At 48.7% G+C, this 57671-nt stretch carries 61 protein-coding genes and 2 rRNA genes (1 of these 63 running past the window's edge); 42 read left to right on the forward strand and 21 right to left on the reverse strand.

Annotation, left to right across the window (positions count from 1 at the left end):
- The 4 genes from H569_RS0111535 to H569_RS0111550 form a co-directional block, all read left to right on the forward strand.
- Positions 1 to 93 (forward strand): 23S ribosomal RNA (locus H569_RS0111535); the annotation flags it as partial.
- Positions 94 to 215: 122 nt separating this feature from the next.
- Positions 216 to 329, forward strand: a 5S ribosomal RNA gene (rrf, locus tag H569_RS0111540).
- A gap of 255 nt (positions 330 to 584) precedes the next feature.
- A complete protein-coding gene (locus H569_RS0111545; RefSeq protein WP_027365111.1) occupies positions 585 to 1433 on the forward strand; it encodes an amidohydrolase family protein in 849 nt (282 codons plus the stop codon).
- Positions 1434 to 1468: 35 nt separating this feature from the next.
- Entirely contained in the window at positions 1469 to 1804 is a 336-nt protein-coding gene (locus tag H569_RS0111550) for a hypothetical protein (RefSeq protein WP_207637555.1), read from the forward strand.
- Between the two features lie 54 nt (positions 1805 to 1858).
- Here H569_RS0111550 and H569_RS22785 read toward each other — a convergent pair whose 3' ends face one another.
- Positions 1859 to 2017, reverse strand: a complete 159-nt coding sequence (locus tag H569_RS22785) for a hypothetical protein (RefSeq protein ID WP_169726467.1) — start codon at positions 2015 to 2017, stop codon at positions 1859 to 1861.
- A 220-nt stretch (positions 2018 to 2237) separates the two neighbouring features.
- Here H569_RS22785 and H569_RS23365 point away from each other — a divergent pair, with 220 nt between their 5' ends.
- The 7 genes from H569_RS23365 (at position 2238) to H569_RS0111590 (ending at position 7620) form a co-directional block, all read left to right on the forward strand.
- Positions 2238 to 2360, forward strand: a complete 123-nt coding sequence (locus H569_RS23365; protein WP_257720109.1) for a hypothetical protein — start codon at positions 2238 to 2240, stop codon at positions 2358 to 2360.
- Positions 2361 to 2605: 245 nt separating this feature from the next.
- Positions 2606 to 2863 carry a TM1266 family iron-only hydrogenase system putative regulator gene (locus H569_RS0111565; RefSeq protein ID WP_027365113.1) on the forward strand — a complete coding sequence of 86 codons (258 nt, stop codon included), beginning with the start codon at positions 2606 to 2608 and terminating at the stop codon, positions 2861 to 2863.
- Between the two features lie 106 nt (positions 2864 to 2969).
- On the forward strand, positions 2970 to 3908 hold the full coding sequence (locus tag H569_RS0111570) for an ADP-ribosylglycohydrolase family protein (protein WP_027365114.1): 939 nt from the start codon (positions 2970 to 2972) through the stop codon (positions 3906 to 3908).
- Positions 3909 to 3922: 14 nt separating this feature from the next.
- A complete protein-coding gene (locus H569_RS20210; RefSeq protein ID WP_051273610.1) occupies positions 3923 to 4477 on the forward strand; it encodes a nucleotide triphosphate diphosphatase NUDT15 in 555 nt (184 codons plus the stop codon).
- A 262-nt stretch (positions 4478 to 4739) separates the two neighbouring features.
- Positions 4740 to 5390 (forward strand): anthranilate synthase component II, encoded by a 651-nt coding sequence (locus tag H569_RS20215; RefSeq protein WP_051273619.1) that lies wholly within the window; start codon positions 4740 to 4742, stop codon positions 5388 to 5390.
- Positions 5318 to 6772: an aminodeoxychorismate synthase, component I gene (pabB, locus tag H569_RS20220; protein WP_051273611.1), complete on the forward strand. Its 1455-nt coding sequence runs from the start codon at positions 5318 to 5320 to the stop codon at positions 6770 to 6772. The genes H569_RS20215 and pabB overlap by 73 nt, the downstream gene beginning before the upstream one ends.
- On the forward strand, positions 6769 to 7620 hold the full coding sequence (locus H569_RS0111590; RefSeq protein ID WP_027365115.1) for an aminotransferase class IV: 852 nt from the start codon (positions 6769 to 6771) through the stop codon (positions 7618 to 7620). Before pabB ends, H569_RS0111590 begins: the two co-directional genes overlap by 4 nt.
- A 105-nt stretch (positions 7621 to 7725) precedes the next feature.
- Here H569_RS0111590 and H569_RS0111595 read toward each other — a convergent pair whose 3' ends face one another.
- On the reverse strand, positions 7726 to 8160 hold the full coding sequence (locus H569_RS0111595) for a hypothetical protein (RefSeq protein WP_081410994.1): 435 nt from the start codon (positions 8158 to 8160) through the stop codon (positions 7726 to 7728).
- Positions 8161 to 8372: 212 nt separating this feature from the next.
- On the opposite strand from H569_RS0111595, the gene H569_RS0111600 reads away from it, so the two are divergent.
- Complete coding sequence (locus H569_RS0111600) at positions 8373 to 9416, forward strand: GNAT family N-acetyltransferase (protein WP_027365117.1); 1044 nt, start codon at positions 8373 to 8375, stop codon at positions 9414 to 9416.
- A 160-nt stretch (positions 9417 to 9576) separates the two neighbouring features.
- Here the strand turns inward: H569_RS0111600 and H569_RS0111605 are convergent, their stop codons facing one another.
- The gene (locus tag H569_RS0111605) at positions 9577 to 9768 is read right to left on the reverse strand and encodes a hypothetical protein (protein ID WP_027365118.1); all 192 of its coding nucleotides are present in this window, start codon (positions 9766 to 9768) and stop codon (positions 9577 to 9579) included.
- A gap of 51 nt (positions 9769 to 9819) precedes the next feature.
- On the opposite strand from H569_RS0111605, the gene H569_RS0111610 reads away from it, so the two are divergent.
- Positions 9820 to 10542, forward strand: coding sequence for a metallophosphoesterase (locus H569_RS0111610; RefSeq protein ID WP_027365119.1), 723 nt, complete (start codon positions 9820 to 9822; stop codon positions 10540 to 10542).
- Here the strand turns inward: H569_RS0111610 and H569_RS0111615 are convergent.
- Complete coding sequence (locus H569_RS0111615) at positions 10531 to 11361, reverse strand: hypothetical protein (RefSeq protein WP_027365120.1); 831 nt, start codon at positions 11359 to 11361, stop codon at positions 10531 to 10533. The two genes, H569_RS0111610 and H569_RS0111615, sit on opposite strands and share 12 nt — an antisense overlap.
- A gap of 135 nt (positions 11362 to 11496) precedes the next feature.
- Between H569_RS0111615 and H569_RS0111620 the strand changes: the two genes are divergently transcribed.
- Together H569_RS0111620 and H569_RS22575 are read left to right on the forward strand one after the other, a co-directional pair.
- On the forward strand, positions 11497 to 11829 hold the full coding sequence (locus H569_RS0111620; RefSeq protein WP_027365121.1) for a hypothetical protein: 333 nt from the start codon (positions 11497 to 11499) through the stop codon (positions 11827 to 11829).
- A 252-nt stretch (positions 11830 to 12081) separates the two neighbouring features.
- Positions 12082 to 12219 carry a hypothetical protein gene (locus tag H569_RS22575; protein WP_157833527.1) on the forward strand — a complete coding sequence of 46 codons (138 nt, stop codon included), beginning with the start codon at positions 12082 to 12084 and terminating at the stop codon, positions 12217 to 12219.
- Here H569_RS22575 and H569_RS0111630 read toward each other — a convergent pair.
- Positions 12216 to 13406, reverse strand: a complete 1191-nt coding sequence (locus H569_RS0111630) for a pyridoxal phosphate-dependent aminotransferase (RefSeq protein WP_027365122.1) — start codon at positions 13404 to 13406, stop codon at positions 12216 to 12218. The genes H569_RS22575 and H569_RS0111630 overlap by 4 nt on opposite strands.
- Before the next feature lie 312 nt (positions 13407 to 13718).
- Between H569_RS0111630 and H569_RS0111635 the strand changes: the two genes are divergently transcribed.
- Together H569_RS0111635 and H569_RS0111645 are read left to right on the forward strand one after the other, a co-directional pair.
- Entirely contained in the window at positions 13719 to 14942 is a 1224-nt protein-coding gene (locus tag H569_RS0111635; RefSeq protein ID WP_238492538.1) for a DegT/DnrJ/EryC1/StrS family aminotransferase, read from the forward strand.
- Positions 14943 to 15034: 92 nt separating this feature from the next.
- Complete coding sequence (locus H569_RS0111645) at positions 15035 to 15412, forward strand: ATP-binding protein (protein ID WP_027365124.1); 378 nt, start codon at positions 15035 to 15037, stop codon at positions 15410 to 15412.
- A 3-nt stretch (positions 15413 to 15415) separates the two neighbouring features.
- Here H569_RS0111645 and H569_RS0111650 read toward each other — a convergent pair whose 3' ends face one another.
- Positions 15416 to 15649, reverse strand: a complete 234-nt coding sequence (locus tag H569_RS0111650) for a hypothetical protein (protein ID WP_027365125.1) — start codon at positions 15647 to 15649, stop codon at positions 15416 to 15418.
- Between the two features lie 59 nt (positions 15650 to 15708).
- On the opposite strand from H569_RS0111650, the gene H569_RS22790 reads away from it, so the two are divergent.
- Complete coding sequence (locus tag H569_RS22790; protein WP_027365126.1) at positions 15709 to 15915, forward strand: hypothetical protein; 207 nt, start codon at positions 15709 to 15711, stop codon at positions 15913 to 15915.
- A 191-nt stretch (positions 15916 to 16106) separates the two neighbouring features.
- Here the strand turns inward: H569_RS22790 and H569_RS0111660 are convergent, their stop codons facing one another.
- The 4 genes from H569_RS0111660 to H569_RS0111685 all read right to left on the reverse strand — a co-directional run bounded on the left by H569_RS0111660 (position 16107) and on the right by H569_RS0111685 (position 19198).
- On the reverse strand, positions 16107 to 16451 hold the full coding sequence (locus H569_RS0111660) for an AMP-binding enzyme (protein ID WP_027365127.1): 345 nt from the start codon (positions 16449 to 16451) through the stop codon (positions 16107 to 16109).
- 142 nt (positions 16452 to 16593) lie between these two features.
- On the reverse strand, positions 16594 to 17442 hold the full coding sequence (locus H569_RS0111670) for a 3-hydroxybutyryl-CoA dehydrogenase (protein ID WP_027365128.1): 849 nt from the start codon (positions 17440 to 17442) through the stop codon (positions 16594 to 16596).
- 2 nt (positions 17443 to 17444) lie between these two features.
- Positions 17445 to 18626: an acetyl-CoA C-acetyltransferase gene (locus H569_RS0111675; protein WP_027365129.1), complete on the reverse strand. Its 1182-nt coding sequence runs from the start codon at positions 18624 to 18626 to the stop codon at positions 17445 to 17447.
- Positions 18627 to 18820: 194 nt separating this feature from the next.
- Positions 18821 to 19198, reverse strand: coding sequence for a VanZ family protein (locus H569_RS0111685; RefSeq protein WP_027365130.1), 378 nt, complete (start codon positions 19196 to 19198; stop codon positions 18821 to 18823).
- Positions 19199 to 19292: 94 nt separating this feature from the next.
- Here H569_RS0111685 and lspA point away from each other — a divergent pair, with 94 nt between their 5' ends.
- Together lspA and H569_RS0111695 are read left to right on the forward strand one after the other, a co-directional pair.
- Complete coding sequence (lspA, locus tag H569_RS0111690; RefSeq protein ID WP_309294785.1) at positions 19293 to 19751, forward strand: signal peptidase II; 459 nt, start codon at positions 19293 to 19295, stop codon at positions 19749 to 19751.
- The gene (locus H569_RS0111695) at positions 19696 to 20691 is read left to right on the forward strand and encodes an RluA family pseudouridine synthase (protein ID WP_051273612.1); all 996 of its coding nucleotides are present in this window, start codon (positions 19696 to 19698) and stop codon (positions 20689 to 20691) included. The genes lspA and H569_RS0111695 overlap by 56 nt, the downstream gene beginning before the upstream one ends.
- Here H569_RS0111695 and H569_RS0111700 read toward each other — a convergent pair.
- Both H569_RS0111700 and comA read right to left on the reverse strand, forming a co-directional pair.
- Positions 20659 to 21111 (reverse strand): DUF441 domain-containing protein, encoded by a 453-nt coding sequence (locus H569_RS0111700; protein ID WP_027365133.1) that lies wholly within the window; start codon positions 21109 to 21111, stop codon positions 20659 to 20661. The two genes, H569_RS0111695 and H569_RS0111700, sit on opposite strands and share 33 nt — an antisense overlap.
- A 199-nt stretch (positions 21112 to 21310) precedes the next feature.
- Complete coding sequence (gene comA / locus H569_RS0111705) at positions 21311 to 22132, reverse strand: phosphosulfolactate synthase (protein ID WP_027365134.1); 822 nt, start codon at positions 22130 to 22132, stop codon at positions 21311 to 21313.
- Positions 22133 to 22356: 224 nt separating this feature from the next.
- On the opposite strand from comA, the gene H569_RS0111710 reads away from it, so the two are divergent.
- Positions 22357 to 23988 carry an S-layer homology domain-containing protein gene (locus H569_RS0111710; protein ID WP_169726468.1) on the forward strand — a complete coding sequence of 544 codons (1632 nt, stop codon included), beginning with the start codon at positions 22357 to 22359 and terminating at the stop codon, positions 23986 to 23988.
- A 794-nt stretch (positions 23989 to 24782) separates the two neighbouring features.
- Here H569_RS0111710 and H569_RS0111715 read toward each other — a convergent pair.
- Complete coding sequence (locus tag H569_RS0111715; protein ID WP_027365136.1) at positions 24783 to 25073, reverse strand: late competence development ComFB family protein; 291 nt, start codon at positions 25071 to 25073, stop codon at positions 24783 to 24785.
- Between the two features lie 378 nt (positions 25074 to 25451).
- Between H569_RS0111715 and H569_RS0111720 the strand changes: the two genes are divergently transcribed.
- Both H569_RS0111720 and H569_RS0111725 read left to right on the forward strand, forming a co-directional pair.
- Positions 25452 to 25991, forward strand: a complete 540-nt coding sequence (locus H569_RS0111720) for a carbonic anhydrase (protein ID WP_027365137.1) — start codon at positions 25452 to 25454, stop codon at positions 25989 to 25991.
- A gap of 124 nt (positions 25992 to 26115) precedes the next feature.
- Entirely contained in the window at positions 26116 to 26313 is a 198-nt protein-coding gene (locus H569_RS0111725) for a DUF1540 domain-containing protein (RefSeq protein ID WP_027365138.1), read from the forward strand.
- Positions 26314 to 26376: 63 nt separating this feature from the next.
- Here H569_RS0111725 and H569_RS20225 read toward each other — a convergent pair whose 3' ends face one another.
- On the reverse strand, positions 26377 to 27711 hold the full coding sequence (locus tag H569_RS20225) for an MFS transporter (protein WP_051273613.1): 1335 nt from the start codon (positions 27709 to 27711) through the stop codon (positions 26377 to 26379).
- Positions 27712 to 27827: 116 nt separating this feature from the next.
- Here H569_RS20225 and H569_RS0111735 point away from each other — a divergent pair, with 116 nt between their 5' ends.
- The 6 genes from H569_RS0111735 to carB all read left to right on the forward strand — a co-directional run bounded on the left by H569_RS0111735 (position 27828) and on the right by carB (position 35982).
- Positions 27828 to 28103 (forward strand): YqhV family protein, encoded by a 276-nt coding sequence (locus H569_RS0111735; RefSeq protein ID WP_027365139.1) that lies wholly within the window; start codon positions 27828 to 27830, stop codon positions 28101 to 28103.
- A gap of 488 nt (positions 28104 to 28591) precedes the next feature.
- Positions 28592 to 29140, forward strand: a complete 549-nt coding sequence (gene pyrR / locus H569_RS0111740; protein ID WP_034630408.1) for a bifunctional pyr operon transcriptional regulator/uracil phosphoribosyltransferase PyrR — start codon at positions 28592 to 28594, stop codon at positions 29138 to 29140.
- Between the two features lie 191 nt (positions 29141 to 29331).
- Positions 29332 to 30291 (forward strand): aspartate carbamoyltransferase catalytic subunit, encoded by a 960-nt coding sequence (locus tag H569_RS0111745; protein WP_034630411.1) that lies wholly within the window; start codon positions 29332 to 29334, stop codon positions 30289 to 30291.
- Positions 30275 to 31606, forward strand: a complete 1332-nt coding sequence (locus H569_RS20230; protein ID WP_051273614.1) for a dihydroorotase — start codon at positions 30275 to 30277, stop codon at positions 31604 to 31606. Before H569_RS0111745 ends, H569_RS20230 begins: the two co-directional genes overlap by 17 nt.
- Before the next feature lie 82 nt (positions 31607 to 31688).
- A complete protein-coding gene (gene carA / locus H569_RS0111755) occupies positions 31689 to 32768 on the forward strand; it encodes a glutamine-hydrolyzing carbamoyl-phosphate synthase small subunit (protein WP_027365142.1) in 1080 nt (359 codons plus the stop codon).
- Between the two features lies 1 nt (position 32769).
- Positions 32770 to 35982: a carbamoyl-phosphate synthase large subunit gene (gene carB, locus H569_RS0111760; protein ID WP_027365143.1), complete on the forward strand. Its 3213-nt coding sequence runs from the start codon at positions 32770 to 32772 to the stop codon at positions 35980 to 35982.
- A gap of 361 nt (positions 35983 to 36343) precedes the next feature.
- On the opposite strand, the gene H569_RS0111765 is transcribed toward carB, so the two are convergent.
- Positions 36344 to 36496, reverse strand: coding sequence for a hypothetical protein (locus H569_RS0111765; protein ID WP_027365144.1), 153 nt, complete (start codon positions 36494 to 36496; stop codon positions 36344 to 36346).
- 98 nt (positions 36497 to 36594) lie between these two features.
- Here H569_RS0111765 and H569_RS0111770 point away from each other — a divergent pair, with 98 nt between their 5' ends.
- The 4 genes from H569_RS0111770 (at position 36595) to H569_RS0111785 (ending at position 40162) form a co-directional block, all read left to right on the forward strand.
- Positions 36595 to 37395 (forward strand): dihydroorotate dehydrogenase electron transfer subunit, encoded by an 801-nt coding sequence (locus H569_RS0111770; RefSeq protein WP_027365145.1) that lies wholly within the window; start codon positions 36595 to 36597, stop codon positions 37393 to 37395.
- Entirely contained in the window at positions 37395 to 38309 is a 915-nt protein-coding gene (locus tag H569_RS0111775) for a dihydroorotate dehydrogenase (protein ID WP_027365146.1), read from the forward strand. Before H569_RS0111770 ends, H569_RS0111775 begins: the two co-directional genes overlap by 1 nt.
- A gap of 32 nt (positions 38310 to 38341) precedes the next feature.
- Positions 38342 to 39076 (forward strand): orotidine-5'-phosphate decarboxylase, encoded by a 735-nt coding sequence (pyrF, locus tag H569_RS0111780; RefSeq protein WP_081410996.1) that lies wholly within the window; start codon positions 38342 to 38344, stop codon positions 39074 to 39076.
- Positions 39077 to 39265: 189 nt separating this feature from the next.
- Positions 39266 to 40162: an MBL fold metallo-hydrolase gene (locus H569_RS0111785; RefSeq protein ID WP_027365148.1), complete on the forward strand. Its 897-nt coding sequence runs from the start codon at positions 39266 to 39268 to the stop codon at positions 40160 to 40162.
- A 98-nt stretch (positions 40163 to 40260) separates the two neighbouring features.
- On the opposite strand, the gene H569_RS0111790 is transcribed toward H569_RS0111785, so the two are convergent.
- The 3 genes from H569_RS0111790 to H569_RS0111800 form a co-directional block, all read right to left on the reverse strand.
- Positions 40261 to 41643 (reverse strand): APC family permease, encoded by a 1383-nt coding sequence (locus H569_RS0111790; protein ID WP_051273616.1) that lies wholly within the window; start codon positions 41641 to 41643, stop codon positions 40261 to 40263.
- Between the two features lie 30 nt (positions 41644 to 41673).
- A complete protein-coding gene (locus H569_RS0111795) occupies positions 41674 to 42567 on the reverse strand; it encodes an acetamidase/formamidase family protein (protein WP_027365150.1) in 894 nt (297 codons plus the stop codon).
- A 92-nt stretch (positions 42568 to 42659) separates the two neighbouring features.
- Positions 42660 to 44015 carry a glutamine synthetase family protein gene (locus H569_RS0111800; RefSeq protein ID WP_238492540.1) on the reverse strand — a complete coding sequence of 452 codons (1356 nt, stop codon included), beginning with the start codon at positions 44013 to 44015 and terminating at the stop codon, positions 42660 to 42662.
- A 261-nt stretch (positions 44016 to 44276) separates the two neighbouring features.
- Between H569_RS0111800 and H569_RS20235 the strand changes: the two genes are divergently transcribed.
- From H569_RS20235 to H569_RS0111820, 4 genes are all read left to right on the forward strand, one after another.
- Positions 44277 to 45227: a sigma-54 interaction domain-containing protein gene (locus H569_RS20235; protein ID WP_238492541.1), complete on the forward strand. Its 951-nt coding sequence runs from the start codon at positions 44277 to 44279 to the stop codon at positions 45225 to 45227.
- A gap of 50 nt (positions 45228 to 45277) precedes the next feature.
- The gene (locus H569_RS0111810; protein ID WP_027365152.1) at positions 45278 to 47314 is read left to right on the forward strand and encodes a sigma-54-dependent Fis family transcriptional regulator; all 2037 of its coding nucleotides are present in this window, start codon (positions 45278 to 45280) and stop codon (positions 47312 to 47314) included.
- A gap of 353 nt (positions 47315 to 47667) precedes the next feature.
- The gene (locus H569_RS0111815) at positions 47668 to 49212 is read left to right on the forward strand and encodes a long-chain-fatty-acid--CoA ligase (RefSeq protein ID WP_027365153.1); all 1545 of its coding nucleotides are present in this window, start codon (positions 47668 to 47670) and stop codon (positions 49210 to 49212) included.
- A 17-nt stretch (positions 49213 to 49229) separates the two neighbouring features.
- A complete protein-coding gene (locus H569_RS0111820; protein ID WP_238492542.1) occupies positions 49230 to 50822 on the forward strand; it encodes a long-chain-fatty-acid--CoA ligase in 1593 nt (530 codons plus the stop codon).
- A 26-nt stretch (positions 50823 to 50848) separates the two neighbouring features.
- Here H569_RS0111820 and H569_RS0111825 read toward each other — a convergent pair whose 3' ends face one another.
- The 3 genes from H569_RS0111825 to H569_RS0111835 form a co-directional block, all read right to left on the reverse strand.
- Positions 50849 to 51196, reverse strand: a complete 348-nt coding sequence (locus H569_RS0111825) for a cupin domain-containing protein (RefSeq protein ID WP_027365155.1) — start codon at positions 51194 to 51196, stop codon at positions 50849 to 50851.
- A 61-nt stretch (positions 51197 to 51257) separates the two neighbouring features.
- Positions 51258 to 51716 carry a hypothetical protein gene (locus tag H569_RS0111830; protein WP_027365156.1) on the reverse strand — a complete coding sequence of 153 codons (459 nt, stop codon included), beginning with the start codon at positions 51714 to 51716 and terminating at the stop codon, positions 51258 to 51260.
- The gene (locus tag H569_RS0111835; RefSeq protein ID WP_027365157.1) at positions 51713 to 52447 is read right to left on the reverse strand and encodes an NAD(P)/FAD-dependent oxidoreductase; all 735 of its coding nucleotides are present in this window, start codon (positions 52445 to 52447) and stop codon (positions 51713 to 51715) included. Before H569_RS0111835 ends, H569_RS0111830 begins: the two co-directional genes overlap by 4 nt.
- 132 nt (positions 52448 to 52579) lie before the next feature.
- Here H569_RS0111835 and H569_RS0111840 point away from each other — a divergent pair, with 132 nt between their 5' ends.
- From H569_RS0111840 to H569_RS20245, 5 genes are all read left to right on the forward strand, one after another.
- A complete protein-coding gene (locus H569_RS0111840) occupies positions 52580 to 53740 on the forward strand; it encodes an acyl-CoA dehydrogenase (RefSeq protein ID WP_027365158.1) in 1161 nt (386 codons plus the stop codon).
- 244 nt (positions 53741 to 53984) lie between these two features.
- The gene (locus H569_RS0111845; protein ID WP_027365159.1) at positions 53985 to 55640 is read left to right on the forward strand and encodes an acyl-CoA synthetase; all 1656 of its coding nucleotides are present in this window, start codon (positions 53985 to 53987) and stop codon (positions 55638 to 55640) included.
- Positions 55641 to 55959: 319 nt separating this feature from the next.
- Complete coding sequence (locus H569_RS20240) at positions 55960 to 56253, forward strand: 4Fe-4S dicluster domain-containing protein (protein ID WP_081410997.1); 294 nt, start codon at positions 55960 to 55962, stop codon at positions 56251 to 56253.
- Between the two features lie 36 nt (positions 56254 to 56289).
- Positions 56290 to 57450 (forward strand): 2-oxoacid:acceptor oxidoreductase subunit alpha, encoded by a 1161-nt coding sequence (locus tag H569_RS0111855; RefSeq protein ID WP_027365160.1) that lies wholly within the window; start codon positions 56290 to 56292, stop codon positions 57448 to 57450.
- Positions 57434 to 57671: the start of a 2-oxoacid:ferredoxin oxidoreductase subunit beta gene (locus tag H569_RS20245; protein ID WP_051273618.1), read on the forward strand. It continues 629 nt past the right edge of the window; 238 of the gene's 867 nt are visible here — the first part of the coding sequence; it begins with the start codon at positions 57434 to 57436; the stop codon falls past the right edge of the window. The genes H569_RS0111855 and H569_RS20245 overlap by 17 nt, the downstream gene beginning before the upstream one ends.

The following is a 57671-nucleotide window of genomic DNA, read 5'->3' on the forward strand; positions in this document are numbered from 1 at the left end:
GACCCCTGGCAGACTACCAGGTAGATAGGCCGGGCGTGTAAGCACAGCAATGTGTTTAGCGGACCGGTACTAATAGGTCGAGGGCTTGACCAGATGAAGGCGACAGGTAAACTACCTTGCTTAAAAAAGCGCTGTGCAGTTTTGAAGGAACGATAAGTTAACAAAAAGGTGCCAGGCACCTGAAAGTTAACTTAAATATAACGTCCAATAAGTTTTCCGGTGACCATAGCGGAGAGGATACACCCGTTCCCATACCGAACACGGAAGTTAAGCTCTCCAGCGCCGATGGTACTTGGGCTTGTCCCTGGGAGAGCAGGCCGTTGCCGGACTTAATTTTAAAAAGCCTTTGGTAATAAAGCCAGAGGCTTTTTGCTTTCGTTTCTTATTTTTCCAGATGACCGGCGGCAGAAGAGATTGCCACGTCTCTTTGCTCCTGGCAATGACAGATAAGTATAGGTACTTGTGCCTGAAGGACTGTCCTAAGAAAAAATTCCAGGATTTTATTGAGTGGCGTAGAATTTAATGTAGTGGCAGTTGTTATTGAATACTCTTACTAAGGAGCGAGCCGGAAGGGAGGCCTGTAGTTGTCCAAGCCGAAATATTTTATAGACAGTCATGCACACCTGATGACCCCGTACAGGGTCAAGGGGGGCATTAAATGGATCAGAAAGGCAGTCAAGGAATATGAACAATTGGACCTGGAAACGCCTGCCGGTGAATTGCTGCAGCATATGAAAACTGCAGGCGCGGACTACATAATTAATTATTTTTACCCGCTGCAGTCGGGTGAAAGCCGGGAGATCAACCGCTGGCAGAGGGAGTTTGCAGACAGGCATCCCGAAGTGATTCCATTTGCATCTTTACATCCCGGGGATGAAGATAAGGAGGAGATTATCCGGGATTCTTTAGAAAACTTAAAATTAACGGGATTTAAATTTCACCCTTATGTTCAGCGGTTTAAGATCCTGGATCCGGGGATGCTGCCTGTTTATGCTGTTTTACAGGAGATAGGCTGCCCTGTTAACATGCATACGGGTTTTTCAAAATTCTACGGTATGGAATCATTGGAGGAAGAATTTTTAGCCTTACTTGCCAGGTTCCCGCGGTTAAAAGTCATTGCTTCGCACATGCTATTCGGAGACATGCATTGTTCCAAATGGGATAGAATTCTGGAACAGTATCCAAACCTTTTTTTGGATGCAACCAATACACTTTCTTTTTGCAGACCGGGTACCAAGCTGACTGGGCAAATACAAGAGATAATAAGTAAGTACAGCGGGCGTATGGTTTTTGGCAGTGATTATCCAATGGGTATGGCATACCCGGTTAAAATTTTATATGATTTATTGGAGCAGGTGTGCCCGGACCATGAGTCTTTTGAAGACCTTGCCTGGCGCACCGCTGCCGGTCTGGTTAAATTAAATTTGCATTAAACTAAAAAAATTTTTAATTAAGGAGTGAAATTAATATGGGTGATATGGCTAAGAACAATGACTCTCAATATCTGCTGGCTGCTTTGATAGAAATATACAGGGGAAACCGGGTGTACCTTCCGGAATTTGACCCGGAAATGGAAAGGAATTTATTAAGGGATGTTTTTTCAGCCGCCATCAGTTTCGCCCAATACGACGAGAGTCGAAAAACTTTAAGCGAGGAAATATTTAATTGCGTTAATGGTAATGCTTCTGTTAAACAGCAGGCTGAATTGGCCCCGGTACAAACACCGGATGTGCTTAACGCAAAAATGGTGGCTGCCGCACATATAATGAAGCTGGATTTAAATAATAATATTAAACTCTCTTAATACGTAATAGATTGTTTTATGCCCGGACACGCCGGGTTAGTCCCAAAATTGCTTTCACCCCAATTTATTTAAATATTTTAATTGCTCTATTTGTAGTTGGGCTAACCGGCGTTTCAGTATTCGTTTTTCTTTTGGGCCGGAGGTTTCCTCCATCTGCTGCTTTAGCTTGTAGATCTCCGCTTTGTTTTTTTCTATTATGGCCTCAATATTCATCAAAGTCACCTCAAGTAAGGAATTCAACGAAAATATCAGATTTCCCTGTTCTTAATAGTTAAAGTTCCAATGCTCCTCACCAATACGAGGAGTTTTTTATTTATGATGTTAAGATTAACAAAAATGTAACATAATTTTTATAGTGCTTTAACCAAAATAAGTACATTTATTGTAAAATAAACATATAAAAATATATAATTTTAATCAGGGAGGGGTTTACATGGCATCTAAAAATAGAGTCAGCCTTTGTGATAAATGCAGCAAGTGTATTTACCGTTGGGCCAACGGCTGCCCGGGCTTAATTAAATTTAACGCGGATAAATGCAAGACGATGTTGTCATAGGTCAACCCCTACCAAACGGAGTAGGGGTTGAATTTTTGTATAACCAGTTAAGATTTTAGTACTACAGCGAAAATTAAAGGTAGCGGAGCCGTGGGGACGGTTCGAGCGTCCCCTGAGCGTAGCGAAGGGCCGAAAGGAAGACGATGGAACCGTCCCCGTGGCGTAGCGGGCATTACGAAATAAGCAATATTTCGCTGTAGTATTGGGTATAATATCTCAATACTACATTACTTTGGGGGAATATTATGTCCAAAGATATTTGCATTGTCGGAATTCTGGTGGAAAACAGGGCCTCCCATGCCCCGGAAGTTCAGCAGGTACTAACCAAGTACGGCTCTCAGATAATAAGTCGCTCTGGAATTCCGGACCCAACCAGGGAAAGGGGAATCATTACCCTTACGGTACAAGCAACGGAAAATGAAACAAAATCGATGGTAAACGATCTTAGTCATTTAGACGGGGTAACCGCCAAATCCTTTTGTTTGGTGGAAGCAATGCAGTAGCCGGCCTGAAATAAACTGGGCTGGTTTTTTTATTTAGCAGGCAATTTAAGATAAATGTAGAATTGATAAATGATTCGGAATAATAAACATATAGGTGGATGGTTAAATGAATGACTATATAAAAGGCTCTTTTTGGGGTGCCGCCGTGGGTGACGCCCTTGGTGGAGCCCTTGAGAATATGAGCAGTGAGGAAATAGCAAACCGCCACGGTACGGTCACCGAAATACTCGGTGGGGGCTGGCTGGACCTTCAACCGGGTGAGTATACTGATGATACGCAAATGATAATTATGGTTGCCGAAGGTATCCTGGCCAATCCAGCTTATCCCATTGAGGAAATAGGTAGAAGGTTTTTACGCTGGTATTATTCAAATCCCAGGGATATTGGCACCACCACTGCACGTTCCTTCGAAAGCTACCTCCGCTGCGGTAGTTGGAAAGAAGCATCGGTAATAACCGCCAAGTCTCTGAACAAATTAGACAGCAATGGCGCTTTGATGCGCACCTTACCGGTTACCTTTGCGTATTGGAACAACCCTCGCGACATGGCTTATTGGTCAGTGGATATTGCTTCCATGACCCACCATAGCCAGGAAAGCGCAGCATGCTGCATCTTTTATAACTACCTGGTGGGAGTGGCTGCATGTTTGAAGGGTAATAAAAGGGAATTATTTACAAAATCACTTCAGTTTACGGATGAACAGTGCGCCCGGTTAGATATTAACCCGGCGAGTTTCTTCTGGTATGTTGTTAAAGCGGTCCAATCAGGTGCCGTAAATATTATACCGAAAGGTAAAGCTTTGGATACCCTTGGGGCGACACTGCAATGCTTCCTGCATACAGAGACTTTTGAAGAAGCGCTGGTTAAAGTTGTTAACCTTGGTGGCGATACAGATACCGCAGGTAATATTATGGGTGGTTTGGCCGGTGCTTACTATGGTTATGAGGCTATTCCAAAACGCTGGTTGAATGCATTACTGGGAAAAGATAGAATTGCCGGGGTGACTGACGCTTTTTTAAAAAAGTTCTCCCGTAATTTTGTTTGATCGGAGTGGTTTGCATGCCGGACAAACTTAAACAAAGGTTCTTTTATTGTCCCAAATGCGGTGGAAAGCTTAATTACCGTTATTACCAGGGGATACCACGTTTAACCTGCGTCTCATGCACGTATGTTTTATATGAGAATCCGGTAGTGGGTGTGGCTGCCATTGTATTAAACGATAAAAATCAAATATTACTGGGCCGTAGAAAGGAAGGCCAGTATCAGGGATTATGGTGCATTCCCTGTGGTTATGTGGAATATGATGAAGATGTTTATGATGCTATTACCAGGGAATTTAAAGAAGAGACAAATTTGGACATCGATTTGATTCGTGTTTTTACAGTGCAATCCAACTTTCACAATCCAGAAAACCACACAGTTGGAATATGGTTTTTAGCCAGGGTTAGGGAAGGCTTCCCGAAGGCTGGAGACGACCTTGACGAAATTGGCTACTTTGACCTGCACAAGGTTCCGCAACTGGCGTTCCCTACTGATAATATTGTAATCAATTATCTCAGGAAAGAAATAATGCGGGGCAGTATCCGGGACATTCCTCCGACCTCAAAGCTATGACCCCAAAGATGAGGTGTGTCCTCTTTCCTGTTACGCTATGAAAAGATAACTAAATGGAAGCCTGTTGGTAAAAAATCCGTGATGATAGTTTATTAATTTATTGACAAAAACGCACGGGTTATATTAACATGTCTTTGACAATTTAAAGTTGAGCAAAGCTGAGTACAGTTGAGAAATGGTTGTTAGAAGAGACGACTCGTAGACCGGTGGGGTGAGAACCAGCATTTTTGTGCTGGTTTTTTTAATTGGAGGGATAATTAATATGGTTCTTTTAATCGATAATTACGATTCATTTGTTTATAATCTATATCAATACATTTCGGAATTAGGCAAGAAAGTTATAGTTTATCGCAACGACAAAATTTCAATACCTGAAATAGAAGAGCTTAACCCGGAATGCATTGTGCTTTCTCCCGGGCCGTGTACTCCTGACGAAGCGGGGATATCCCTGGAGTTGGTGAGGAAACTGGCCGGCAAGTTTGCCATGCTGGGAGTATGCCTGGGCCACCAAACAATTGGGCAGGCCTTGGGAGGTAAGGTAGTTAGGGCCACCAGGCTGATGCATGGTAAGACGTCTATGGTTTTCCATGATCGAAGGGGCATTTATAATGGATTGCCAAGCCCGATGCCGGTAGCCCGGTACCATTCGCTGATATTGGAGGAGTCGAGCTTGCCTGATTGTCTTTTGGTGACGGCCAGTACCGGTCGCGGCGAAATTATGGGGGTAAGGCACAAGCACCTGCCCATTGAGGGCGTGCAGTTTCATCCCGAGTCGATATTAACTGTTTATGGCAAAAAGATACTGGCCAACTATTTTATAAATTTGAAAGGACATACGGTGTGCCGGTTAAACCACCTATCTACAAAAATATTCAGTGCCGGTTGGATGCCCTGGAAATATTTGAACGTTTAAGCCAATTGCCATTTCCCTTTTTACTGGATACAGGCATGCTGGTCAACGGCTTGGGCCACCATTCATTTGTCGGTGTTGATCCATTTTTAGTAATGAGCAGTAAGGGGCAAAACATTACCATCACCCGGGGCGATAAAATATCAAGATTTACCGGTTCTCCTTTGCAGGAACTCAAGCGTCTGCTAAAAAAATACGCCATGCCTCGCAATAATGAATTTTTTCCGTTCAATGGCGGGGCGGTGGGCTACTTCAGTTATGATCTGGGCCGGCAGTTTGAAAAGCTACCTGAATGGGCAAGTGACGATTTAAATATGCCTGATCTTTTTTTAGGTTTTTATGATACAGTTTTGGCTGTTGACATAATCACCGGTAAAATTACAGTGATATCCACGGGGCTGCCCGAACAGGGTTCCGATGCCAAATTCAGGGCGACCCGGCGGTTGGAGGCAATTGAGCAAGCCCTAACGGAAGAAACTATTTCAAGAAGCTTTGCCGGAACAAGGATTTGTAAAGATAAAGATAATCAGCTTGTTTCCAACTTTTCCCCGGAAGAATACCGAAATATGGTACGGCGGGCAGTTGAATACATTGCAGCCGGCGATATTTTTCAGGTTAATCTATCGCAGCGTTTTTGTACCGGCCAAACAGTTGATGCATGGGAGTTATATCGCAGGTTGAGAAGAATTAACCCGGCTCCCTTTGCAGCATTTTTATCCTGCGGCGAGTTCGAGATCATATCAGCCTCACCCGAACGGTTTTTAAAGGTTGACGGCAGCGTGGTGGAAACAAGGCCGATCAAGGGCACCAGACCCCGGGGTAATACCCCGGGGGAAGATAACCGGCTGCGCCAGGAATTATTGCAAAGTGAAAAGGACCGGGCTGAACTGATGATGATAGTGGATTTGGAGCGTAACGATCTGGGCCGGGTTTGTGAAATTGGCACCGTTAAAGTGCCGGAACTATACCGTCTGGAGGAATATGCTACGGTTTTCCACCTGGTTTCAACTGTTGAGGGGCGACTGGCTTCCGGTTATGATGTAACAGACTTGCTGGCCGCGTCATTTCCCGGGGGATCCATTACTGGAGCACCAAAAATCAGGGCGATGGAGATTATTGAAGAGATGGAACCGGTTCGCCGGGGTGTTTATACCGGCTCCGTCGGTTACCTTGGTTTTGACGGCCGCGCCGATCTGAATATTGTCATCCGGACAATACTCGCTTCACGGGGTAAACTGTATTTCCAGGTCGGCGGCGGTATCACGGCTGATTCCGACCCGCACAAAGAGTACGTGGAAACCCTGGATAAGGCCAGGGCTTTGGTAAGGGCGTTGGGCTTGGAAAACAGTTGTAATGATTTTAGCATAGCAGGGGGCGAAAAATGAGAAAGTATCATCTTATCGACGGCAAGCCTGCCACGAAAGCAAGTTTAACAATTGATACCGGTGATGCCGGGTTATTATATGGTTTTAGTTTATTTGAAACGGTTCTGGTAAAGGAAGGCAGGCCTGTATTATTGCAACCGCACCTGCAGCGAATGGCCGGCTCTGCAGCTGAACTGGAATTATTAATGCCCATGAATACAGAGGACCTTTTGGCGATGTGCGAGGAAGGAATAGAAAAATCAGGTATCGGCGAAGGGGTTTTGCGACTTGCGGTAACCGCAGGCTCAGATGAAGATAAATCGGGCAAGACCATCCTAACCATCCGTGAGGGTGTGCCTTATCATTCAGAACAATATGAAAAGGGATTTTCCATAATGACGTCGGGTTATCCACGCAATGAAAAATCACCTTTGGTTAGACATAAAACAGCAAATTATCTGGAGAATCTAATCTGTCGCAAAAAGGCCGGAGTTCTGGGTTTTAACGAGTGTTTGTTCTTAAATACGCAGGGGCATGTAGCCGAATGTTCGGCCAGTAATGTATTTGTGGTCAAGGAAAACCAATTAATTACTCCGCCTGTTGATGCGGGCTTGCTTCCCGGCATTGTCCGCGGTTTGGTTATTGATAAATTAGCCGGTCCGGCCTGCCGCTGTATCGAGGGCTATTTTAATTATTCCGACCTGCTGCAGGCTGAAGAATGTTTCATTACCAACTCAATAATGGGTATTATGCCTGTGGTTGCGATTGACCGGCACAGGGTGGGAGATGGCAGGACCGGTAAATTAACCCGGATCCTCATGCATAAATATCATTCATATCTCAAGAAGCATGAAAGAGGTATGAAATAAATACACTTCCATGCCGCTATATGAGGCACCATCAGATTTTTAAAATAGCTTTACGTTAATAAAACACCCGGGTTATATACCCGGGTATTTTGAACAGGCACCGAATTATTTCTTTTTAACTTTTTTCTTGGCGTAAAATCCCCATGGTCCCATCCAGGGGCCGGGTCCGAAGAAGTAGCCGGGTCCATATCCGGGTTCCATACCCGGCCCGTAGCCATAGCCGGGGCCGTAACCGGGGCCGTAGCCATACCCGGGACCGTGGCCATGCCCGGGACCGTGGCCGTAGCCGGGACCATAACCAGGACCATAGCCGGCTCCGTACCCAGCGTCAGGGTCGCAAGGACCTGTCGGGCCACATGCTGAGCCGGGTCCCATACCGGGCATTTGGTTTGGTTTGCCGGCTTCGTGAGCTTGCATTCTCCAGCCTTTAGGGGTTTTCCCTTTAGGATTTTTGTCTTGAGCTGCTTTTCCTTTTTTCGGTTTGCCGGGGGCTTTTTCTTTTGCTGGAGGTCCAGCTGGCGGGTAAAATCCATATCCCATTAAAATATCCCTCCTCTTTAGTACCAATATATAACAAGAAATGCCAAGATGTTACAAATTAACAGCACAGGTAAAATTTTTTTTAAGGATTTATTGTTAACCTTTCTATCATCCGTTGAATAACATGAGAAATAAAGCAAGCCCGGATTTTTGAACCTCCGGGAAAAATAACGGAGCTAACTATAAGGTTACTCAGTAAACGGGGGTAAGGTATGAAGCCCAAAATTATAAAAGTGGCAAGTTTTGCCGAAAAGCAGGCATTCTTAAATGTTCCCTCGCTGGTTTATGGCAGGGAATCGGTGCCGCCTGCCGTTAACAGCTTTAATACATCGATGCGATTTGATCCTATGTCTAATCCAACTTTGCAGCATTTAAAATATGCCAATTTCGTAGCCATAATGAATGGAAAACCTGTTGGGAGGATAAGTGCAACCATTGACAATTTAAATCCTCGCAACTGGGAAGGATTTTGGGGCTGCTTTGAGTGTATAGAAAACGTTGATGTAGCCGGGGCGCTTATCGACGCGGCTGCAGGCTGGCTAAAAGAACAGGGCAAAACAGAAATGATTGGTCCCGCAACATTAAATTCAAATCAACAAGTCGGGATATTGATCAAAGGTTTTGAACAGGAGGCTGGTGATGAGCTACCTTATAACCCTCCTTATTATCAAAAAATTGTGGAAGGTGCGGGCCTGGAAAAAATACATGAATTGGATTCCTTTAAATGGGAGCTTCCTAAGGCGCTCCCTGAAAAATTAACCCGGGAAATTGATTTGCCTGGATTGGTGGTTAGGCCTGTAAACTACGCTAACTTTATTAAGGAAGCTGGTATTATGCAAGAGATCAACAACCGGGCTATGACCGAGATATTTGGTTTTATTCCCATGACTTTGCAAGAAGCACAAAGTTTTCTGATGGGTTTGTCAACCCATGTCCCGCCAAGCTGTTTTTTGATAGCTGAAGTCAATGGCAAACCGGCAGCCATGTTGATTTCCATACCTTACATAAGGCCGGCGCGGGACAAAGATGGATATATAAGGCTGGCAATAGGTGGCGTTATTCCGGAATTCAGGCAAAAAGGAATACCCAAGGCAATATTAAAGGCAATGTATAACAACTACCGCAAGCTTGGTTATACCAGGGGTGAGGCATCACAGGTGGCTTCCAGCAATAATGATATTAAAAGTAAAATCCTAAAACCACTGATGGGGGCGGAAATCATCAAAACACATAGAGTATATAAAAAGAAATTATAATTACTGTAAGATTACTGCAAAAGAAAACCTCCCAGCCATCTGGGAGATTTTCTTTACGTATAAATTGGACAAGCAGTGCGTTTAAACTTGGCCTTCCAGATTAAACCAATATTCATGCAGGGCAGGAATAAATATCCTACCGGTCGAAACAATAAAAAAATCAGGTGTTAATGCTTTTAAGCCTAATGCATTTTCCCTTTGAGCCTCTAAATAAGTCTCGGAAAAGCTGGTCCAATTCACTGTGTTTTAATCTGATCAGGCCTTCCGGGTTAACCAGTGTTTCGTTGACAAAAATTCGAATATAAACATATTCTTTGGTTTGTATTACCGTCATTAGTTTATACTCGTTCAAATCAGTTCACCACCTTAACGGTGATTTATTGTTTATTCAGGAGGGTATGTATTGAAAATATTTGCTATTGGGGATTTGCACTTGTCATTTAAACATGAGGTGAACGTATCCAACTGGGAAAATTATGAGGAATATAAGCCGATGGAAGATTTAGAACCAAGTTGGCATATGCACGCTAAGAGAATTTATGAAAACTGGACGCGAGTTGTTACCGATCAAGATGTGGTATTGGTGCCGGGCGACATATCATGGGCAATGCGCTTGGAAGAAGCACACCCTGACCTGAGCTACATGGGTCTTTTGCCGGGGAGGATAATCTGCGTCCAGGGCAACCATGACTACTGGTGGCAGAGTATCTCCCGGATCAGGTCGGCAGTACCTTCCAATATGTCAATGATTCAAAATGATCATGTGGAAATTAACGGGGTAAATATTTGCGGAACCAGGGGATGGCTTTGTCCCGGCGGTTCTTTTTTTAAAGATGAGGACGAAAAGATATACCGCCGGGAATTGATAAGATTGGAAAATTCACTGCAAAGTGCCGGTTCCGGCCGGAAAATTGTAATGATGCATTATATGCCCACAAATGAGAAACATGACTATTCCGGTTTTATAGAGTTGTTTCAAAAATATCAGGTGGATACCGTGGTATACGGTCATCTTCATGCCCGGGCCTGCAGGTATCGCCTGCCCGACCGGGCCTGGGGCGTTAACTTTCACCTTGCCAGCGCTGATTACCTTAACTTTGGCCCGGCATTAATCCTAACCGTTTAACTTAAAACATTCAGGGTGTCCGCAAATGACCCTTTTACCACTGCCTGCATGTACTGCCCTGGTTCCCGGCGGTATTTCCCGCCCGCATACGCTGCAGGGTACTGCTTTTTTAACCGGCAGCACCACTCCCGAAACCACGCTGCCCAACCATTGAAAGTGGGCTTCCTCCAGCTTATTTTTATATGGTTTATAAGGTGAACATTCGGGGTGGTAATAGCGGTTTTTTTTCTTGCCGTTTTCACGGCATCTATATTGTACAACGGGACTGAAGGCGGAAATTTTTTTCTGACATTTTGCGCACTTACGGGTATGACTGGAATTTCCCTTTAACAAGTAGCGGTATTGCTCCGGCTTGCGCCGAACAGCTATATCTTTGAGGAAACGTTTCCGGGTTGGATCCGCTTTAATCCAGGATTCAACCGTTCGGTAGAATTCCCTGTAATTCCGCTCTTCAAGCTTAATATCTGCAGGAAAGCCGGCTTTTAGAAGTTGATTTCGAAAAGCGTTCTCTGCTACATCGTGGGCCAGACCGTCCATTTTTGTCGTTTCCCAGTTATAGCCGTTTTCAGTGAGCCATTTATGCAGTCCATTAAAAATGTTGCCGGAGCAAACATAAAAATAATCGCTTCGGGATGCTCCGGCTTCTATCATCATTTCAACCACAGTAAGGCGGGCCATTTCCTCAAAAGTTATGCTATTGTTCCAGGTCAAGGGCATTAAGCGTTGATAGATCAAATACGGATTTTCGCTAACAAGCACCAGAACTTCAGAAAAAGCTCTACAGCCACCCCCGGCGTCTTCTATGTACCAGGACCTCATTATTACCTCCGGTATATTTAAAAGGAAAAAAAGTTTACATCATGTATTTATAGGTTCTAGTTACCTTGCCGATGTTGTGATATATTATATCATAGTTAAGCTACCATGTCTTTTATTCTGGAGGGGAGGGTGCCAATGTCCAGGTTCATTTGCGACATTTGCGGAAAGGAACTTTATGTCCACGAAGGAATACTTACCTGGACCAGGGACAACGAGACTTTATCCAATTTTACGCTCTCGCATAAAAATAGCCCTGAACACAGGTGTCAACCGGAAACAAACAACCGTTTCAAGGACCTGTACACACTAACTATGATCACCGGGTACCTTGACTTCATTAAGTACCTGATAGAACGCTGGGAAAACGGCTTTACCTTAAAGGATGCCGATTCACTGGAAAGGGTGCTGCAACAGTTGAATTTACACATTCATGAAAAAGTCATTATGTTAACTGAAGATGAAGAATAGTATTAACCAGTCAATAAAACCCCGGAATAACGACGGGGTTTTATTTCTTTATTTCACTTTGGGAAAGTATAACTGGCCATAAATTGGGGACATTCCTCGAAGAGGTGTGTCCCCTTTCCGCTTTGGCCAGAGCTAATGATTAAAGTATAAAAAACGCGTGCTAAAGGGAACTGATTGAACGCGCTTTTTTTATCGTATGGGGTTTTAAAATCGAAGGTACAATAAAATATCATCGAAAGGGGGTATATATTAATGAAGCATGAACTGGTGCAAGAGGAATCGCCGCAAGGGCTGTGGGACAAAGATAAAGAGGGCGAGGCCCTACGGGAAAATCCTTATAAGACCCCACCCAATAATCTGACGACAAAGAAGAAAAAGTATGGTTTTTAAGCTTTGAGGTTATAATCTGCAGCCAGCTGCTCGAAGGCCGGCAGTGAATTGCGGATAATCTGTATATTCATGCAGTAAGAAATTCTAAAGTAACCGCGCTTTCCGAAACCGCTGCCGGGTACCAGCAGCAGGTTATATTTTTGGGCACTGCGGACAAATTCCAAGTCGTCTTCAATGGGGCAGCGGGGGAACAGGTAAAACGCGCCCATGGGCTTTACCACATCAAAACCAAGTCCGGTAAGATGATTATACAAAAGGTCCCTTTTTTCACGGTATTCATTTACATCAACCCGTTCCCTCTGCAGGGGAGTTACCAGTCGCTGAATTAATGCCGGCGCATTGACAAACCCCAGGGTCCGGTTGCAAAACACAAAGCCCTCGAAAAGAAGTGCAGCGTCTTTGATATCGGGATTTATGGCAATGTAACCGATTCGTTCGCCCGGCAGAGCAAGGTCCTTGCTGTGAGAAGTTACAATAATTGAATTTTTGATATGGTTGAAAACGCTGGGTACGGCCACCCCGTCGTAAACGATTTTGGCGTAAGGTTCGTCGGAAATCAGGTAGATGGGAGCCCCCAGCTCTTTTTCTTTTTTATCCAATAACCTGCCTATGGCAGCCAATATTTCAGCAGAATAGACAACACCGGTTGGGTTATTGGGCGAATTGATCAGCACGACTCTGGTTTGCGGCCCAATGGCTTTTTCCAGTGCATCCAGGTCAGGTTGAAAGTCTTTGCCGGTATCAACTTCTTTAATCCTACCTCCGTGGTTATCAGCGTAAAACCGGTATTCGACAAAATACGGAGTTGGAACAACCACTTCTTCACCTGGGTTTAGCAGTGTTTTTAGCACCACGTTTAATCCGCCGCCTGCTCCGCAGGTCATAACTATATGCTCGGGTGTCACAGTTTTGCCGGTTTCTTCGGCAAGAACACCGGCAATTGCCTGCCTGGTTTCAACGTAACCCGCGTTGCTCATGTACCTGTGCATTCCAGGTGCCGGCTTGCTGGCGATTTCAAGTAACCCGCGGTGGAAAGCTTCGGGAGGCTCAACGTCGGGGTTGCCCAGAGTAAAATCGTAAACCTTGTCTGCACCATAAATCTTACGCAGCTTTTCACCCTCCTCGAACATCCGGCGAATCCAGGAGGACGAGGATAAAAAACCTTCTATTTTTTGAGCGATGGGCAATTAAACCACTCTCCTTATAATTTTCGGGAAAGGGGCATATGCACCTTTCTTAATGATTGATATATATTGTTTCTGGTTTGATTCGGGAAATACCTGCAATGGACATGTATTTCATTATAATATATAGTACAATCAATCAAATGAAGAAAATGAAACAAAATTTTTTATATTTACGCAAACTTAATTAAATAATGCTCCCTTGTGATGAAGATTAATTATTATATTCACATAATAATAGCTGCCAAAGGCACTAAATTTTTTCTGTAGCTTTACTATATTGAAAGGTTTGGGGGGAACGGCTGAAAAGCCCGCATGATGACAAATAAGCCAGCAATAGCAGGAGGAAGGCCGGTAAGGGAAAATTTGTTGCCCATGGCCAAGTCTGTATTAAGCGAAAAGGATATAAACGCGGTGACGGAAGTGCTTCGCAGTGGAAAACTTAGCGGCGGTGAAGCGGTATATATGTTTGAGCAAGAAATGGCTGCATATACCGGAGCTAAATACGCCGTGGCGGTTTCTTCCGGCGCGGCCGGGCTGCACATTGCCCTGATGTCTGCCGCAGTAGGTCATATGGAAGAGGTAATCACAACACCTCTCACCCACCCGTCAACTTCAAATTGCATTCTCTACCAGGGGGGGATACATACCTTTGCTGATATTGATCCGGCCACCTTTAATATGGACCCAAAGATGGTAGCGATGAAGATTAGTGACCGGACCAAAGCGCTGATACCCGTGCATTACGCCGGTAACCCGTGCCAGCTGGACGCCATGCAAGAATTGGCCCGGGCGAAGGGCCTTGTTATCATAGAAGATGCGGCCCACGCCCTGGGCGGTGAGTATGAAGGCCAAAAGATCGGTGCCATAAGTGATCTGACTGTTTTCAGTTTTAGCTCACCCCAGCATTGTTATACCGGCGAAGGTGGAATGGTAACAACTGATTCGGAAGAGCTTTACCAATGGCTGACCATGTTTCGGGAAAACGGAATGGTTTATGACCCTAAAAGACAGGTTAAGCCGGAAGGGCCCTGGACCGTAGAGATGCAGGACCGGGGCTATAATTACCGCATGACCGGTATGCAGGCAGCGCTGGGTATTTCGCAGCTAAGCAGAGTTGATGAGTATACCGGCCGGCGCGCCAGAATAGCTGACAGGTACAACAGGGTATTTTCATCTCACCCCGCTATAATACTTCCGGAACAAAACAGCCGCGGACGTTCGACCTGGCATTATTACGTTTTGGCCTTGCGCACGGAAAACCTAAAAGCGTCCCGCAAGGAAATATTTAATGCCTTGCGGGCTGAAAATATTGAGGTGGGTGTTCATTACCTGCCCGTTTTCCTGCATCCATATTATTTATGGATCGGTCACCCAGACGTTTGTACGCTGGAGACCAGTCTTTGCCCAAAGGCCGAGGAGCTCTACCACAAACTTTTAACCTTGCCGCTTTACCCGGCGATGACCGATAATGACGCAGATGACGTAATCGAGGCGGTGGTAAAAGTGCTTGATTATTATACCGTCCATGCAGTGTGATTAAAATCACATTGCTGCTGCGAGATGAATTACTTTATCTGGCTCCAATATTTTATATAATGAAAGTGCAAAATATTGGAGAGGTGATATAAATGGCCAGAAGACAAATTGTAAAAATAGACGAAGAAAAATGTAACGGCTGCGGGGCTTGCGTAAGCCCGTGTGTGGAAGGGGCCATTACGATAGAAAACGGCAAGGCCAAGGTGAAGAATGAAGCTTTGTGCGACGGCGCCGGCTTTTGCATCGGGGCCTGTCCCCAGGGCGCGCTGAGTGTTGAAACCAGAGAAGCACCTGATTTTGACGAGAGTGCCGTTGAGGAGCATCTAAAACAAAACCCGGGGAGCTATATTCCCCAGGTCTGTTTTAATTGTGGTCGTAACGAGGACCAGGTGGCTGTTTTGCCCTGCCGCAAAGAAGGTAAAAGCATCTGGGTTTGCACCAAGTGCTTGCCTGCTCTTATTCACGGCTAATACTTATTCAGTTTCGCCGGGTTTTTCGGTGGAACCCATAAATAAAGAATGAGCATGCTCAAAGCTCATTTGCATGGCATTAATTCCTTCTCTTAACGTGCTTAGAGACCGTGTCGTTTGATCAATAATGCCCCTGACGAACCCGAGTTTAACATCGGCGCTCTTGTCAGTGCTAAGTAATAACAGTATAAAAATTAAGAACAGGGTATAAGGATTCCTTGTCACTCCATTAGACAATTATTGTCCCCCTTTCACCAGGCAACTTTGTATTTATAATATGCCGGAGATATTTATAGGTGAAAGATAAAAGCCAATTACAGACTGATATTCCGCAGTTTAATATTACCTTAGGGGGTAACAAGAGGAATAGCTATAACACGGTCGTTACCGCATTGGGGGCAACTAAAAAGATGCCGGCAGTAATTATTTTCAAAACTGAGGTTGAAGTAGGGGCTATAAGGGCCGCTATAATCCGTTACCGGGCCGGTGTCATGCATAATTGAGCCGCAATTGCACTCAACGGTGAGGGTCTCCATGGAGTTACAAATTACACAGGCGGTTTCCAGGGCAATCACTCCTAACTTGTATTTTGTCAGGCCGGGATGGTTATATCATTTCCCGGCTTTTTATATTTTGCCCGGGTTAAGGTTAATAATAAAAAAACCTGCGGTTTTCGCAGGTTTTTTATGGCTGATCAGGTGCAGATATCCTCCAGCAGTCTAAGTTTAAGCACTTTGCCGCTTGGCGATTTGGGAATTCTGGGAACAAATTTTACAGAGACGGGCAAATTCTCCTGTTCCAATTGTCCGCTTTGGGTTAAAAATTTCATGATCGCCTCTTCAGTTAAATCAGCATGACGTGGTACGATAAATGCTACGAGTGTCTCGTGACCTTTTTCCTCGGGAATGAAAAACGCTGCCACCTCTTCAACACCGGGATGCTCATATAAAGCATTTTCCAGTTGCCGCATGGCAAACCTGTGGCTGGCAACCGGGGTAAATTCATTCTCCTGGGGGTTCAGCCTTTGATTGTCCTCCATGTATCTCCCCTCCTGGATAGAGCTGATAAGTTATTTAATAATTACCATTTTCAGGCATTCAGAATTCAGTGGTCAGAATTCAGAATGCTTCGCGACGCTAAACCGTTCTTTCATACTGACTACTGACTCCTGAGTGGTTACATTAATACTTGTAAAAACCACGACCGGTTTTCCTGCCTAAATGCCCCGCTCTTACCAGCTTACGCAGCAGGGGGCACGGGCGGTATTTTGAATCACCGGTTTCATTATAAAGGGTCTCACAAACCATAAGCAGTGTGTCCAGGCCGATCAAATCCGAAAGGGCCAGGGGGCCGATGGGGTGGTTGGCGCCCAGCTGCATACCTTTGTCAATATCTTCAGCTGAGGCTACCCCTTCCATTAATACAAACATGGCTTCGTTAAGCATGGGTACAAGAATGCGGTTGACGGCAAACAACGGCGCTTCGTTTACCATTATCGGCTCTTTGCCCATTTTGCGGACCAGTTCCCGGGTAACCTCCACTGTTTCATCATCTGTCTCGGCAGCCCTGATGATTTCTACCAGTTTCATAACCGGTACCGGGTTAAAGAAATGCATCCCGATGAATTTATTGGGCATGCTTGTTACTGCGGCCATCTCCGTTACACTTAAACCGGAGGTGTTGGAGGCAAAAATTGTTTGGGGTTTGCAGATTTTATCCAACTCGCGATAAAGTTCTTTTTTTAATTCCATTTTTTCAATAATTGCTTCGATAACAAAATCGCATTCAGCCAGGTCTTCCAATTTAGTTGTGCACTTTATCCGTCCCATCAGTGCATCTGCCTGTTCCTGGCTCATTTTTTGTTTGCTTACACTGCGGGCCAGGTTTTTTTCAATTACGGACCTGCCGCGGTTGACAAACTCCTCGGTAACATCCCTCATTATCACCTCGTAGCCGGCAGCGGCCGAAACCTGGGCGATCCCGGCTCCCATGGTGCCGGCCCCGACAACACCGATAGCTTTTAATGACATATTTATACCTCCCTTTCCACGATCAGGGCAACTCCCATACCTCCGCCGACACATAGGGAGGCCAGCCCGTAGCGAGCGTTGCGCCTGGCCATCTCATTTAGTAAAGTGACTGTGATCCTGGCGCCGGTGCAGCCAACCGGGTGACCAAGACCCACACCGCTGCCGTTGACGTTAACAATGTCACGGTTCAAATCCAACAATTTTTCGCAGGCTAAATATTGGGCGGCAAAAGCTTCATTTAGTTCAATCAAGTCAATATCGGCCAGTGTAAGGTTGGCTCTCTGCAAGGCCTTCTTGATAGCCGGCACCGGGCCGTAGCCCATGAGGTCGGGTTCAACTCCCGCCCTGGCGTGACTGACTATTCTGGCCAGCGGTTTAAGGCCTTTTTGACGCGCTTTTTCTTCGGACATCAGTATAACTGCCGCTGCGGCGTCATTTAGTCCTGATGCGTTACCCGCTGTTACCGTGCCATTTTTTCTGAAAGCGGGAGGTAGTTTGGAAAGTTTGGCCAGGCTTATGTCAGCCCTGGGGTGCTCATCCCTGTCCACCATGACCGGGTCACCCTTGCGCTGGGGCACAGGAACCGGAATTATTTCTTCCGCGAAGTAGCCTTTATTAATGGCGTTGATAGCGTTTTGATGGCTGCGGAATGCTATGATATCCTGCTCTTCTCTGGATATTCCATATTTGTCCGCCAGGCGTTCTGCAGTTTCACCCATCAGGATTTTATGAATTGGGTCAGTTAAGGTTTCCCATAATGCATCGGTTATTTGCCCGTGCTGAAGGCGCATGCCCCAGCGTGCTTGTTTTAGTAAAAAAGGAGCGGTGCTCATACTTTCGGTCCCACCAGCCAGTACGATTTCCGAGTCGCCGGTCTGTATTTGCTGACACCCGGAAATAATGGCCTGAAGACCTGATGCACATTGCCTTTGAATGGTCATGCCGGTAACATTATCAGGCAGGCCGGCCATAAGCGCGGCTGTACGTCCTACGTTGGGCTCCTCGCTGCTCTGCACACAACAACCCAGGATGACATCATCAATCTCTCCGGCTTCTATCCCAGCCCTTTTGATTACTTCTTTTATCGCCACTACAGCCAGGTTGCCGGCCGTTACCGTCCGCAGTGAACCACCAAAATCACCGATTGGTGTACGGGCACCAGCGACTATTACCACGTCCCGCATAACAAATAGACCTCCTTTTAGGTGCGTTTGTCTAATCAATTGCTTAATTATTCTTCTTAATTTTCAGAAAGTCCTTCTTTTCTAATAATTTTAAAATTGCGAAAACTTCGACTGGCTTGAATGATGAAAACACCGGTTGGACCTTTAAGATGGCCCCCCATGACGCTGAGGCGGTACCAGTGATCATTTTGCAATTATTCACCAGCTTGTTTTCTATTCTTTCGCATAACTAAGAAATAATTGATCGTAAGGGCTATTGCTGCACCCAATAGATCCCTAAGTAGATCATGCACATCAGGTGTCCTGGTCGGCACAAAATACTGGTGAATTTCGTCGCTGATGCCGTAAAACAGGCATAGTAGAAATGTTGCAAGATAAGGGCGGGGGAATTTATTTAGCCGCAAGGGCCAAAGAACCAGCCAGGCCAGAATGAAATAGGCCAGTATATGGCCCGGGTTGAAATCTTTAATAAAAGGAAACATAGAACCAAGTTCTTCTCCTGTCCTCCCGGACAGGTAATAAATGAAAGCCATCCAGACTATGGCGGGAAACCAGTAAAACAACAGCTCCACTCCTTTTTACCTGATCGGCGGTTTTTTTGCCCTTAACATGTGGTATTATATCATGTAGTTGCTACTTTCGGGAGGGATAAAGGTTTTGCGGTTTGTGGCGATTAGCTTGTTAACGCTTTTGGTTGACCAGATTTCCAAGTATGTTATAACAACCACTATGCTGCAGGGGCAATCCATTGCGGTACTGTCTCCGGTTTTTTTTATGACATATATCTTAAACCCCGGGGCGGCTTTTGGACTACTGGCCAATAAAACAGGGTTTTTAATCGTTGTATCAATTATTGTAGTAATAGGGATAATGGCTGGATATAGATATCTGCCCAGGGAGCGAGTTTGGGCCCACATAGCGCTTGGTTTAATATCCGGTGGCGCGCTTGGCAATCTAATTGACCGGATTCGCATTGGACGGGTGATAGATTTTTTAGATTTTCGGGTTTGGCCGGTGTTTAACCTGGCAGATACAGCCATTGTAATTGGCGCGCTGCTGCTGATTTTGGATGTCTGGCGAAAAGATAGCGAGGAAAAGCAAAGGGTTGATACTGGTGCGAAATAATGAGATTTTCCATGTCGACAATGACGGGGCTGGCCGGCGATTAGATGTTTACTTAGCTTCGTCCGGTGATAATCTTAGCCGTTCATATATTCAAAAATTAATCGGTGAGGGATTGATTAAGGTCAATGGCGCGGAAGCGAGGGCTAATTACCGTTTAAAGGAAGGCGACGAAATTGCGGTGGAAATACCTCCGCCTGCGGAACTCCACGTGCTGCCCGAACAAATTGAACTGGATATATACTATGAGGACCCGGATGTGATAGTAATTAACAAGCCTAGAGGTATGGTTGTGCACCCTGCGGAAGGTAACTTTTCCGGAACTGTAGTTAATGCGTTGCTATTTCACTGCCGGGATCTTTCAGGTATCAACGGGGTGCTCAGGCCAGGCATTGTCCATCGCATTGATAAAGATACCTCGGGGCTTTTGATGGCAGCCAAGAATGACCTGGCCCACGAGCTGCTGGCGGAACAGTTGAAGGAACATACCGTAACCCGGGGCTACCTTGCGCTGGTCCACGGATCAATGCGATATGACCAGGGTGTTATTAACGCACCCATCGGCCGGGACCCCAGGGATAGAAAAAAGATGGCCGTCACCAGCCGTAACTCAAAAAATGCCATTACCCATTACAGGGTCCTGGACAGAGCAGGTAATTATACCTTTTTAGAACTGCGCCTGGAAACAGGACGTACCCACCAGATCAGGGTTCATTTAGCCCATATCGGCCACCCGTTGGTGGGCGATACACGCTACGGGCCGGCACGACCCCATTTCGGCCTGGAAGGCCAGTTTTTACACGCATACCTGTTAGGGTTTATACACCCTCGCGAAAATTGTTATCTGGAGTTCAAAGCGCCGCTTCCCTGTGTGCTTTTGGAGGTACTTAAATCGTTAGACCTGGATAAATCACTTGAAAAAGTTTATCGTTTCCAAAAATAATGCAGTCAGGCCGGCTGCCATCAAAGGGCCAACGGGGATACCCCCCAAAAAGACAATGCCGAATACAGATCCTATCAGAAGGCCGAAGATTAATTCCGGATCAATTTGCAGCAGCTGCAGCCCCTCACCGTTTAAATGTGTCGCCAGTGCCCCTCCGATTATCGCCAGTACACCAGGTAGCGACGTGAAAGTCATTAAAAGGTCCTTTTCACTAATCTCACCTTTGGCCGCAGGTACCAGAATAGACAGTAACAATAACAACAGGCCCGCTTCGAGGCCCCTTTTTTCAAGCAAGGGTAAAATAAAATTTAAGTTGGCGAATTTAACAATCAGCAATACGCAGGCGGCGGTGGCAATTAAGTTGGAGCGGGCAATAATTCCTATGAGGAGCAGAGCGACCAAGATGGGAACTCCGTTCATTTCACTCGCCTCGCTTTATTGTTTAAGTGTTACTGTTCAGAATTCAGGAGTCAGAATTCAGTAGTCAGAATGTTCCAAGACCGGTGCTCTCATTACTGACTTCTGACTCCTGACTCTTGAGCAGTTACAGATGCTGAATAGTTACGTTTATGTGTTAATATATGCCACCACCGTTATACGTATTACCAATTACAGGTATTTACACGTCGATATCTTTACTGCTGGTTACAATTTGCAGGGTATCCGCACGCAGTCCCACCCTGAGTGCTTCAACTGCCAGGACTTCCTGGGGCTGGATATTACCCAGATTGACATTAGGCCCGAACTTTTCAATCAGGTACTGCTGCTGGTTTTTAAGCGGTGCCTCCCAGATTATCAGCGCCGGGTCGTCAATATGCTCCAGTAGTATTTCTAAATCTTTTCCCGCCATCTGCCCGTTTTGGTCGTACAGGCCGACGTTCATCCCGCATTCTCTGCCTTCCATGATTACTTTGTAGGAACCTATTTCCAGATCCCTCATAGCCTGGGCGGCCAGCGCATGAACTGACAATTCGGGTCCGTTATTTTTCTTGCCGACCTCAGTTAATACTCTAAAATCCATTTCAGCCGCCATGATAATTGCTTGCTCTCTCACCTCCTGGCTGATAAAAACTGTTCCGTCGCTTATCTCAACGGCAGTAAATCCCAGGGACTTGCACTTGCTAAGGAATTCCCTAATTTTATTCTGCATAATGGCTACTTCCATAAAGGTACCACCGGGATATATTTCAATATCGTAAGACCGCGCCAGTTGAATCTTTTCCTCGAGTGTGCCGGCCGCGTATAGCGCCGGTGTTCCAAAGCCAAGTTTGATAAAATCTATGTGCTCATAATTAATTTGCAGCAGGTCCCGCGTCTCACCAATCCCCATACCTTTATCAATGACCATGGTTAAACCGCAATCCCTTGGCTTAGTTTGCCTCCCTCCGAGTGGGAACGCAATTATATCCCGCCAGGAAGATGTCGACTCTTGACCGGACAAATATATCAACTCCTTTTCCACGTGGACACCCGCTTGCCATGAGGCGGGTGTATTCGGTTCACCTCCCGTGATTAAGTGGGAAAAGGGTTAATGTCCATCTGATTAAAGTTATTCACAAAAATATTGATTGGTTACCCCTGCCGACCTGCCAAAATACGGATCTCCAACGTATCTAAAATTGACGGGTTAAGCCGCGCCAAAAAAAACATAGGGGAGTGATGTTTTTGAAAGGGAAGTTTAAGTATCTTTGCGGAGGAGTCCTAATGGTGGCGGTGCTGTCGCTGTCCGTGTTAACCGCCCCGCCTAGTGCTCTGGCCAAGGGGAAAAAGGTTCCGCCGGGGCAGGCCAAAAAAATTAATTTTCAGGTTATGAACGACATCAGGAACCACTGGTCTGTTGAGCCGGTAACGGCATTGCAAAAGGAAGGCATTATTAAAGGCTATTCCGATGGTAATTTTTACCCGCAGAATGAAGTAAGCCGGTGTGAGGGCCTGGTTATGGTGATGAGAGCACTGAACCAGGAAGGGGGTACCCCCAGCAAGGAAGCGCTTAAAGCCGCCGCAGATTGCCCGGACTGGGCCAAAAATACAGTGGCCCTTGCCATTGACAAAGGGATAATTACCGGGCAGGAAGCTGAGGACCTTGATTTCAGCAAGCCCGCTTTAAGATATGAGGTGGCGGTTTGGCTGGGACGGGCGCAAAACGGTAATGTTTCAACAGGTAATCTAACATTTGCCGACTCTGGAAAAATTCCCGACTATGCCAAGAAATACGTGGCTTTTATGGCCAAAAACAGAATTATCAACGGCTACCCGGGAAATATGTTCGGCCCGTTGAATTCGGTTAAAAGAGCCGAGATTGCAGCGATGCTGTTCAGGTGCCAAAACATGTTTTCGCTTAAAAACCAATTTGGCTATGTTAGAGGAGAAGTTAAGGACATCCTTCCCAGCGCCCCCGCCTTTATCGTTTTAGCTGTCGGCGACGGTGACAATGCTGGGGAGATGATGATTCAGGTTGCTGATGACGCCGCCATTTTTGTGGACGGTGTTGCGGCAGAGCTGGGTGACATTAAAGAAGGCGAATCTGTAACGGTAGTGCTGAATCCGGCCCGCAAAGCTATTGTTATATCGGTAAAAGACGGGGAAAACAATAATGACAGTGAAAGTAATGCACCGAAAATTGCAGGACTTAGCCCCAAAGACGGTGCCAAGGATGTAGAAATCGGCCTGAAGCAATTAGTGGCAACTTTCAATGAAAATATCCGGGCTGTAAATTCCGAGAGTGACGTGGGGTCCAAAATTGTAGTTACCAATGAAACTGGGAATAAAACAGTGGAAATTAAGGATATAGATATAAGCGGTAAGGAATTGACCATTGAGTTGGTCAATGGGCTTAATGCCGGCTGCGAATATACCGTTTACATCCCGCCCGGCGTAATTATAGGCGAAGACGGAAATAGTTTTGACGGTGTTGACGACAGCGATTGGAATTTCACCACCGCTGAGGAAGAAGACAATACCGCCCCGGACATTAATAGCTTGGACCCTGAAGACAACGATGATGTTTTAGGGGATGTCCATGAGCTCACTGCTAAATTTGACGAGAATGTGCAATGGGCCGGCGGCAACGATGTAAATGCCGGTAAAATAATCATTTTCAAGGACAACACTGAGATAACCCCAGATGATATTAAACTAAATGATAACGAATTAGTTATTAATTTTGACGAAGCTTTGTCAAAAGGTGAATATAGCGTTATTATTCCCAGCGGTATTATAGAAGATGAGGCTGGCAACAGCTTTAAAGGAATAGGAATTAATGGTTGGAATTTTGAGATTAAGGCTGCCCTTGCCTGATAAAAAGTAAACTTGCTCAAATTTCTAAATTTAAAAAATAGTCTTCAGACTTGTGTCACATTTTTGCCAGAGTGCGCCACATAACCTGGACGGGTAATGTGGCGCAATTTTACCATAATATGCAACACCCCTCCCGCTGTAATATTTAAGTTGCAATACCCGGCGCCAGGGTAAGCTCGTACCGCTCGTCCATGTATGAACGGCCCTATATTTGCACCGGTTTTGCTTCAGTTTTGACAAACCCGCCTTTTGGTACATGTAGATGGCTGCCTGCTGCTTGCATGCACTGCACAAGGCCAAGCTGACTGGTCTCCGGGCGTACTTCAAAAAAAAGGCGGCATAAGCCGCCCTGGGATTTCTATAACCAACAATCATTTAGTCAATCTGGATATTATTTACGCACGGTACCGGCTTAATCTTCCTCCCGCCGTCAAAAGCAATGCTTCCAGCCCTCTTTCCTATTACTGAGCTAAGTTATTTGGCAGTGAAGACTTCTTTTCTTGGCGTTTGCGTAGCACTTGCAGCAGATAAGCGCCGACAAGCAATCCCGCTCCAATCATGTCCGTTGTGCTGCCCGGTTTAATCAGCATCAACCAGCCGGCGAAAAGAATTAAGCGGTCATACCATTTTACTGTTGTAATCTTATCCCACTCGCTATAATGGGGTTTGTATATTCTATTTTTGCTATTGTGGCAATTGTAAAAAGCCTATCGGGGGAATTTTACCACTACCCGATTACCACAAAATATGCGGAATCCTGGTTTGAATAAAACGCCTTAACTAAGATTTTGACTTTAGTCCAGCGGTTTGTAATCATGCTTGGGATCATTTAGGACTTTGCGAATGGCGTCCATAACAATGGCCACCAGGGCAGCATTTTCGGACGGAGAATGGAAACTGGCCTTGGCGGCCATCAATTCCGCCTCCGAAGCCACGTAGCTGGGGCGTAAGTCGTTTAGTGCCATAGCTGCAGCTCTGGATTTGCATAGCTGGCAGTCACAATAATTAGGTTTTGAGCTAAATGTTTCGAATAATTCATTAAGGATGTTCTTGACTGCCAACTCGGTATAATTAACTATTTTCATTTTCAATGGACCCCTTTTCTGTTTAACAACGAAGCTGATTTTAGTATATGGGACCTGAGTTTTGCCAGCAATGGGGCCTTACTCACAATTAAGTGGGACTTTAGTCCCGTAGCTTAGTATGATATGAACCTAACATATCAAATTTTTCACCAGTAGTGACAAAAAAATATTTCAAAAGCAGGATTTGATGAAAAGAGAGCGAATAATATATGTATTAGTACATAAAATCACAAACCCCAATATTATGGGCGGGTGACTTAAAGTTGATTAGTGTCGCGTTGCTGTAATTGAATAAAAAATAATTAAGATAGGAGAGGAAGTATGATAGCAAATTTAAGTGAAATAGGTCACAAAGATTGCGGCTTAGAGGGGTTTCCATTGGAATATCTAATACCGGTGACTTCCCGGGACAGCATACCGGGGGAGTATCTGGGTACCCCCATTGAGAGCTTGCTTGGATATCATAATTTGGGATACCCCTTGAAGACTTATAAACATGCGGAATTGCTGATTGGTATGTGCATGGATTACAGGAAACACTTGCATATTCCCGATAATTTCGCCTATGTCTTGCGCACCGGCGGGGGTAATTTGAGGTACAGTGAATTCAAGTTATCCTACGCTATTGCTATTGGCGGGGTGAAGGCAATAGTATTAATAGGCCACGATAATTGCGGTATGGTCAACTTAATGTCAAAAAAAGAAAAATTCATCAAGGGCTTGGTCGAAAATGCAGGGTGGGAACAGAGCCGGGCGGAGGAACATTTCATGCATTTTGTTCCCATGTTTGAGATTGGGAATGAAGTGGATTTCGTTATCAGCGAAGCTAAGCGATTAAGGTTAAAGTATCCTAAAATCCTGGTGGCACCCATGTTTTATGGCATGGCTGATAAACAGTTGTATCTTTTGAAGGAATAAATTACCAATTGGAAGGTAACAATGGGGGCATATCATAGCCTCAGGATAATTATCCGCTTGAGCTTGAGTTTATTGAATATAATTGAGATTTCTGCCAGATAATAAGAAAAAAGGAGGTGGAAGAATGCCTGATGTACACTGCACGGTGAATACTTGCAAGTATTGGCAGCAGCAAAACTTATGCAGTGCCCAACAAATTGTAATTCAGAGCGATGCACAAGGTGGTTTTTCACCCAACGCCAAATTGGAACAATTAAGTGCGACACCGGCAAACAATATTGACGAAACCTGTTGCCAAACTTTTAAAAATGCGCATGCATAAAGAATGGGCACCTTGATCAAAGGTGCCCATTCTTTGCGACAGGCATAAAAAAGCAAGACCTTTTTACGGGTCTTGCTTTTTTGTACCTTCAGGCTTATTGTCGCCAGGCATGGGTTTCCTGGCAGGGTTAAAAACAAATTCCAGGTTTACAGCCTGTCTGGGCGGTTCAGTCATACCACCGCTTTGTTTTTGCTCACCGGGCTGGGTCATATCCTTCACCCGGATGAACAGCAGCGCGGCTAAGGCCGTTGCTCCGGCCAGGATTGCACCGCCCCAGTACATGTGGGCATTACTGATGCCCATGAGGTAGCCGAATAAAGGCGGTCCCACGGCTACGCCCAGGAAGCGGACACTACCGTAGATAGAAGTAACCAGGCCCCGTTCTTCGGAAGCGACTGTACTTGTAATAATGGTGTTTAGGCAGGGCAGGAGCAGGCCCGTGCCAATTCCGGCAACGGAAATCCCAATGAAAAAGTAATAAATGTTCTGAAACAGGTTTAAAGAAGCCAGAGCGATTGCTACCAGGACCAGCCCGATAACCACCAGCCATTTCATCAGCTTAACTCTTTTTTTAAGGAACAAGCCGGTTACATACGAACTAATGCACATGAAAAGGACCGGGATGGCAATGGCTGCACCTTTTATGATTCCGTTAAGTCCCACGTTTTTTTCCAGATAGTCGCTTAAGAAAAAGAGAATGCCGAACAATATTAAGAGAGCGGTTGTACCGGCCAGGAATGAGGTTAAAAGCATCGCTGATTTTTTTTCAAATACTTTCTTAATGGCTTTTAAATACTGGGATACACTCTGGGTGGCCCGGTTGCCCCTGGGTTCCTTGACCAAAAACCAGATACCCAGAATAATGGGAATGATGATAGCAGGGAAAAACAAAAAGGTGGCATACCAGGCTATCAATCCTATGGCCGCACCAAGCACCGGGCTCAGTACTTTGCCCATACCGTTGGCTGCTTCAACAACTCCCAGCGCTTTACTGCGCTGCTTACCTGTAAACAGGTCACCGGTCAGTGCCATGGCTATGGGGGTGGTGCCGGCTGCGCCGATGCCCTGAACAATTCTGCCGCCAACGATCCAGGTATAGGCTTTGTCCTGAAAAAAAATGGCGGACAGCCCGGCAATAATGCCACCCAAACCGTAAAGGATCAATCCGGGGATAATAATTTTTTTACGTCCAATCCTGTCGGACAAAAAGCCGGCAAGCGGAATAAGCAGGCCGGGCACTGAAAAAGCGGTAATAATCATGCTGACTTTGATCTGGCTTAAATTAAACGCTTCCTTAATTTCCGGCAGAACCGGGATCAGCATGGAATTGCCAAGGACCATAATGAAAGGCACACCTGAAATAGCTGCTATTGTAACAGCCCCGGACTTGCCACTCATGATGTCTCCACATCCTTTCACCAACATTGAATATTTTGTCTCAGCCCGGTTGACGGTATGCATTTATGCGCCTGTTTGCGCATATGAAAAAATAGTTAATGAAGGGAGTGAAGAAAATGTTTTATGTTTTCGATAAAATTGTTTTATCAATGGCAGCGGTGCGCTTCTTGTCCGCCACTATTGAATTTAGCGCCGCTATGCTGATGTTATATTTCAACCGGGTGGAACATGCATTTAAAATTAATGCAATGCTTGCCCTGGTAGGTCCTACTGTAATGATAACCGTGACCACCCTGGGGCTGGTCGGACTGGCCGGAAAAGTTTCTCTCTCTGGTATGGTATTAATTTTGGCCGGCGTGGCTTTGATTTTCCTGGGCGTTAGACAAATTTGATGCCCACGCTGCAGTATCCGCATTGGCAAAAGGCGGGGGGCGTGCTGCTTACCGGCATATAAGCCAATAAAACAAGCAAAGTCTAATAGCGCGGTTATTGAAGGAAAACCGGCAAACAATGCTTCCGTAAAAGTTTTTTCAACTTGGAAAATTGCTTTGCGTGCAAAAGGAACCACTGAGTGCCGGGTGACAGTGTCAAAAACCGCTGCAAAATATAATTGACGTAAGCCCGCTGGAATGTTATTATGTTTTAAGTGAAATTTGCCTTGAAATCGGTCCCGTGAGGCCGGTAAGGATACATAGAGTGAACCAAAGACGGGTTGAAAAACTTGGTCTTTTCTATGCCTGCTTACCGGTGAAAGCAGGTTTTTTTGATGCCTTTATTCTTTTTTAGTGTCAGGGTTTATGAAGATACAGCCTAATTTATTTTTTAATCTAATTCCTAATCTTTAATTTCTAACTTCTAATGTGCGGCGGGGGTGTTCTCCTTGACGGATTTAAAAGAAAAAGCCAGGATTTTGGACAGGGACGGCATCAGGCGCGCCCTCACCCGGATAGCGCATGAAATCATTGAGCGCAACAAAGGGACCGAGGACTTGGTATTGATTGGGATCAGGCGGCGCGGCGTTCCCCTGGCCAGGCGGCTGGCGGAAAAAATCAGGGAAATTGAAGGAAGCCTTGTTCCTGTGGGAATACTGGACATTACTTTGTACCGGGATGACCTCTCCTCGCTGCATCCTCACCCGGTGGTCAGGCAAACCGAGGTTAACTTTTCCGTCAAAGGTAAAAAAGTTATTCTTATTGATGATGTTTTATTCACAGGCAGAACAATCCGGGCCGCCCTGGATGCCGTTATTGATCTTGGCAGACCCAAGAACATCCAATTGGCGGCGCTGATTGACAGGGGGCACAGAGAACTGCCCATCAGGGCGGATTATATTGGAAAAAACGTCCCAACCTCCCGGCGTGAGCTGGTGGAAGTACGGCTTGACGAAACGGATGGAGAGGACGAAGTGATTATTCAGGAAAAATCATAACTGTTGGTGCCATCCTTTTAAGCGGTCCCGCGAGGCCGGCAAGGGAGGGCCTAAAATATTAGCCCTGCCGGCCTCAACCGGATTGTTGAAGTAACAATTTCGGATGAGGCTTTATTTATGCTTTAACAAAGCAAGCCCGGCCACAGGCACTGCAAGGTAAACGGAATAATGTCTGATCCAAAGCGCCTTTAATGTTGGGGGGGGTTCCCGTATTGTTTAAATGTAAAAATTTGTTGGGGTTGCAGGACCTTTCCGCGGAAGAAATCACATTCTTGCTGGATACTGCAATACCTATGAAGGACATTATCAGCAGGCCGATTAAAAAGGTGCCTACTCTGCGGGGCAAGACGGTGGTGAACCTGTTTTATGAAAACAGTACCCGCACCCGCAGTTCTTTTGAGCTGGCAGCTAAATATTTAAGTGCGGACAGCGTCAACATTTCCAGCTCGTCAAGCAGTGTGGCCAAAGGTGAGAGCCTTTATGACACCGCCCGAACGATCCAGTCGTTGGGAGCCGACGTAATTATTCTGCGCCACCCCATGGCCGGCTCGCCGCGGCTGCTGGCCCGGACGGTTGATGCGGCGGTAATTAATGCCGGGGACGGGGCGCATGAGCATCCCTCCCAGGCCTTGCTGGACCTTTTCACGGTCCGGGAGCGTTTGGGCAGGCTGGCCGGGCTCAAGGTGGTAATTGTGGGTGATGTTCTGCACAGCCGGGTGGCCCGCTCTGATATTTGGGGCTTTACCAGGATGGGAGCGGAGGTCGTCGTTTGCGGTCCTCCAACTCTAATTCCGCCGGGGATTGACCGGATGGGCGTCCGGGTGTTCCACCGGCTGGAGGAGGCGCTGCCGGGCGCTGATGTTATTATTATGCTGAGAATACAAAAAGAAAGGCAGCAGCAGGGCTTATTTCCCAGCTTGAGGGAATACGCCGTCCTGTACGGGTTGAACCGCCGGCGGCTGGCGCTGGCGCGCAGCGGCGCCCTGGTGCTGCACCCCGGCCCGATGAACAGGGGTGTGGAGATATCGGCGGATATTGCAGACGGAACATCATCTGTTATTGAAGAGCAGGTTACCAACGGGGTGGCGGTGCGCATGGCGCTGTTGTACTTGCTTGCAGGGGGAGGTGACCGGCATGAAAATGATTATTAGGGGCGGGCGGGTTTTGGACCCCGTCTCAAAAAGGGATGAAATAGCTGATTTATATATTCAAAATGGTTTGGTCGCCCTACCGTTTGAGGCCGATTCCAGCACCCAAATTATTGATGCTGCCGGCAGGCTGGTTGCCCCGGGTTTTATTGATATGCATGTGCACCTGCGCGAGCCCGGGTTTGAAGCCAAGGAAACAATAGCTACAGGAACGGCTGCCGCTGTTCGGGGCGGCTTCACCGGAGTTGCCTGCATGCCCAACACCAATCCGGTGGCCGATAACGCAGCGATAATTGAATTTATAAAAAACAAAGCACTGGAGGCCGGCAGGTGCGGTGTCTACCCCGTGGGAGCCATTACCCGGGGCAGCCAGGGCAAGGAAATGGCGGAACTGGCCGGGATGCGGGAATCCGGCGCCGTAGCCTTTTCCGACGACGGGCAGCCCGTAAAGGATGCCTGGATGATGCGCCTGGCCATGCAGTATTGTAAAATGCTTGGCGCCGTAATTATTTCACACTGCGAAGAAAAAAGCCTGGTGGCCGGAGGGGTAATGCACGAGGGATATTATTCCACCATTTTGGGGTTAAAAGGGATTCCCGCCGCAGCCGAAGAAATAATGGTAAGCCGGGACATCATTCTGGCTGCCGAGACGGGGTGCCCGGTCCATATCGCTCACATCAGCACTGCCGGCTCGGTGGCGCTGGTGCGGGAAGCCAAAAAGAGGGGCATCAGCGTAACAGCGGAAGTGACGCCGCATCATTTTTCCCTTACGGACGGGGCAGTGGCAGATTACAGCACCAATGCCAAGGTGAATCCTCCCCTGCGCGGCGAGGCCGACCTGCAGGCTGTGCTGGCAGGGCTGGCCGACGGAACTATCGATGTCATCGCCACGGACCACGCCCCGCACACTTACGATGAGAAAAATGTTGAGTTTGATCTGGCCCCCTTCGGCATGGTTGGGTTGGAGACGGCTGTTGGTCTGGTTTGGAGTGAGCTGGTGCACAAAGGGATACTGACGCCGCTGCAGGCTGTAGCCAAGCTGTCGTTTAACCCGGCCTCGATACTGGGCCTGAACAGGGGCATGCTTACTGAGGGCGCGGCAGCGGATATCACCATTATCGACCCGGACCTGGAGGAAACAGTTGACCCCGCCAAATTTGCCGGCAAGGGAAGAAATACTCCCTTTACCGGCCGAAAACTAAAAGGGATGCCTGTAATGACCATTGTGGCGGGGGAGATTAAATATCAAAGGAGTCAGAAGTCGGGAGTCAGAAGTCGGGAGTCAGAAGTCAGGAGTCAGAATGAGGGAACGGTTTAGTTCATATTGAATTATTCTGATTTCTGACTACTGCCTTCTGAATACTTGTATAGTTATAGAGCATCTGCGGAGGTGTATTTGTTTGAAAGCTGTTTTAGCACTGGAGGACGGCATGATTTTTACCGGGCAGTCATTTGGCGCCACGGGTGAGCAGTGGGGTGAGGTGGTATTCAACACCGGCATGACCGGCTACCAGGAAGTGCTTACCGACCCGTCTTACTGCGGTCAAATAGTGGTAATGACCTATCCCCTGATCGGCAACTACGGAGTTAACCGGGAAGATTATGAATCGATGCGCTCCTTTGTCCGTGGGTTCGTGGTCAGGGAAGCCTGTAATCACCCAAGCAACTGGCGCGCCACGTATAAGATCGATAATTTCCTGGCCCGGGAAGGAGTATTGGGCATCAGCGGAGTTGACACCAGGGCGCTGACCAGACACCTGCGCAGTCACGGGACTATGCGGGGGGTAATTGGGACCGGTGAGATAGACCCGGCTATACTGGTGGAAAAAGCCAGGTCCTGCCCCCAACTAACCGGCCAAAAACTGGTGGAAGAAGTAACAACCCGCCAGGTATATACTCTTCCGGGTGACGGTCCCAGGGTCGTGCTGATTGACCTGGGTTCCAAACACAATATTATCAGGCGGCTAAGGGACAGGGGTTGCTCAGTTATTGTCGTGCCGCCGGATATGAAACCGGAAAAAATAGCTGAACTGGCCCCCGAAGGTGTGTTGCTGTCCAACGGGCCCGGAGACCCCACCGATGTGCCTGGGACTATTGCGACCACCCGGGCTCTTGTGGGCAAATACCCCATGTTTGGTATCTGCCTGGGCCACCAGATCATGGCCCTGGCCCTGGGGGCAAAAACTTATAAAATGAAATTTGGCCACCGTGGAGCCAACCACCCGGTAAAGGACCTTGCTTCAGGCAGAGTGTATATTACTTCGCATAACCACGGGTTCTCAGTTGACGAGGAATCGCTAAAGGGGCTGGATGTGGACGTTTCCCACATCAACCTGAACGACAATACGGTGGAAGGTATTCGACACAGGCACCTGCCGCTGTTCGCGGTGCAATACCACCCCGAGGCGTCGCCGGGACCGCATGATTCAGACTATATATTTGACCAGTTTATGGATATGATGCGCGGGGAGGGCAGGTAAAATGCCAATTAAAAAAGGAATTAAAAAAGTCCTGGTGGTAGGATCGGGCCCCATTATCATCGGCCAGGCGGCTGAATTTGATTATGCCGGCACCCAGGCCTGCCGCGCGCTGCGCGAGGAAGGGCTGGAAGTTGTTTTAATCAACAGTAACCCTGCCACTATTATGACCGACGCCAACATGGCGGACAGAATTTATATCGAACCGATAACACCGGAATTTGTCACCCGGGTGATTAAAAAGGAAAGGCCGGACGGCTTTCTGCCTTCGCTGGGCGGCCAGGTGGGCTTGAACATGGCCCTGCAGCTTTCAGACATGGGCGTGCTTGAAGAATACGGGGTCAGGCTGCTGGGTACCCCGCTGGACGCCATCAAAAGAGCCGAGGACCGTGAGGAATTTAAGGCCACCATGGAGCGGATCAATGAGCCGGTTCCCGAAAGTGTCATTGTAAGTTCTGTGGACGAGGCCGTGGAGTTTGCCAAGCAAATCGGTTTTCCACTGGTGGTGCGTCCTGCTTACACGCTGGGCGGCACCGGCGGCGGCATGGTTTATAATATGAACGAACTGGTCAATACCTGTACCCGGGGCCTTAAAGCCAGCATTATTCACCAGGCGCTGATAGAGCGCAGCGTCGTTGGCTGGAAAGAAATCGAGATTGAAGTAATGCGGGACGGAGCCGATAACTGTATTACCATCTGCAGCATGGAGAACCTCGACCCCATGGGTATTCACACCGGTGACAGCATCGTGGTGGCGCCCACCCAAACTTTGAGCGACAAGGACTACCAGATGCTCCGCACTGCCGCGCTGAAAATCATCCGGGCTTTGGGAGTGGAGGGCGGCTGTAATATCCAGTATGCCCTGGACCCCAACAGCTATCAATATTATGTAATTGAAGTAAACCCGCGGGTATCCAGGTCTTCCGCACTGGCTTCCAAGGCCACCGGATATCCAATTGCCAAGGTGGCCAGTAAAATAGCAATTGGCCTGAACCTGGACGAAATCAAGAACGCGGTGACGGGCAAGACCTACGCCTGCTTTGAGCCGTCCATTGATTATACCGTAATTAAGTTCCCCCGCTGGCCATTTGACAAGTTTGCACTGGCCGACCGCACGCTGGGCACCCAGATGAAGGCCACCGGCGAGGTCATGGCCATTGACAGAACCCTTGAGGGCGCGCTGCTCAAAGCCATCCGCTCCTTGGAAATTGGGGTGCCCGGTTTGATCTACCCGGGGTTGGATTCATACACCGATGAAGAAATCGAAAAGAAACTCTCGCAGCCCAATGACGAGCGGTTGTTCGTGCTGGCCGAAGCACTGCGCCGGGGTATGCTGTACGACAGAATTATCAGCCTGACCAAAATGGACCGGTTTTTCATTCAAAAAATTGATAACGTAATTAAGCTGGAGGAGAAAGTGCGGCGCCAGGGTGAAGCTGCCTTGACCCCCGGGTTCCTTTTGGAAGCCAAGCAAAAGGGTATGGCGGATACTTACCTGGCCCAGGCTTCAGGCGTACCGGCTGAAAGAATCAAAGAGCTGCGCGAGCAGCACGGCATTAAGCCGGTTTATAAAATGGTGGATACCTGTGCGGCTGAATTTGAGGCCGTAACGCCATACTATTACTCCTGCTACGATAGCGAAGACGAGGCGGAGCCCACGGACAACCGTAAAGTGGTGGTGCTCGGCGGCGGCCCCATTCGGATTGGACAGGGCATTGAGTTTGACTACTGCTCGGTACACTCGGTTTGGGCGTTGAAGGAAATGGGTTTTGAATCCATTATTATCAACAATAACCCTGAAACCGTCAGCACCGACTTTGATACCGCCGACCGGCTTTATTTTGAGCCGCTGCTGCCGCAGGACGTGTTAAACATTATAGAAAAAGAAAAGCCTGAAGGCGTGATTGTCCAGTTTGGCGGCCAAACGCCCATTAACCTGGCCGTGCATCTGGACCGGGCCGGGATAAAAATACTCGGCACTTCGATGAATGATATCGACCGGGCCGAGGACCGCAAGCGCTTTGACGCCCTGCTGAGCGACCTTGACATACCCCGGCCGCCGGGGGGAACAGCCACATCAGTGGCCGAGGCCGAAGAGATTGCCGGGCAAATAGACTTTCCGGTGCTTGTACGCCCTTCCTATGTGTTGGGTGGCCGCGCTATGGAAATTGTTTATAATCTGGAAGATTTGAGAAACTATATGCAAAGCGCCGTTAAGGTAACGCCGGAACACCCTGTGCTGGTAGATAAGTACTTCCTGGGCGAGGAAATCGAGGTCGACGCCATCGCTGACGGCGAAACTGTCCTGATTCCGGGAATTATGAAGCACGTGGAACGGGCCGGAGTGCATTCCGGGGACAGCATTGCCGTTTACCCCGCCAACCACCTGGATCATAAGGCTCGCCACCAGATTGTTGATTATACAACCCGGCTGGCACTCAACCTTAACGTCAGGGGCATGATCAATATTCAGTACGTTTTATACAATGGACAGATTTACGTGCTGGAAGTAAACCCGCGGGCCAGCCGGACGGTTCCGTATATGAGTAAAATAACCGGTATCCCCATGGTTAACCTGGCCACTAAAATAATTATGGGCCGGAAATTAAAGGACATGGGTTACCAGGGAGGGCTTTATCCCGAAACCAGGCTGGTCGGGGTTAAAGCACCGGTGTTCAGTTTTGCCAAACTGCTGCAGGTGGATATTTCGCTGGGACCGGAGATGAAATCCACAGGCGAGGTGCTTGGTGTTGACGCCAGCTATCCGGTTGCCTTATACAAGGCGCTGCTGGCCTCCGGGGTGGTTTTTCCGGAGCGGGGTAATATCCTGGTGACCGTGGCCGACAAGGATAAGGAAGAGGCTTTGCCCATTGTGCGCGGTTTTGCCGGCCTGGGCTACAATATACTGGCCACCTCAGGCACGGCAAATTACCTGGAAGAGCACGGGGTGGCGGTCAGGCGGGTAAACAAGGTGCGTGAAGGCTCGCCGCATATCGACGACCTGCTGCGCCAGGGTGAGATTCACCTGGTTATCAACACGCTGACCAAGGGCAAGGCTCCCGAGCGGGACGGTTTCGTGATCAGGCGGGCAACGGTGGAACTGGCCGTTCCCTGCTTAACTTCCCTGGACACCGCCCGGGCCATTCTGGAAGTGTTAAGTGATTTCCAGGAAGGCGCCAAAGTCAACCTTATCCCGTTACAGGAATACCTGAATTAAAAATAAAACTACCTTGTGCTATCCCCACCGTTTAGTCCATGTCATTGCGAGGAGTGAAACGACGTGGCAATCCCATCCGGGCCACACCTTTTAGGGGAAAGGGTACACACCGCTTCGGGGAATATTCCCAAATAGTGGGAAAGGGGACACACCTCTACGAGGAATGTCCCCAAATATACATTTTGTGCTGTAGGGGCGGACGACCCTGTCCGCCCTGAATGTCCCCCAATAATGCCAGCTCGCTCGCAATGGCAAAAGTAAACTAAATACCCCGAACGGCCTTATCAAGGCTGTCCGGGGTTTATCTTAACCGGGCGAAGGTCCCGGGGGTCTTATGCTATTATAAATAAAGAGGACCCGATTAAGCTCCCTGCTTTAGGGCTTCAATTGCTTTCATCAGGTCCAGGTTGAGTTTTTTGAACCAGTCTGTCAATTCGCTGTTTTGCTGAGCCTTTTGGTTATTGGACCGGATCATTTCGGTCAGTGCTCTGACGGCATGTTCCCTGTCGGTCACCTTAACATCACCTCCTTTATTATCAATATATCAATATTAATATACCAGTGCAATGTAAAGTGTTAATGAATTTAATATTAATTTTTGGGGGGATTGAATTGGCCCTACTTGTCCAGGGTGAAATAGTCAGTCACATGGAAAGGGCGCCCGGTGTCTTTATGGTGGAATTTATTGCTCCGAACCTGGCCACGGTTGCCCGGCCAGGTCAATTTTTACATATTCGCTGCAGTGAGGGGAATGACCCGCTGTTGCGCCGCCCCATCAGCATTCATGCGGTGGATCGTGACCGGGGGAGGGTTGGTATACTCTTCCAGGTGGTTGGCCGGGGCACCGCTTTGTTGGCCCGACGTAAGGATGGGGTGATTGACGTAATGGGCCCCCTGGGACGCGGGTTTAGCACCGGTAGCCACAACTTAATGCGTGCGGGCAGTATTGCCGTAGTCGGCGGCGGCATTGGAGCGGCCCCGCTGTTCTTTTTGCTGCAGGAGCTTGCGCGCTGCGGTGATCCCGCCCGGGTTAAAGTGCTGCTTGGAGCCAGGAGTGCGAACCAGATCCTCATTAAAGAAGAAATTGAAAATCTGGGCTATACAATGGAGCTGGCTACGGACGACGGTTCTGTGGGCCACAGGGGACAGGTGACGGAGTTATTGCTGAAGCTCCTGCCGGAAGGAGTCAGCTATGTTTACGCCTGCGGGCCGGCGCCAATGCTGAAAGCGGTATGTGCTTTCCTCAGCGAAGCCGGGATACCGGGTGAGGTTTCCCTGGAGGAAAGAATGGCTTGCGGCGTGGGAGCTTGCCTGTCCTGCGCCTGTCAGGTTAAAGCTGCAGGCGGCGGGGTCCATTACCGCCGTGCTTGTGTGGACGGGCCGGTTTTTCCGGCAGGGGAGGTGGTCTGGTGATCAATACCACGGTAAACCTGGGTGGTATCAAGATGAAAAATCCCGTGGCCACCGCTTCCGGTACTTTCGGCTTCGGCTTGGAATACCAGCAGTTCATTCAATTGGAAAAGCTTGGCGCAATTATTGTAAAAGGGACAACCCCGGCGCCCAGGCAGGGGAACCCGCCGCCGCGTATAGCTGAAACGCCGGCCGGGATGTTGAACGCCATCGGCTTGCAGAACCCGGGGGTAAATAAAGTGGCGGGGGAAATCATCCCCCGGCTGGTTCACCTAAACACGCCGGTAATAATAAATATTGCCGGCGATACGGTGGAGGATTACGCCCTGGTAGCCAACAAGCTGGACGGAGTGCCCGGTGTTGCGGGCCTGGAGATTAACATCTCCTGCCCTAACGTCAAAAAGGGGGGCATTCAGTTTGGCAGTGATCCCCGGTCGGCAGCCGAGGTGACCAGGGCTGTGAAAGCGGCCACCAAACTGCCGGTAATTGTTAAGCTTTCGCCTAATGTAACCGACCTTGTTGCTATGGCTGCGGCTGTGGCCGAAGCCGGAGCGGATGCCCTGTCAATGATTAATACCCTGCTGGGCATGGCCATCGATGTAGACCGGCGCAAGCCGGTGCTGGGCAATATCACCGGGGGGCTAAGCGGACCGGCTGTGCGCCCAGTGGCGGTTCGCGCGGTATGGCAGGTTTACCGGGCGGTAAAACTGCCCATCCTGGGGATGGGGGGCATTATGACGACCAGGGACGCACTGGAATTTATTCTGGCCGGGGCCACGGCAGTGGCGGTGGGAACGGCCAACTTCGTCAACCCCCGGGCCACCATTGAAATTATCGAAGGTATAGAAAATTATCTGCGCGAGCAGGGCTTTAACAACATCAACCAGCTTACCGGCCTTGCACACGCGGGCATATAAGGAATAAAAAGGCTGCAGGTGAGGTGGAAAAGTTGTCCAAAGATAAACTGATTATAGCCCTTGACGTTAATAGCAGGGCGGAAGCCATGTCCCTGCTTAAGGAACTGGCCGGTATGTCAGGTTTTTTTAAAGTTGGCATGGAACTGTTTTACTCCGAGGGTGCCGGTATAGTGCGGGAGATTGCTGCAACAGGGGCCGGGGTATTTCTGGATTTAAAGCTGCACGACATCCCCAACACAGTGGGGCGGGCGGCCCGGGTGCTGGTTCGGTCAGGAGCCTCCATTATCAATGTGCACGCTGCCGGGGGCGGCGCCATGATGCGGGCCGCCGGCGAAGCCGCCAGGGAGGAAGCCGGGCGGTTGGGTTTGCCGGCGCCTGCGGTAGTGGCGGTAACTGTTTTAACCAGTATAGACCGGGATTCGTTTAACAGGGAAATGGGCTATACCGGTGCAATTGAAGACCGGGTGCGTTCCTGGGCGCTGCTGGCCCGGGAGTCCGGACTGGATGGAGTGGTCTGCTCGCCCCGGGAAATTGAAATGGTACGCATGGCCTGTGGACCGGATTTTCAAATTATTACCCCGGGGATCAGGCCGGCCGGGTCTGATTTAAACGACCAGCGCCGGGTAATGACGCCGGGTGGGGCGATCAAGGCCGGTGCCAGCCGGATTGTGGTCGGCAGGCCCATTACCGCTGCACCGGACCGGCGCGCGGCGGCAGCGGCTATACTGGCCGAATTGTCCGCGAGTTCATGTCATTGCGAGGAGTGAAACGAAGTGGTAATCTATACATCAAAAGAAAGGAGACACACCTCCTCTTTGGGGTCGGGCTTGAAGGTCGGGAGGAATGTCCCCAATAAAATTTAGGATCGGAGGAAAGTCCCCAATTATTACCTGCGCTACGCTTGCAATGACAAAAGAGGCGCTGTAAATGTTTAATATTATAGGTGGTGCTAAACTTTGAAATTAAATAAGATAACGGAAAATGTGTACTACATAGATTCTGCGGTCAATATTGGTCTAATTGTAAATGAGGCCAACGAAGCATTGTTGGTGGACACCGGGATTGACGACAGTGTGGCGCGTAAGGTCAAAAGGCTGGTGGAGGAAAACGGCTATAAATTACGGGGAATTATTATCACCCACGCCCACGCAGACCACTGTGGCGGGGCCCCCCACCTGGTAAAAACAACGGGGGCGGCTGTTTATGCAACGGCAACAGAAAAGCCGGTACTGGAATGCCCGGTTCTGGAACCTGTTTATTTGTTTGGCGGCGCTTACCCTCCGGATCCTCTCCATAATAAATTTTTCCTGGCCGGTGGAGTGAGTGTTGACGAAGTAATCATGCCCGGGGTGCAAAATATCTGCGGGTGTGAGGTTGAAATTGTTGATATGGCCGGACATGCTTTGGGCCAGGTGGGTGTGGCGGCTGCAGGGGTGCTATTCTGTGCTGATTCCGTAATTGCCCCCGAGGTGATTGATAAACACGGGATACCCCTGAACGCTGATCTGGCAGGAGCCCTGGAAACGTTCAACCGCCTTGAGAGCCGGCAGGAAAAATTTTACCTGCCGGCGCATGGAACGCTGGCTGAGGACATAGTCCCTGTGGTCGGAGCCAACCGCCGGAGATTAATTGATACTCTGGAGTTTATCAAGGACTTGCTGGAAAGTCCTAAAACCGTTGAGGAAATCCTTGCTGCAGCCTGCAGTAATTTTAAGATTAATATTAACAACATGGGGCAGTATTACTTGATGCACCTGACCATAATGGCCTACCTTTCATATATGGTCGACCGCAAGGAAATCACGGCTGAGTACAATGAAAACAGGCAGAGTTTTAAAAAACTGCTTGGCTGAGTTAAGAAAACGGGTCGCTTTATTGTCAGGGAGGCGCCCCCTTTAATACCCGGTTAATTGAAGTGTAAGGGCCACCCGGTTGGGTGGCCCTGTGACAATTAGTGTTCCATAGCCTTGAAAGCGGGCGGTTTTTCCTTGAAGCCTTTGGTTTTGACGGCCGAGTATACCAGGCCGATGGCCAGCCAGATGAAGCCCATAGTTTTTGCTTCCGGCTGAAGGCTCAGCCAGACGTAAAAAATAATAGCGAACCCGCAGGCCGGCAGTGCAAAATATTTAAACAGTGAAGCCGGGTCGGTTTTTTTCAGGCGGATGACATAATAAATGAATACCGACAAGTGCAGGAACAAAAAGCCGGTAAGCGCGCCGAAGTTGACCATGGAAGTCAGCCTGTCGGTGTTGAGAGCCACACCGATGGTAATGGCGATGACTGCCACCAAAATTGTGCTTACATAAGGTGTCTTGTATTTGGGGTGAATTTTCCCCAGCACCGAAGGCATCATTTTATCCCGCGCCATGCTGTAGAGCAGGCGGGAGATAGCGGCCTGGGCCACCAGCCCGTCGCCGATACCCCAGGCAATGGCGGTAGCCAGCGCGGCTACCAGACGCAGCCAGTTGCCGCCGGCGGCCTGGGCAACGGCATAAAAAGCGGTGTCCGGGTTTTGGAAAGAGGTGTGGTCGGGCCAAACCAGGCCGGCCAGATAAGTTTGCACCACGAATAAACTGCCCACCAGCACCAGCGCGGTTACCGTAGCCCGGCCCACCATGCGCTTGGGGTCCTTGGATTCTTCCGCCAGGGTGCTGATGGCGTCAAAGCCCAGGAAGCTGAGCACCGCCAGGGATGTGGCGGACATGACCATGCTCATGCTGAATCCCTCGGGTTTCCAGATGGGATCAATGGTAAAGGCGCCTGCGCCAACGCCTTTCATAACGGCAATAATGGCTGCCGCACAGAAGGCCACCAGGGCGAATATTTCGATAACCATCAGGGTTATATTGGTGCGGGCCGTCATTTCGATGCCCCGCAGGTTGACAACGGTATTGATGATGACAAATAAAGCAATCCAGCCCCAATAGGGCAGTATGGGCAGCATCTCCTGCAAAGCGTAGCCGGCCACCAGGTAGACCAGGGCCGGAGTTAAAATATAGTCCAATAGCATGGCCCAGCCGGCAAAGAAACCCACATGGGGGTTTATCCCCCTGGAGGCGTAAGAATAAACCGAGCCGGATATCGGAAAGGCCTGTGCCATCCGGGCATAACTTAAGGCGGTAAAGGTCATGGCGATGATGCCGATGATATAGGCCAGGGGCGCCATGCCGTTGGACACGTCGGTAACGTAGCCGTAAATGCCCATGGGCGCGATGGGCACCATAAAGACCATACCGTAAAACAGCAGGTCTTTAAAAGTCAGGGCCCTTTTCAATTCTTGCTGGTAACCGAATTGTTCCAAAGAATCCGTGTTGGATCGGGTGTTGTGTCCCAATTATCTTCCCCCCAAGTAAATAATTTAATCTTAAAGATCGGTCAGGCCTAATTTTTCAACAATATTCCTGGGCATGGAAAAACGGGCGGTTTTTAACGGGTCGACCACCTGGCATATTTCTGCATTGCCGCAGGCGCTCATCAGCATGCCGGCTTCGTTTAACGTCAGCCCGGTCTTTTGCTGCAGCAGCATGGCCATTTCCCTGGTGGCGGTATCCACAGCTTCATCCAGGGTATGGGCTGAGGCGATTGTAGCCACCACGTCGCCGGTAACCACCAAGGGGTTGTTTAATTGCCATCCCTTGGCCAGGGTAACGGTAATTTCCACCGTACCGGCCACTTCCACGCCGCTGACCATAATTTCTCCGTCACCCATGGCCGCGTGCAGGTCGCCCATGGCCAGGAGCGCGCCGTCAACCTGGACCGGCAGGTATAAGGTGCTGCCGGGGCGGATCAAAGTGGTGTCCATATTGCCGCCGTGGCTGCCGGGTGTGCCGCAGGGAACCGGGTCTCCCGCCGGGGCTACGCCTATTACGCCAATCATGGGATTTAGGGGCAGGGCCAAACCTTTAAACAGAGCAACCCCGTCTTCTATGGGCACCATTAATGTTTGGGATTGGGTGACCTGTTCGCCCAGCACCCCCGCGCCGGGGGCGGCTACCATTACGCCCGGGCCGGTTACCTGGATGCTTTCAATATGCACGGCGATGACGTCGCCGGGTTGGACTCCTTCCAGGTATACGGGGCCGGTGGCCGGGTTGACCCGGTCAAAATTCAAGGTTTCCAGGGTGTCTCCGGCGCTCTTTAGCTGTCCTTCGAAACAATCCCGGGTTTCGAAAGCCAGCCGAGCCGGCAAGGAAACTTTAGCCACCGGCAAATTGTTTTTGTCCATGTTAAAAACCGTTTTTTTTGCTGCAATACGCAATAATCATCACTCCCTACAAGTTTATTACTTATACAAAAGTCGCCTCCGCCCGGCCCCTTTGCCGTTGGGGGCAACCAGATGCCGGGAAATGTTTAAAACAGCTCGAAGTATTCTTTTAATTCCCAATCGGTAACGTGGTTTTGAAAACGCTGCCATTCTGCACGCCGCAAAGCCAGGTAATGGTTTACAAATTCTTCCCCTAAATAACCCAGCATAGTTTGATCGGCCAGCAAAGCATCCAGCGCTTCGGGTAAACATGCGGGAAGTTTGGGGTAATCTTCCCGGGCGTACGGGTCTGAACCATCACAGCTTGCCGGTGGTTCAATTTTATTGGTTATGCCGTCCAGTGCAGCTGCCAGTATGGCCGCCGCAGCCAGATAAGGGTTCGTGTCGGCGGCCGGCAATCTGTTTTCCAGGCGGGTGTTGGCCGTTCTGTTATAAGGAACACGAATCATGGCGCAGCGGTGCTCGTTGCCCCAGGAAGCGTTAACCGGTGCAAAACGATACGGGCGCAGGCGCTTATAGCTGTTAATGGTTGAGTTGGCCAGCGCGCAGATGGCGCCGGCGTGGGCCAATTGCCCACCTATGGCCCAGCGGCAAATATCCGAAAGTTCTTGATGCCGGTCCGGGCCGTAAAAGACATTGGTTCCTCGCATATCCAGCAATGAATGGTGAAAATGCCCGCCGCTGCCGCTGGCACCGGCCATGGGTTTGCCCATGAAAGTCGCCGAGTAACCCTTGAGGTGCAAAATTTCTTTAATGGCTGAGCGATAATACACCGCCATATCCGCTATTTCCAGTCCGGTGAAGGGTGAGTTGGTTATTTCAAACTGTCCTGGTCCGTACTCGGTATTGGCAACCTCGGGGCCCGCCCCAATACCTTCCAGCCCCTGGATAACAGCGGTTAAAATCTCTTCCACCTGGGCTTGTTTTGTGTCTGAATAGCAGTTCAGCCCCTGCCAGGCCGGAGTGAGGGCTTCATTACCCTGTTTAAATACATAAAATTCAAATTCAAAGGCCCCCTTCAGCTGAAAGCCCGTCGCAGCCGCCCGGGCCAAAACATTTTTCAAGATCTGCCTGGGGGCCACAGGTACCGGCTGACCGCCGGGGGTGGTGACATCGGCTATGACCCGGGCTGTTCCGGGCAGCCAGGGTAAAACCATAAAGGTCTTTAAATCAGGCTTTAATACCCAGCTGGGATACCCCCCGTGATAACCGGCACCGGCTTCCGGGACCAACTGTGCCGACGCATCCATGGAGAACAAGGCGGAGGGGTAATTTATGCCCTGTCCGGAGAGGGATTGCAGAAAGCTCTTGGCGGGCACATAGCGTGAGCGCGTGATATTGGTATTGTCTGTCAGGGTAATCCTCACAGTGTGTATCTGGTTATCTTGAATAAGCTTGCGGATATGTTGGACCAGTTCGGCTTCCATGGTAATGGTAATCAATCCCTTTCGTATTATTGCAAACATATTGCAAAATAAAGATATAAGCAATTTTGGTGCCAGTAATCCCGGTACGGGTACGAGCTAAAAACCCTTTAAAATTAATGTTTTTAAAACACAATAATTAGTTTTAAGTCTTGTTGTGTTGATGTTTTGCAATTAAAATATTTATATACCTAAGATGTACGCATCGATAGCTTGGGTATTGGTGCAAGTTCAATTGCATAATTGCAATATCAAAAAATACGTCAGGAGCTAATTGCCGTGCATTTTGCTGATCTGCATGCTTTTGTATCATCAAAAATGGAACAGGTTGTGAAATTGGCCCAAAGGGTGGCCCCTTACCCCAGTACGGTACTAATCACCGGTGAAACCGGCGTCGGCAAAGAGGTGCTTGCCGCTTTTATTCACCAAAACAGCGGCCGGGCCAACGGGCCTTTTGTTAAAGTAAATTGCGGCGCGATTCCGGAAAGCTTGCTGGAATCGGAATTATTCGGGTATGAGCCCGGCGCGTTTACCGGGGCCAGCCGGGAAGGAGCCCAGGGGCTGTTTGAAGCGGCCAATAACGGGACTATACTATTGGATGAAATAAGCGAACTGCCCCCCAAGGCCCAGTCCAAGCTGTTACGGGCGCTGCAGGAGAGGGAAGTGAGAAGGGTGGGGGGGACCTGGTCCAGGATAGTGGATGTACGGGTTATTGCCATCACCAATCAGAATTTGATCGACCTGGTGGAGAAGGGTGGATTTCGCCGGGACTTATATTATCGCATTAAAGTGCTGGAAATAAAAATACCGCCTTTGCGCGAAAGGCCGGAGGACATCCGGTTATTGGCGGAGCACTTTTTATCTGTTTTGGGTCAAGAGTATAATTTGCATCGAGAATTATCACAGGAGGCCTTGATGGTTTTGGGTAATTACCATTGGCCGGGCAATGTCAGGGAGTTGCGCAATACAATTGAAGCCCTGATTATCACTTCTGATCAAGATATGATTGATGCTGAGGCGGTTAACCGTTTCTTAACAAATAATTTAGCGGAGGAAACCTCTTCATCCGGGGTGAAGTATACACTAAAAGAGGTGGTCAAGCAGGCTGAGTACCGGGCCATCAGTGAAGCACTGGCTGCCTGCGGCAACACCAGGGATGCTGCAAGCGTGCTGGGTGTGGATTATACTACTTTAATGCGGAAGATTAATAAACTCGGTATCAAGAGCTGATCCTGCGGGCTACAAATAATAATGAGTCTGATATTGGAGGAAGTGCTGCGGTGAAACTATCACAGTTTATGACCAGAAATCCGGTTACTTTAAAGGAAAACCACACCATCAAGGAAGCGGCGGAGCTATTTACGCGTTATTCAATAGACGGCGCCCCGGTCCTTAATGAACAGGGGGAGATTTGTGGCATTTTCACCAAAACACACCTGTACAGGGCCATTGTTAATGATTGCACACCCGATACGGCGGTTGGCCGGCTGATGAAAAAGGAAGTTAAAACGATCAGCTTGGACAGTTCGGCTGAAAGTGCCTGGCAGCTGGCGCGGGAGCAGCAGATAGGCAGGCTGCCGGTAAGGGACGGGCAAGGCAACCTGGTGGCCATGGTTACGCGCACAAACCTGGTGCAGGCGTTTGAGCAAAAAATGCTTGATACCATCAACAGGCTTAACGCCATTCTCGATTCCACCCATAACGGCATTTATGCCGTTGACAAACATAACATTATTGTTATATTTAACCGTGCCGCCGAACAATTGCTGGGGATTAAAGCTGCTTTTGCCATCGATAAAAATATCAATGAATTTAATTTTGACCTGTCCATCGAAGACGTGCTGAGGACCGGCCGGCCGCAGAGCGGCCGTAAACTTGAATTTAACGGCAGGCGTTTTATTGTTAATCGAACGCCGATTAAAACTAATGATGAGGTCATGGGCGCGGTGGCTGTCATCCAGGATATTTCCGAGCTTGAATTGGTGTCAAAGGAACTAAGTGAAACCACCGAGCTCTATGAGGAACTGAATGCCGTAATCAGTTCATCTTACGATGGTATTGTTGTATTGGATAAAAATGGAAACGTGGCGCAAGTAAACAATGCTTTTACCAAAATGGGACTGTCGATTAACGAAACCATTTATGCTTTAGCCCAAAAAGCCATGGCCAAGAAAGGTGCGGTTACCAAGGCACACCGCCTGCAGTCCGGCAAGGAGCTTTTGCTCACAGCCAATCCTGTCCGGCGTAATAACAAAAGCAACAACACCAAGGTTGTGGTCAATTGCCGGGATATCACCGAGCTTAACAATTTGCGCCGGGAAGTGAAAGCCAGCAAAGAATTGTACGAAGTTTACCATAGCGAGTTGGAAACGTTGCGCACCAAGTACCTGGGCCATACACTGGTTTGTGATAGCCCGGCCATGCGCAATGTTTTGGATTTGGCCGTCAGGGTGGCCAAAGTTGACTCCACCATCCTAATTCTAGGTGAGTCAGGGGTGGGGAAAGATGTGGTCACCAGGCTGATTCACAAAGCCAGTAAACGGTCCGGTCAACCATTTATCAGGGTCAATTGCGGGGCGATACCGGAAAATCTGCTGGAGTCGGAGTTGTTTGGCTATGAACCCGGTGCGTTTACCGGGGCAAGCCGGGAGGGTAAGCCCGGACTCCTTGAATTGGCTCACAAAGGGACGTTGTTCTTGGACGAGATTGCGGAACTGCCTTTGGCTTTGCAGGTTAAATTATTAAATGTCATCCAGGAGCGGGAGGTTACCCGGTTAGGGGGTATCAAAGCCGTGGAGGTGGATATCCGTTTGATTGCGGCAACCAATCAAAACCTTGAAGAGATGGTCGGGAAGGGTAAATTCAGAAGCGATTTATACTACCGCTTAAATGTGGTCCCCATAACCATTCCGCCACTGCGTGAAAGGAGCAGCGACATTCCGGCTTTGGTAGTCCATTTTCTGCGCAAATTCAATGAGAAATACCACCTGAACAAGAGTATTGCGGCTGACGCCATGGATTACCTGTCGGGGTACCACTGGCCGGGGAACGTGCGGGAACTGGAGAATCTAATTGAAAGGTTAATGGTCATCAATACGCATGACATTATAACAGCTAAAGATTTACCCTTGGTTTTTTTGCAGACCGGCCAAACAACTGGAAAGACTGCGGGGAGCCAGGGTTTGGGCTCGGAAAAGGAATTGATTGCCGAGCTGTACCAAAGAATGCGCAGCACCCGTAAGGTTGCCGAAGTTATGGGGGTAAACCAGTCCACTGTGGTCAGAAAAATGAAGAAATACAACATCAAGCCCGGCTAAAATATTAACCCGGGCCTTTCACGGCCTGCCGTAAATAAGCGGCAGTTATTTATTGGGCTGCGATGCGATGCAATCTGATGCAATAGTGATGCATTTATTGGATTTATTTTTTTTAACCAAGATGAAGCATTGATATGCGGGTATTGAAGTATATGCATCGGCTGGCAGGTTATTTGCAATTGATTATGTGGTGATAAATCAAAGTTTATAAAACGGGTTAATTGTAAATTTTCTAATTATTAAAAATTATTTAAATCGCGCGGCTTGCGTGAATATGTGCTGAGTTTTTTTGTTAAATCTATTTATTCACTTGATGATGCAAGCTGATGCAATGGTAGAAATTTGGAGTGGCTATGTATAATATCGGGAATATCCTGGAGCTGGCGGCAGAAAAATATCCCCGGCGCCAGGCGCTGGTTTACCGGCCCAAGGGGCAGTTTTGGACATATGGCCAGTGGGACAAGCATGTTAACCGCCTGGCCAACGCACTGCTTAAATTGGGCATCAACAAGGGGGATACCGTTTCCACTTATCTGGGTAATTGCAGCGAACTGGTTTCTGTTCTGTTTGCAGCGGCCAAAATTGGGGCGGTTTTTAACCCCATCAACTGTAATTTAAGCTCCGCAGAATTGTCTTTTATCTTAAACGATGCACAGTCCAAATTATTAGTGTTTGGTTCCGGCGGAAAAAAGCGGGTTGCCGGTGCACTGGCCAGAATCAAGACTGTTCGGCATTATTTGTCCGTTGATGACCCGGTTCCGGACTTTGCCCGGTCCTATTATCAGGTTGGCGATAACCGGTCCGAATTAAAGCCGGCAGTTGAAGTTTCCGAAAACGACTGGTTTTCCATCCTTTACACAAGCGGTACAACCGGCAAGCCCAAAGGGGTTATACATAAACACAGGGATATTATTGACCACAGCATGTGCATGATTGAATCGCAAAAATTAAGTTATCATGACCGGGGCTTGTCCGTGGATCCCCTTTATCACGCAGCGGAATTGCACTGTTTTTTCCTGCCCCGGGTACACGTGGGGGCGGCTAATATTATCGCTGATTCAACCGACCCGCGGAAAATACTGCAAATGATGTCAGAGGAGAAAATTACCTTAATGTTTGCCGATCCGGTCATTTGCAAAATGATTATCCAATCCGCACCTGAGAACTGTTACTTTCCCCAGCTCCGGTTATTGGCCAACGGTGGGGCTCCTATGCCGCACGCGCTGGCGGCTAAATGCCGGGAAATATTCAAAGCAGATATTCTTCATTTATATGGCATGACGGAAATGGGCCCCGCTATTACGGTGCTTAATCCGGATGAAATGAAAACAAAAGCCGGTTCGGTGGGTAAACCGCTGATTAATCATCAAATTAGAGTTGTTCGCTTAAATGCTGTTTACCCGTCGGACCCCGACGATATTTCAGAGCCGGGCGAGAAAGGTGAGGTTGTGGTCCGGGGCGTCGGGATGATGCAAGGTTATTATAACCGGCCCGAGCTGACGGCAGAAGCAATGTACGGGGGGTGGTACCATACGGGTGACATCGGCTGCTTTGATTCCGATGGTTATTTGTGGCTTTCCGGCCGGCGGGACGATGTCATTTTTGCCGGAGTGGAAAATGTTTACCCCCGGGAAATTGAAGAAGTATTACTTGATCACCCGGATATTGTTGAAGCCGCAGTGGTGGGCGTGGAGCAGCGGGAGTGGGAGACGGACATTGTGGCATTTATAGTAAGTAAAAATAAATTGCTGACCGCAGCAGAGGTTGGCGCCTTTTTAAAGGAGAGCGACAAGCTGGCAGATTTCAAAATGCCGCGGGAATACAAGTTTGTCGATGCTTTGCCCGTGGCAACCACGGGCAAGATTCAAAAAAGGCAGTTAATTAAACAGATAAAATAATGCAAGGGGGAGTCCAGTTGGAAAAGATTTGGTTTAAAAACTACCTGCCTGACACCAGGCACAGCTTAACTTACCCGGAAGTGCCGGTTTTTCAATTTTTAATTGACAGTGCCCGGCAGTACCCGGAAAACGATGCCATAATTTTTGCGGAAAAACATATTTCTTTTAGTGATCTTGATTTGTTCAGCAGCCGCCTGGCCAGATTTCTGCAGGATAAAGGAGTGCGAAAAGGGGACCGGGTGGCCATTCTGGCGCCGAATTGCCCCCAAAACGTGATTGGCTTTTTTGGGGCGCTGAAAATTGGCGCCATCGTGGTGCAGAATAATCCCATGTATGTGGAAAGGGAACTGGAACACCAGTTAAACGACTCGGGCAGTGAGACAATTATTTGTCTGTCCGACCTGTATCCCAAGGTTAAAAACATCAGGGCCAACGTCCGGCTAAAAAACATCGTCACTTTTAATATTGACGGCTCTCCTGTTTCCACCGGCGATGATACGGTGGATTTGCAGTCTGTCATCCACGATTACAGTTCAGATTACCGGCAGGATTCCGTGGGTCCCAAGGACCTGGCCCTGCTGCAGTATACCGGCGGCACCACAGGGGTCTCCAAAGGCTGTATGCTGACACACAGTAATTTGGTGGCCAATGTTCTACAGACGGTCGAGGTGGTTGGCAAGAACTACTGCCGTGGTAATGACTACGTTATCGGCGTGCTGCCGCTCTTCCATGTTTATGGACTTACCTGCATCATGAACATGTCCGTGTACATGGGAGTGACAATGATTCTGTTCCCCCGGTTCGAGCCCAAAACAGTTATTGAGGCCATTCATGGTTACAGGGTTGGTGTATTCTTTGCCAGTCCCACCATGTTGATTGCCATTAACAGCTATAAAGAAATCGGCAGCTATGATTTGCGCTGCCTGCATACCTGTGTCAGCGGCTCCGCTCCCCTGCCCAACGAGGTTAAGGAAGCGTTCTTCAAGCTGACCGGGGTGGAAGTGGTGGAGGCTTACGGTCTGTCCGAGGCCTCTCCGGTTACCCATAGCAATCCTGTCAACGGTAAAGTCAAGATAGGCAGCATCGGCCTGCCGATTCCGGATACGGATATGAGGGTTGTTGATATTAATACGGGCGAGGAATGCCCGGTGAAACAAGCCGGGGAATTGTGGGTTAAAGGGCCGCAGGTGATGGACGGCTATTGGAACCGGCCGGATGAGACCGCCCAGGTGCTGGAAGACGGCTGGCTCAAAACAGGTGATGTTGTCGAAGTTGACGAAGAAGGCTATGTATATATAGTCAGCAGGAAAAAAGACGTGATTATAGCCGGGGGTTACAATATTTATCCGGTTGAAGTGGAAGATGTTCTGTTTACCCATCCCAAAATTCAGGAGGCCGTGGTGGTCGGCATACCCGACGCTTACCGGGGAGAAACGGTTAAAGCCGTTATTGTGCTTAAAGAGGGCGAAACCGCCACTTCGGAAGATATTATTGAATTCTGCCGGACCAAACTTGCCGCGTACAAGGTGCCGCGCCAGGTGGAGTTTCGCCGGGAATTACCCAAATCAGCCGTGGGTAAAGTGTTGCGCCGTGTTTTAAGAGGGGAATAATAAAGGCAACTGGCTTAACCGGTTGCCTATACATCTCCCTCTTCCGGCACGATGCAAATGAAGGAAAAGTCTTCTGAGCCTGCGTTCTTGAACTGGTGCTCTGCGTCGCCGGGGACATAAGCAACGGAGCCGGCCTCCACCGCATGCTCCGTGCCGTTTAAAAACAGGGTTCCCTTGCCGCTGACGATATAATTAATATGCGGCCAGGGATGGGAGTGCCGGGGTGTGTGGCCGTTCGCGGCCAGGGTGAAGAGGCGCATAACCCAACCTTGCCAGCCCTGGGCCGGCCCTAGCAGGGTTTGTTTGGTGGCGTTTAAAATGCCGGGGGCGGTTAAGCTGGTGCCCTTGATGTTCTTGACGTGATCAACATACATTTTTGTGACCTCCCTGTAGTTAATTTGTGGCTTGCAGTTATATTAAATGATGCATTCCAGGTTATTGTTTTTTGCTAAGCTCATCTGCCAGCATTTTAGCAACCTCCCGGTCCTGATTCTTTAAGGCTGCCAGGTACATGAATATACTGCCGGGGTAGGAAATGTTTTCCGGAAGGATGGCGTTTTCCAGGCAGGTGCGGGTTAAAGCGATTACGCAGTCAGGCGAATGATTGTCCCGGCACTCCCGGCACTGCCTGCAGGTTTCTGCCAGAGCAGGAATGATGTTGCCAACGTAGTAATGCTTCATGTCGGACCTCGGTATATGTTTGGCTGCGCCGGGAATGTCCAGGATGCCTTTTTGCCTGGCAAATTGCAGTGAACGCCGGGCAAAACCAACAATACACGCTGCCGGCTTGCATTCCGGGGTATTAAACAGGTCGCATTCATTGCATATTTTTTGCAGCGGTGTGATCATCGCTTCCAAACTAACGATATCCGAGGATCTAATGGTTGCAGTCAACTCGCATCACCTTCTTTCAGATCCAGAAATGCCAGGAAATCTTCGTCTTCAGGTTCACCCGCGTTATTGATTGCAATTAATTCTTCAGGTGGTAGAAATGGCTCGATTCCCAGGCGGGCCACCACTGCTGAGATTCTTTCCACGGGCTGGGCCAGTGAGGCGTAGGTCTTCAATACGTGGTCAAATAGTTCGAACACGCCGGTTTCAGCAACTTTTTCAGCAAAAAGTACGCCGTGGACAGGTTTGGCGCTTCCGCCCCGCCCGCCAAGGTACACATCAAAGGAGTTAACGCTCCGGGCAACTATGCCGAAATCGGCGCACAGCGGGTCGGTACAACCGCGGGGGCAGCCGGCTACGGCAATCTTAACGTCTTTGGGAGTTTCCCGGCCCAGGTATTTTTCCTGCAATTTAATGCCAAGCCCCAGTGCGTCACCCAGAGCCCTGGGACAAAGGGCGTTACTGCCTGCGCAGGCTTTAACGGCCCGTACGGCATTTCCGTACGGGGAAACCGCCAATTCCAAATCCGGAAGGCGGTCAACCAGGGAGGACAGGTTCAGTTCGTCAATAACAGCCACAATGGTTTGCCGGGTAGTTAGTTTTAACCGGTAAACCCCGCATTCACGCGCTGCTTTGCCCAGTCCTTCCAGCTGGCCGGGGGTCATAACTCCGCAAGCGGCAACAATGTTGACTGCATACATCCCGTTGCTTTGTTTAAAATAGGCTTTGCCCAATATTATCACCTCTTAATTGGTTATTATTTCAACTACCTCATTAAAAGTCAATATGGTTATCTAATGCCTGCCAGGCTCGGGAGAAAACATTGCCCGGAGCCATAAAAAACGCGAGTTAGGAGGATGGTTTAAATGTCATATCAGCTATCGGAAGAACAGGAAATGTTGCGCCAGTCGGTGAGGCGGTTGGCGGAGGACAAGGTTGCGCCAAGGGCTGCGGAAATTGATGAAAAAGATGAATATCCCTGGGATTTGAAGGAATTGATCGCCGGTCAGGGGCTGCTTGGCGCCGGGATACCTGAAGAGTACGGCGGCACGGGAGCCGGCCTGCCGTCCGTTGTGCTGATCGTGGAGGAAATTGCCAAAGTATCAGCCGCCGCTTCCTTAATTGTGGCTGCCCAAGAACTTGGCATGATGCCCATCCTGGTCGGGGGGTCGGAAGAACAGAAACAAAAATACCTGCCTGGCATAGCGGATGGGGACAGGATTGCCGCTTTTGCCCTAACCGAGCCTAATGCAGGCTCGGATGCCGGCAGCGTTAAGACCAGGGCTGTCCGGGAAGGTGACAAGTATATTCTGTCAGGACAGAAATGTTTTATTACCAATGGCAGCATAGCTGATGTATTTACGGTATTTGCAACCACCGACCCCAAGGCGGGGCTTAAGGGCCTCAGTGCCTTCATCGTGGAAAAGAACTATCCGGGCATAACCATCGGTAAGAAGGAACACAAAATGGGGATCAGGGGTTCGGAAACCACAGAAGTGATTTTTGATAATTGTCCCGTGCCTGCAGAAAATTTAATGGGCAAGGAAGGTCAGGGCTTTAAGATTGCCATGATGACCCTTGACTGCACCCGTCCGGTCATCGGTGCTCAGGCTGTGGGTATTGCCCAGGGGGCTTTGGATTACGCGGTCAACTATGCCAAGGAAAGGGTTCAGTTTGGCAAACCCATCGCCATGTTCCAGGGTATTCAATTTATGCTGGCAGACATGTGCACCAAGGTGGAAGCGGCAAGGCAATTGGTATATAAAGCTGCACATATGATTGAAAACGCCGGCCAAAACAATATTCCCGCCGGTGAGGTCAGCCGTTTCTCTTCGATGTGTAAGCTGTTTGCCTCTGATGTCGCCATGCAGGTGACGGTAGACGCTGTGCAGGTGCTGGGCGGCTACGGGTATATGAAGGAATACCCGCTTGAAAGAATGATGCGTGACGCTAAGATTACCCAGATCTATGAAGGCACCAATCAAATTCAGCGGGTCGTTATTGCCAAAAACCTGCTTTCCGACTAAAGGCAGGACTGTTCGCAGGATAGACCACCGTGCCGCTAAACACGATACCAGCAGAAAGATGAAAAAGGGGTTGCCGTAGGGGCGGACGACCCTGTCCGCCCGCCTCCGAGCCAGCTGTTAGTCATCTGTAGATATTCCGTAAAAGTTTTTTCTGGATAGTGTAAGGCCCCAATGGGCTTTACCTTTAAATTATATTTTCAGAAAGTTGTCCCTATTAATAAAATTCAGCTAAGGGGGTTTTTACGTGTCAATAATTAACCCGTTAAGTAAAAAGGATAGGGAAAGGTATAATGTCGTTACCAAGGAGAATGTTGATTTTCTGCGCAGCAGGTATAACAAAGTAACCCGCTGGGTTATTGCCGATATGGTGCGCAGGAGCGCTTATCGCTACCCCGACAAGCCGGCCCTGATTTTTGGGGGGCAAACTTTGACTTATGCTCAGCTGGAAGCGGAATGCAACCGGTTTGCCAACGCATTAATTGACCTGGGCATCAAAAAGTATGACCGGGTGGCGGTGCTGGCCCATAATACTATCCACCACGTGGTGGCCTGGCTGGGTACTGCCAAAGCCGGCGGTATTTACCTGGCCATTAACTACTTACTAAGGGGAAAGGATGTCAGCTTCTGCATTAATCACTCGGAGAGCAAGGTATTTATTGTTGAGGATGCTTTATATGATCTGGTTAAAGACGTGCTTGAAGACATGTCCACAGTTAAAACTCTGGTCTGGTCCAACCAGGGCAAAGGTGAAGAGGCTCCGGACGGTTTTAAAGAATTTGACGCCTGGTATAAACAGTACCCCGATACTGAGCCTGATGTTGAATTGCATATTGAAGACCCGGTGCAGATGACTTATACCAGCGGCACAGAAACTTTACCCAAGGGGGTTATTCTTACCAACCAGTCCCTGCTGGCTGAATACACGGGCGCTATCATTGACGGCCAGTATATGACTGAGGATATTAATGTAAACGCGCTGCCCATCTTTCATTGTGCTCAGCGCGATGTGTTCCTGAATCCCTGCCTGATGCTTGGGGCCACCAACGTGCTGTTATTGCAGGCCGACCCCTTGCAAATCATGAAGTGTGTGGAAAAGTACAGGGCAACTATGTTTTTTGCCCCGCCCACAGTGTGGATCGGGCTGCTCCGGCATCCGGACTTTGCCAAATATGACCTGAGTTCTATCTCCAAAGGATATTACGGAGCATCAATTATGCCGGTGGAAGTGCTCAAAGAAATACAAAGCAGGATGCCAAACTGCCGGAGATTTTATAACTATTACGGCCAGACAGAGCTAAGCCCCTATCATACAGTGCTGAAGCCCGAAGATCAGATTACCAAAGCGGGCTCGGCCGGCAAGGGCGGCATTAATATGGAAACAGCCATTGAAGACAATGACCATCACCCCGTCACAGCCCCGGGGATACCGGGTGAAATATGCGGCCGTGGTCCTCACGCCATGCTGTTGTATTTTAAGGAGCCGGATAAAACAGAAGCTACTTTGGCCCATGGCTGGTTCCACAGCGGTGACATTGGCATTTTGGATGAAGATAATTATGTTACAGTGGTGGACCGTAAAAAGGATATGGTAAAAACCGGCGGTGAAAATGTGGCCAGCCGGGAAGTGGAAGAGGTTATTTATAAAGACGCCAGGGTTTCGGAAGTGGCGGTTATCGGTTTGCCGCACGACAAGTGGGTAGAAGCTGTTGCTGCCGTTGTGGTACCAAAAGAAGGACAATTAATTACTGAAAGCGAAATAATAAACTTATGCAAGGAGCACCTGGCTGCTTTCAAGGTGCCCAAGGGGGTAATAATTATTGAGCAGCTGCCCAAAACCCCCAGCGGTAAAATCCTGAAACGGGATTTAAGACAATCCTATAAAGATTTTTTCAACGTATAGCAATGTAATTAGATTTTGATCAATTGTGCATATCAATTTGATACATGTATCAAATTGAGAGCCTGGGCGTTAATTCTTAACGCCCAGGCTTTTTGTGTCATTGTGAGATGAGGCCGGCAGTTCTTTAATTGCCTATTACCAGGCCGCCGGTTCCGGCCAATTGGCCGGGTTAGCTGACGCCGTAGGCTTTAGGATTAAAATTTAAATTAACAAACCATTTTTATGCGGTGGCATGATCGTTGCTTATTTACTTAAAGCAAATGATTATAGCAAATAAACATATGATTAATTTATATGAACCATAATGGAGTGATAGGCAATGGCGAAACCGGCTTCAAATTTTGATGATAATAGAGTACATGTAAAACGTCAATGGTGTAAAGGTTGCGGTATTTGTACCGTCCTTTGCGAGAACAGGGTTCTTTTGATCGATAACCGGGGCAAAGCAGTTGTAGTCAACCCGAATGCCTGCACCGGCTGCGGCCGCTGTGAAACCCATTGTCCCGACCTGGCTATTTCTGTCGACCGGCCGGATAAAAATAATAAGATTCCCGTTTATGCCTGTCAGGCGGCGAAACAATCCCCGGGTCATGGTGACGGCGCGCGGGCATAATAGCTAATGTATGCACGGTGAGGGGGTTTTTCGAAAATGAGCCGGGTAATTGAAATGGCCCGCCTGATGCAGGGTAATGAGGCTGTTGCCGAAGGGGCGCTGGCGGCCGGTGTTCGCTTTTTCGCGGGGTATCCAATAACTCCGTCCACTGAAATTGCGGAGATAATGGCTGAGCGCCTGCCCCGTCTCGGTGGCAAATTCATTCAAATGGAAGACGAAATAGCCAGTATAGCTGCCATTATCGGAGCTTCGCTGGCGGGGGTAAAATCTATCACTGCTACCAGCGGTCCCGGGTTTTCTCTGATGCAGGAAAATATTGGCTTTGCTGCCATGGCTGAAGTGCCAATTGTAATAGTTAACGTGCAGCGGAGCGGTCCCAGCACAGGGATGCCCACTGCGCCTGCCCAGGGAGATGTGATGCAGTCCCGCTGGGGCACCCACGGGGACCACCCGGTTATTGTGCTAAGTCCTTCCTCGGTTAGGGAGGCCTATGACCTGGCGGTCCGGTCGGTGAATCTTGCTGAGAAATACAGGGTGCCTGTGGTTTTGTTGATGGATGAAGTTATCGGGCACCTGAGGGAAAAGGTTGTTTTGCCGTCTCCCGGCGAGCTGGAGGTGGTCAACCGCGTTGAACCGGATGTCGGGCCTGAAAAATATCTGCCTTTCGGGGCCGGTGATCAAGGGGTACCGCCAATGGCCAATTTTGGCAGCGGCTACCGCTATCACGTCACCGGCTTGGTTCATGACCCAAAAGGTTTACCAACGAACAATCCTGTAGTTGCTGAGAAGCTTATTAAAAGATTACAAAACAAAATTGACCTTAACCTGGATGATATCATGATTGACACAGGCAAAAATCTGGAAGACGCGGAAATCGTGGTGCTGGCTTATGGAGCTACGGCACGGTCGGCATTGCAGGCTGTAAAAGACGCCCGTAAAGAAGGCATTAAGGCCGGCTTGTACCGGCCTGCCGTGCTCTGGCCCTTCCCGCAGCAAAAGGTTGGCGCGCTGGCCGAAAATGCTCGCGCCGTATTAGTGCCGGAAATGAACCTGGGCCAGTACAGGTTGGAAGTGGAGCGGGTTGCCGGCGAGCGAACCAGAGTTGTCGGCGTGAACAGGGTGCACGGTGAACTTATTACACCTGAAGAGATACTGGCTGCCCTGCGGGAGGTGCATAAGCATGATGCAAGATCTTGAGAAATACCTGCGGGTTAATATGTTTCCACATATGTGGTGTCCCGGTTGCGGCAACGGAATCGTGTTAAGCTCCCTGCTGCGGGCGGTGGATAAGCTGAAGCTGGACCAGAACCAGACGGTAATTGTGGGAGGTATCGGCTGCTCCTCGCGGGCTGCCGGCTATCTTGACTTTAATACATTGCATACCACGCACGGCAGGGCTTTAGCTTTTGCCACCGGGA

The organism is Desulfotruncus alcoholivorax DSM 16058 (assembly GCF_000430885.1).
GTDB classification, from domain to species: domain Bacteria; phylum Bacillota; class Desulfotomaculia; order Desulfotomaculales; family Desulfallaceae; genus Desulfotruncus; species Desulfotruncus alcoholivorax.

Coding starts and splice junctions, on each gene's coding strand:
- H569_RS0111550 (WP_207637555.1), top strand. CDS start 1,469: ATGGGTGATATGGCTAAGAACAATGACTCTCAATATCTGCTGGCTGCT.
- H569_RS22785 (WP_169726467.1), bottom strand. CDS start 2,017: ATGAATATTGAGGCCATAATAGAAAAAAACAAAGCGGAGATCTACAAG.
- H569_RS23365 (WP_257720109.1), top strand. CDS start 2,238: ATGGCATCTAAAAATAGAGTCAGCCTTTGTGATAAATGCAGCAAGTGT.
- H569_RS0111565 (WP_027365113.1), top strand. CDS start 2,606: ATGTCCAAAGATATTTGCATTGTCGGAATTCTGGTGGAAAACAGGGCC.
- H569_RS0111570 (WP_027365114.1), top strand. CDS start 2,970: ATGAATGACTATATAAAAGGCTCTTTTTGGGGTGCCGCCGTGGGTGAC.
- H569_RS20210 (WP_051273610.1), top strand. CDS start 3,923: ATGCCGGACAAACTTAAACAAAGGTTCTTTTATTGTCCCAAATGCGGT.
- H569_RS20215 (WP_051273619.1), top strand. CDS start 4,740: ATGGTTCTTTTAATCGATAATTACGATTCATTTGTTTATAATCTATAT.
- H569_RS0111590 (WP_027365115.1), top strand. CDS start 6,769: ATGAGAAAGTATCATCTTATCGACGGCAAGCCTGCCACGAAAGCAAGT.
- H569_RS0111595 (WP_081410994.1), bottom strand. CDS start 8,160: ATGGGATATGGATTTTACCCGCCAGCTGGACCTCCAGCAAAAGAAAAA.
- H569_RS0111600 (WP_027365117.1), top strand. CDS start 8,373: ATGAAGCCCAAAATTATAAAAGTGGCAAGTTTTGCCGAAAAGCAGGCA.
- H569_RS0111615 (WP_027365120.1), bottom strand. CDS start 11,361: ATGAGGTCCTGGTACATAGAAGACGCCGGGGGTGGCTGTAGAGCTTTT.
- H569_RS0111620 (WP_027365121.1), top strand. CDS start 11,497: ATGTCCAGGTTCATTTGCGACATTTGCGGAAAGGAACTTTATGTCCAC.
- H569_RS22575 (WP_157833527.1), top strand. CDS start 12,082: ATGAAGCATGAACTGGTGCAAGAGGAATCGCCGCAAGGGCTGTGGGAC.
- H569_RS0111635 (WP_238492538.1), top strand. CDS start 13,719: ATGATGACAAATAAGCCAGCAATAGCAGGAGGAAGGCCGGTAAGGGAA.
- H569_RS0111645 (WP_027365124.1), top strand. CDS start 15,035: ATGGCCAGAAGACAAATTGTAAAAATAGACGAAGAAAAATGTAACGGC.
- H569_RS0111660 (WP_027365127.1), bottom strand. CDS start 16,451: ATGGAGGACAATCAAAGGCTGAACCCCCAGGAGAATGAATTTACCCCG.
- H569_RS0111670 (WP_027365128.1), bottom strand. CDS start 17,442: ATGTCATTAAAAGCTATCGGTGTTGTCGGGGCCGGCACCATGGGAGCC.
- H569_RS0111675 (WP_027365129.1), bottom strand. CDS start 18,626: ATGCGGGACGTGGTAATAGTCGCTGGTGCCCGTACACCAATCGGTGAT.
- H569_RS0111695 (WP_051273612.1), top strand. CDS start 19,696: ATGTCTGGCGAAAAGATAGCGAGGAAAAGCAAAGGGTTGATACTGGTG.
- H569_RS0111700 (WP_027365133.1), bottom strand. CDS start 21,111: ATGAACGGAGTTCCCATCTTGGTCGCTCTGCTCCTCATAGGAATTATT.
- H569_RS0111715 (WP_027365136.1), bottom strand. CDS start 25,073: ATGAAAATAGTTAATTATACCGAGTTGGCAGTCAAGAACATCCTTAAT.
- H569_RS0111725 (WP_027365138.1), top strand. CDS start 26,116: ATGCCTGATGTACACTGCACGGTGAATACTTGCAAGTATTGGCAGCAG.
- H569_RS20225 (WP_051273613.1), bottom strand. CDS start 27,711: ATGAGTGGCAAGTCCGGGGCTGTTACAATAGCAGCTATTTCAGGTGTG.
- H569_RS0111735 (WP_027365139.1), top strand. CDS start 27,828: ATGTTTTATGTTTTCGATAAAATTGTTTTATCAATGGCAGCGGTGCGC.
- H569_RS0111745 (WP_034630411.1), top strand. CDS start 29,332: ATGTTGGGGGGGGTTCCCGTATTGTTTAAATGTAAAAATTTGTTGGGG.
- H569_RS20230 (WP_051273614.1), top strand. CDS start 30,275: ATGAAAATGATTATTAGGGGCGGGCGGGTTTTGGACCCCGTCTCAAAA.
- carB (WP_027365143.1), top strand. CDS start 32,770: ATGCCAATTAAAAAAGGAATTAAAAAAGTCCTGGTGGTAGGATCGGGC.
- H569_RS0111815 (WP_027365153.1), top strand. CDS start 47,668: ATGTATAATATCGGGAATATCCTGGAGCTGGCGGCAGAAAAATATCCC.
- H569_RS0111825 (WP_027365155.1), bottom strand. CDS start 51,196: ATGTATGTTGATCACGTCAAGAACATCAAGGGCACCAGCTTAACCGCC.
- H569_RS0111840 (WP_027365158.1), top strand. CDS start 52,580: ATGTCATATCAGCTATCGGAAGAACAGGAAATGTTGCGCCAGTCGGTG.
- H569_RS20240 (WP_081410997.1), top strand. CDS start 55,960: ATGGCGAAACCGGCTTCAAATTTTGATGATAATAGAGTACATGTAAAA.
- H569_RS0111855 (WP_027365160.1), top strand. CDS start 56,290: ATGAGCCGGGTAATTGAAATGGCCCGCCTGATGCAGGGTAATGAGGCT.